This is a genomic window from Romboutsia sedimentorum, from assembly GCF_030131845.1.
GTDB classification, from domain to species: domain Bacteria; phylum Bacillota; class Clostridia; order Peptostreptococcales; family Peptostreptococcaceae; genus Romboutsia_D; species Romboutsia_D sedimentorum.
Genome location: NZ_JASKYM010000003.1, coordinates 230,686 through 279,669 on the forward strand (window position 1 = coordinate 230,686; position 48,984 = coordinate 279,669).

Genomic DNA, 48,984 nt, shown 5'->3' on the forward strand with positions numbered 1-48,984 from the left:
TAAATTTAATGTCATCACCAGGTTCAGGTAAAACAACAACTGTTTTAAGAACAATTGAAGCTTTAAAAGAGGAAATGAAAATAGGGATTTTAGAAGCAGATATAGACTCAGATGTGGATGCTAACACTGTTTCTAAAACTGGCACAAAAGTAATACAATTACATACAGGTGGGATGTGCCATCTTGATGCAGATATGACTAAGCAAGGTTTGTTAGGTATGGGAACTGAAGATGTTGATTTTGCTATATTAGAAAATGTAGGGAATTTAGTTTGCCCAGCTGAATTTGATACTGGAGCATCAAAGAGTGCTATGATTTTAAGCATACCAGAGGGACATGATAAATCTCTAAAATATCCATTAATGTTTTCTATAGTTGATGTTTTATTAATAAATAAGATGGATGTAATAGATTATTTTGATTTTAATTTAGAAGCAGTTACAGAGCATGTAAAAAAATTAAATCCTAATATTAAAATCATTCCGATTTCTGCTAGAACTGGTGAAGGAATTGAAGAATGGGCAGAGTGGATACGCACAGAAGTGAAAAATTGGAATACAAACTAATGAAAATATAAATAAGGGGTTAAATTTATAGCTATAAGCAAAAAGGACAGGTGATTAATTTGCATGAACTAGGGGTTGTAATTGAAGTTGTAGATACGGTAAAAAAAATCATCGTAGAGCAACAATTAAACAAAGTTGATACATTGGTATTACAAATAGGAGAGCTTTCATCAATGATTCCAAGATATATAGAACAATGCTATCCAGCTGCAGTGGATGGAACAATACTACAAGATACTAAATTGAAAATTGAAGTATTACCAGGTAATGGTATTTGTAAAGATTGTAATAAAGTTTTTAATATTATGGAAAACAATGGAGTATGTCCGAATTGTGAAAGTAAAAAGTGGGAATTATTATGCGGAAGAGAATTTATGATTAAGGAAATAATCGCTTGCTAAAATTTATTATAATCAAAAAGATATTATCATAAGAGTCTATGGTAATATCTTTTTAGTTTTTATATTATAGGTAAGAAGCATTCAATTAAATGTTATCTTCTCGATGGTGAAGACCTTTTAATTGATAAGTTAACAGTTTTATATAAAAACGTACCTGCTACTAAATTTATAATAATAGATGGTGCTACCACAGTCAAAAATAAAGTTATAAAAGATGCTGGAAGACCTACTATTGCTTGAGCAGATATTAAAAATATAATGCCACTAATAAAAGTACCTATAGGCAATATTATTGATGCTATTATACTATTTTGCTTAGATTCACTTAATTTATTAAATGATTTTATTTTGCAAATAATAAATATTAATACATATATACAGTTAGCAGTAACTATCTTATCTATGATATTTGGAAATTGTCCACCTGGAAATTTTGTTGTCATAGCTGTAAATATTCCTGTAATCAAAGCAGCTACAATAGCTGTTTTGTAATCTTTCTTGTTTAATACCATTATCACAAACAGCATAGCTAATGCAAAGTCTGGCTGCATAGGCAATCCTAGTGTAGGTGTAATTTGATGAAGTAAAGCACCTATGGCTAGAAGTATTGAATTCATAGTTAGTTTTTTTGTATTCATAATTTTAATTCTCCTAAATTTCATAATTGTTATATTTTCAAACCAATGTTCAATATCATTTTTATTAGAATCTATAGTTCATGACATGGTGACCACCTCCTTACAAATTTTATTTTGGATAGTTTATAAAATAAAAAAACTCCGTCCTAAATAAATAGGACGGAGTTATTATCCGCGATACCACCTAAATTGCACTATATATAAACATGCCACTCAAATTCGAGTACTACTATACTCTATCCGCTATAACGCGCAGACCGCGGTATCTGGTACTTTTCTTGAGAATTTCCCTTTACTCCTCTAAGGCCCATTCACTAAATTCCTTCATGCTAGGCTTTCACCGTCCCTAGCTCTCTGCTATGAATCTGAACTTAACTACTATCCCTTATCAATGGATTGTTATTTGAAATTTTAGTTTTTCGTTGATGTTATAATCAATATTATAATTTAAAATTTTATTTGTCAATATATATTTTTATGAAAGCTTATACAAAAAATAACTTTATGTAATAGATTTCATATTAGATAAAAGAAAATCATAGGTTATTAATACACTCAAACGTTAACATAAACATGTATAGCATACAATATATTTACAAAAAATTCCATAAATGTTAAGATGGAATGTATGTTTAAATGAAAATTAAATTAAATTAGCAAACCCGGAGTGATTCGGCGACGCAAAGCTATAGGGACTTTTTAAAGTTAGCCAGTTGCATAAATTTGTCTTTTAGAAAAGAGTGTTAACAGGTTAATGTTGATACTCTTTTATTTTTTATGCTATGAAGTGGACTTTAATAATTGTAATATTTTAACTAAGGAGGTTTATTATAGGGAGTAAATAAAATTTAAATCAACAGATAAAGTAAAACAATAAAGGGAGATAAATCAAAAATGAAATTTAAATTACGAAATAAAAGTAAAGTCAAAAACAAGGGTATAAAAACTAAACTTACTTTAATAATTGTGTGTTTTGCAATTATTTGCTGTTTATTTTTAGGAGCAATTACAAGTCTTTTGAATTATAAGACTGCTAATAATATTTTATCAAAAACAATTGTAGAAACGACTAAGCAAGCAGCTGAAAATACTTCTCAGAAAATCAAAAATATTCAAAATGCAGCAATTCAAACCGGTATTATTAAAGAAATTTCAAATCCTAAAGTAAGCAAAGAAGAAAAGCAAAATATTTTAACTAACCAAGAAAAATTATATGGATTATCATTAGGTCAAATTTTAGATGTAAATGGTAAAGATCTTTTTAGTGGTAATGATTATTCAGATAGAGAATACTTTAAAATTTCTATGACGGGAAAAGAATACATGAGTAGCCCTGTTATTAGTAAAGTAACAGGAAAACTTACACTTGTAGTTTCTGCACCTATTTGGGAAAATGGAGTACAAGGTAGTAAAATAGTAGGGGTTGTAACCTTTGATCCAGATAAGAATCTTTTAAATGATATTATTAATGATATAAAAATAAGTGAAAATAGTTATGCTTACCTTCTAGATAGCGAAGGAACAACGATTGCGGATGAGGATGCTAGTGTTGTTGGTATAGAAAATACTATAAAACAATCAGAAACAGATAAAAGCTTAATACCTGCTGCAGAGGCAGATAAGAAACTTATTTCAGGAGAGACAGGATATGCTGATGCAAAATTTAATGATGAGAATTGGATTGTAGGATATGCTCCTGTGAAATATGGTAATGGTTGGGGTATAGGTGTAATGGCAAATAAAAATGATTTTCTTAGCCAAATGTATAGTTCAATTATAATTACAATTGTATTAGCTATATTATTTACAGTTGCAGCATTTTTTATAGCAATAAAGTTCTCAAATAAGATAGGAAATCCATTAAAAGAATGTAGTGAAAGATTAAAGAAATTAGCCGACGGAGATTTAAATTCAGAAACTATAGAGATAGATCAAGATAATGAAATAGGCATGGTAGCAGAAGCTACAAGTAAAATAGTTAGTGACTTTAGAGAAATGATAAATGAATTAACTGATATATTAACTCAAATTAGTAATGGAAACTTAGATATTAACGTAGATAATGAGAGATTTAATGATTTATTTGTTAATGATTTTGAACCAATATTAGTTGCTGTTAATAAAATTATTGATGGCTTAAACAGTACTTTGACACAAATAAATGTTTCTGGTGAACATGTTGCAATTGGGTCAGAACAGGTATCACAAGGTGCTCAAGTGCTTTCACAAGGTGCTACAGAACAAGCAAGTTCAGTTCAAGAACTTTCGGTAACTATAAATGAAGTTTCATCTCAAATAAAGCAAACTGCACAAAACGCAGTAAAAGCAAAGGAAATATCTGAACAATCAAGTATTGCTACTGATAAAGGAAGAGAACAAATGCAGCAAATGATTTGTGCAATGGATGAAATTAGTAATACATCAAATGAAATTGGAAATATAATAAAAACTATTGACGGTATAGCATTCCAAACAAAGATTTTAGCACTTAATGCAGCTGTAGAAGCAGCACGAGCAGGAGAGTCTGGTAAAGGATTTGCAGTTGTTGCTGATGAAGTTAGAAACCTTGCTGCAAAATCTGCACAAAGTGCTAAGGATACAGCGCAGTTAATTGAAAAATCGCTTATAGCAATAGAAAACGGTACAGTTATTGTATCAGAAACTGCAAAATCTCTTGAAGACGTTGTTTATGGTGCACAAAAATCAGCAGAAGTTATACAAGAAATTGCAGACGCAAGTAACGAGCAAGCACAACATATAAATCAAGTAAATATTGGTGTTGAACAAATATCTTTAGTTGTACAGACTAATTCAGCAACTGCTGAAGAGAGTGCTGCAGCAAGCGAAGAGCTATCAAGTCAAGCTCATATGTTAAAACAGCTTATTGGAAAGTTTAACTTAAAAGATGAAAAATACAAATATTATGATAGAACGATGATATTTGATAGTGAAGAAATATAAAATTATAATTAAAATTCAAAAAAGTATTATCATGAAATATTGATAATACTTTTATTTTTATGAATATAAAAATCTATTAATATTAATAAAGTTGTATAATAAATAAAAATAGAGATAGTACCTAAGGGGAATAAAAAATTATGAATAATATAAATAATAATTTATATGGAAAAACTACTATGAAACTTGGCAGTGAAAGTAAACAAATACAAAATAATTTATTATCTGAAATAAATACAAAAGATATCCCAAAACAAGAATTGGGAAAATTAAATAATCTTCAAAATACAGATATTATAAAGAATTTAACAAAAATTCAAGAAGACACTAAAAGAGCAGAGCTAATAGCTATAAAAATAGTTAAACAAGAAACTGTAACAACTAAAGAGCAAAATTTTATGAATAAAAAATATCCTGATATGAAAAAAGTAGCAAATCAATCAATAAATGAATGTGAATATTTAAAAAAACAAATAAGTAATTGTAAAACGGACGAAGAAAGACAACAAGTATTGTTTAAAGCAACTAGTGATATAAAAGATATGACTAGAAAAGGGGTACTTTCTGAAATTCAAGCTCGTATTAAAAATTCAGGAATAATAGAGATTGAAAAATTCTTGAAAAATATTCAGAAAGAATTAAAAAAAGCAGAAATAATAGCTATAAAAATAGTTAAAGGAGATAAATTAACTGCTACAGAAGAAAATTTTATAAATAAAAAATACTCTGATGTCAAACAAATAGCAGATCAATCAATAAATCAAAAAATAGACTTAAAAGAAAAATTTAAAAGTTGTAAAACACCTGAAGAGAAACAATTAGTATTAGCTAAGGCAATTGGTGATGTAAAAGATATGGCTAAAAATGGTGTACTTTCTGAAACTGAAATTGTAATTAAAATGTCAGTTATAGAAGTAGTAAAAAAAGAGTATGAAAGAGAGTATGATAAAGAAAACGGATTAAAGTTTATTATAAATCCATATATATATCTAAATTCAAGATTATTATCAGATAAGTTGTCAGGTATAATTATAATTGTAGTGATTTTAAGTATTATATATTTTTTAAAAAATTAGTAATTTATATTAAATAGTATATCAAAATGCCCTGAGTATATTTATTATGCCTGGGGTATTTTGATATATAAGTATAAAACTAAGTATACTAATTTATCAGAAGTAGTCCAAATGTTTATTTAAAAGATTGCGGTTTGGATTTACTTGTCCTACAATAAAAAATATACTACATTAAAACGAAAAAGGGGAGAAAATGATGTTTAAAGGCTATCCGCAATTTGAGAATTTCTACAAAAATGGTGTTTATTTAGATAATGCAGCTACTTCTTATCCTAAACCACAATGTGTTATTAAGTCGATTAATGATTATATTTTATATAATGGGGTTAGTTCATCAAGGGGAGCATACAAAAAAGCAATGGAAGCAGATTATATGGTTTATGAAACTAGAAAATGGATTGGAGAACTTTTTAACCATAAAAAGCCATCAGATATTGTTTTTACATCAGGAATAACAGAGGCACTTAATGGAATAATGTGCGGTATGTTAAAAGAAGGAGATCATGTTGTAACAAGTAGTATAGAGCATAATGCAGTATGGAGATGCTTAAAAACTTTAGAGAGAGATAGAAATATTTCAATTACAAATGTAGAAATCACAAAAGAAGGGATTACAAATCCTAATGATGTAGAAAAAAACATCCAACAAAATACAAAGTTAATTGTATTTAACCATGCATCTAATGTAATTGGAACGATTCAACCTATAAGAGAAATCGGAGCAATTGCAAAACAACATGGGATTCCTTTCTTAGTAGATGCTGCTCAAAGTGCAGGTATGTTGCCTATTGATATGGAAGATGATAATATTAGTATTTTAGCATTCACAGGACATAAAGGATTACTTGCGCCTAGTGGAACTGGTGGTTTTGTATTGAATTGGGACGGAGATATTAAAGCGTGGAAATCTGGTGGAACTGGTGGAAATTCAGCAGACCCTTACATGTCAGAAATTACACCAAATAAATATGAAGCGGGAACTATGAATATGGTTGGTATATCTGGACTTCATGCTAGTATTCGTTACTTATTAGATGTGGGAGTAGATAAGATTCATAATAATGAAAAAGAAGTAATTGCTTATGCTTTGGAAAAACTTGAATCTATAGATGGAATTAGAGTATTTGGAACTAAAGATCCTGAAAAAATGGTTGGATCTATTGCAATAACTATAGATGGTATAGATTCAGGAAAAGGTGGATCGTTACTAGATAAAAAATATAACATAATGGTAAGATCGGGAATTCATTGTGCACCTATGCTACATAAAATTATGGGAACAGATAAGAATGGAGCAATTCGTATAGGAATCGGTTATACTACGACTAAAGAAGAGATAGATTATCTTATATATGCATTAGAAGAATTATTAAAAGGTGAGTTAGCCTAATATTTATATCATTATTAATTAACAGAGGGGGAAATATAAAAATAATGTATTTAAATTTAATTTCATTACAGGAGATTCAGCCGTGTTCAACAGTAGACGCACGATTTGGAATTATTGCAGGTTTTACAGATAGCATAACAGATATTATGCCTTATATTAATGCTGTTAACCCAACAGCAGTATATAATAAAGATCAAGGTTGGATATCTTTACGTATTAGACAAAGAATTATAACATTATATGATAAATCACTAAAGGGAGCTTATTTAATTAGTGAAACTGATGCATATGAAACTCTAGATTATATAAAAGATATGATTAACGATTTAGATTCAAAAAGAGATGAAATAGAGCCAGACTTTACTGTAGCACAAATGCCATCTTATATTGATATTTATAATCTTTTACCGAAGATTAATTGTAAGAAGTGCGGGGAAGTTGGTTGTCTTGCATTTTCAGGGAAACTGCTTACTGGAAAGACTAGTATAGAAAAATGCATACCGTTATTTGGAGAAAGTTATAAAAAAGAGCGTATGGAGATTGATGAGATAATGGTGGTATATGGATATAAAGGTTGAATGTTATTTATAAACTGAAATTTTAATTAATATAAAAAGCGTAGAAATATTCTACGTTTTTTGTATTCTATAAGATAATTAATTTGATAAAAGAAAGATAAGGGAGAGTATTTTATGGGGAAATTAAATTTAGTAGTGGTATTTTTAGAAGGTGTTTTATCCTTTTTTTCACCGTGTATATTACCAATACTGCCAATATATTTAAGTATGCTATCAAACAGTAACATAGAAAATCTTAAAAGTGGAAAATTCATACGTAGTTCTTTATTTAAAAATACGCTATTTTTTATAATTGGGATATCAACAACATTCTTTATATTAGGATCCTCAGTAAATGCATTAAGTGCATTCTTTAATACAAATAAAGACTTAATAATGATAATAGGTGGAATTATTATAATATTTATGGGGTTATTCTATATGGGAATTATAAAGTCATCTATATTAAATAGAGAAAAAAGATTTAATATAAAAGCTAAAGAAATGAATTGTGTATCGTCATTTATATTAGGGTTTACATTTAGTTTTGGATGGACACCTTGTATAGGTCCAATACTTGCATCTGTACTTATTATGTCATCAAGTTCAGATGACACAATAATGTCGAGTTTACTTATAGTCGTTTATACTTTAGGATTTGTATTACCGTTTATACTAGTTGCACTATTTTACAATAAATTATTTAATACAATAGATAAAATAAAAAATCACATGGATAAAATTAAACACATTGGAGGAATAATACTTATAGTATCTGGAGTAGTTATGTTTATCAATGGTCTTGAAGGAACATTGAATTATTTTGAAAGCTCCACTAAAAATAAAGTAGAGAACAATCAAAGTTTAAATGAAGCACAAGATAATGAAAAAATAAAAGCTCTAGATTTTGTACTATATGACCAATATGGAAAAGAACATAAATTGAGTGACTATAAAGGTAAAACTATATTTTTGAATTTCTGGGCTACATGGTGTCCTCCATGTAGAGAAGAAATGCCTTATATAGAACAATTATATAATGAATATAACAAAAATAATGATGATGTAATAATCCTTGGGTTAGCATCTCCAAACTTAGGCAATGAAGTAAGTCAAAGCGATATAGAAAAATTTTTAGAAGACGAAAATTATACTTTTCCTGTAATGTTTGACAAAGATGGAAGCTTAACGTATCAATATGGAATTAATTCATTCCCATCAACATTTATTATAGACAAAGAAGGATATATAAAACAATATGTTCCAGGTGCGATGGATAAAGAAACTATGAAACAAATCATAGAAAATTAATAAACTTAAAAGACTCATTAGTAAATTTACTAATGGGTTTTTTTATATAATCTAAATGGCTACTATAGATATATATTACTTTAATGAACGTAACTTACCTTAAAGTGCGTACTTGTGGTTAAAAATAGACAAGAGTATTATAAAGGTTAAGAAGCATTATAATAAATATATTAAAAATAGGAGTTGTGATATTATATGAAAGTAATTGCATTTAACGGAAGCCCTAAAAAAAATGGTAATACTTATACATCAATTGAGATTGTAGCTAAAGAGTTAGAGAAAGAAAACATTGAAGTTGAAATTATTCATGTTGGAAACAAGATGATACGTGGATGTTTGGCTTGTGGTGGATGTAGTAGAAATATGAATGAAAAATGTGTAATTGATAACGATGAAGTAAATGAATGGATTGCAAAAATGAAAGATGCTGATGGAATAATATTAGGATCACCAGTATATTACTCAGCAGTTGCAGGGACTATGAAGTCATTTTTAGATCGTGCATTTTATGTGTCATCTGTAAATAAAGGTATGCTTAGACATAAAGTTGGAGCAAGTGTAGTAGCTGTTAGAAGATCAGGAGGAGTACCGGTATTTGACCAGCTAAACAATTATATTAACTATTCAGAGATGTTAATGCCAACATCAAATTATTGGAACGTAGCATATGGTACTGCTCCAGGTGAAGTTGTTAAAGATGATGAAGGTGTGCAAATCATGAGTATGTTAGGTAAAAATATGGCTTGGCTTATGAAAATTGTTGAGGCAGGTAAGAAAACTATTGAAGCACCAAGGAGACAAGATAAAACATATATGAACTTTATAAGATAAAGTTAAATATAAGAATAGTATAGAATAATCTATAAGTAGGGGGGATAATCATGAAATTAGGTATTATAGGAACTGGAATGATTGTTAAAGAGTTTTTGACAATCACTTCATATTTAGATGACATAAAAGTAGTAGCTATTTGTGGAAGAAAAAATAGCGAAAATACAATTAATGAGCTAAAAAATAAATATAACATTGATAATGCTTTTTATAACTATGATGAATTACTTAACAGTGATGTAGATACTATTTATATTGCATTACCAAATAATTTACATTTTGAATTTGCAAAAAAAGCAATAGAAGCAAATAAAAATGTTATAGTTGAAAAACCAATAACATCAACATATAAAGAAGCACTAGTTTTAAGTAACTTAGCTAAAGAAAAAGGATTATTTATATTTGAAGCAATTACTAATCAATATCTTCCTAATTATAAAAAAACTAAAGAGTTACTTCCAAAGTTAGGGAATATTAAAATTGTTCAATGTAATTTTTCTCAGTATTCTAGTAGATATGATAAATTTAAAGAAGGTAATATTTTACCAGTCTTTGACCCTGAATTTTCAGGTGGAGCATTGATGGATTTAAATATTTATAATATTCACTATGTAGTTGGGTTATTTGGAAAGCCTAAAAATGTTGAATATTATGCTAATATTGAAAGAGGAATAGATACTTCTGGAATATTAGTATTAGATTATAAAATATTTAAATGTATTTGTATTGGAGCAAAAGATTGTAAAGCGCCTATTTCAAATAACATTCAAGGGGACAATGGGTGTATACATCAAGATAATCCAACTAATTCTTGCGAAAAATTTGAGCTATTAATGAATGATGGAACAAGCCTTTTAATCGATGAAAATAACTATGATCATCGTATGGTTAATGAATTTATTGAATTTGCAGATATAATAAAAAATAATGATATAGAAAAATGTTATAAAATTTTAGCACATACTTTAATAGTTAGTGAAATACAAACAATTGCAAGACAAAAAAGTGGAATAGTATTTAAAGCAGATATGAATATAATATAAGATTAAAATTGAATATTAATTTATCAATGTAGCATATATCAGATATTTAATTAGATTTAGATAAACTTCAAAAACTAAATCTATTATAACTAATAAAGTAGAGCGTGGTGTAGTATCATATCCGGATAAGATACTTTTTTCGGAAAAAGTATTTATAGGAATACTAACTAGCCTAGACAATGATAAATCATGGCTATTAACTAGGGCATATGTATTAAAAAATATATCTAATAGCTTACGGAGATAGCATATATGAAGAAGGTAAATATAGCTTAGATACGTTAAATAAATTTTAAAATAATAAAGTAGGTAACGCTATATCTGATGTTCATATATTGACAATGTTTGAGTATACTTCAGATGATGGATTCTCTGTTGTTGATTACATGGAGATAGATAAAAAGTTGGGTGAATGGGAAACTATAAAAAGTTTTTCTAATGACTATAGGCTAATGTTTGATTTTGTTGCAAATCATATTTCTAAAAGTAGCAAGTGGTTTAAGGGATATTTAAATGGAGATGAAAAGTATAAAGAGTATTTTATAAAAAGAGACGAGAATTTTGATTATTCGAAAGTCGTAAGACCTAGAACTTCACCTATTATACATGCGTATAAAGGAAAAGAGGGAGTTAAAACTGCATGGACAACGTTTAGTGAAGATCAGTTAGATATAAATATAAAACACTTCCCAGTATTAATTGAGACGACTGGTACAACTTGTATACATCTTCCTCAAACCCATTCTATAATACAATTGTGGAGATTAATACTTGATTACTTTAAACCTAATACTCAAATAATAACAGAAACTAATGTACCTCATAAAGAAAATATAAGTTATTTTGGAGATAAAAGTAATGAAGCTCATATGGTATATCAATTTACGCTACCTCCGCTTACTTTATATACATTAACAACACATGACTCTACCAAATTAACTAAATGGGCGAGAAGCATAGACAAAGTATCTGGTAGTGCGACTTATTTTACTACAGATAATGGTGGTAAAGTGTCATATAAAAATAATCCTGATGGAAGTAAGTCAGTATATGAATTGAATATAAATTACTTAGATGCTTTGATAAATAAAGATGAAGATGTTAGTGAAGAAATTCAGGTTCAAAAAATACTATCTGCTCATGCTATATTATTATCGTTTGTAGGGATTCATGCAATATATTATCATTCATTATTAGGTTCGAAAAATTATTATAAAGGAGTAGAAGAGTCGGGAATAAACAGAAGAATAAATAGAGAAAAACTAGAGTATAACGATATATGCGAGCAACTAGAAAAAGACAGTAGAAGAAAAAAATATTTGATGAATTAAAAAAATTAATAGAATTAAGAAAACAAGAAGCCGTATTTTCTCCATATGCAAAGCAAGTAGTTCTTGATTTTGGAAAAGATGTATTTGCACTAGAACGTGAGGATGAATAAAAAAATGAAAAAATAATATTCATTACAAATGTTACACATGAACCTAAAATAGTTAAAGGCGATTTTAAAGGAATAAATATATTAAGTAAAAACAAGGTTAATAATGAGATAAGATTATTACCTTATGAATTTGTATGGATAAAATGTAAATAATATATGATTTTAAAATGAATTAGACTTACATAAAAAACCTACAGTTGGGGGAACTGTAGGTTTTTTTATCTTGGGGGAGATAGGTTGTTTTATCCGTTCATATTTTAAGTATTGTCACTTTTTTTCTATAGTATACATATTTTTGAAAAAAATACATAAAATATTAAGTTGACTTTATATTGCATATATATATAATAAGTTACAGATATATTTTATAAAAATAGTAATATTATTATATATAATATTAACTTGAGATATAACAAATTTATATAAATGGTTGAAAGAATACCAGTATAAATTTTTGTTAAAGGAGTTGAAATCGATGAGTAGTTTATCGGCAAGAAAGCAAGTTAGAAAGAAAAAGAAGAAGATGAAGAGAAAAGCTGTAGTATTAATCACTGTAATATTAATATTATTATCTATATTACTGATTGGGACATTAAGTGTGTCTAAAGCTACAGTTAGCGACTTAGAGGCTAAGCCAATTAAGCATGAAAACGTAGATAGTAAATATATGGTATTAGTTAATAGAAAAAATAAAGTAGATGAGAAATTTTATCCAAAGGATTTAGTGATTCCAAATATAAAGTTTTTAAGATCAAATTCTAGTAATAAATATTTAAGTAAAGATGTAGCAGTACAAATAGAAAATCTATTTAATAAGGCTACCAGCGAAAATATAAATTTACGTGGAGTTTCTGGATATAGGTCTTACAAGTATCAGAAAAATTTATACAGAAATAACATAAGAAAATCAGGTGAAATACAAACAAATAAATATATGGCACAACCTGGAACTAGTGAACACCAAACAGGACTAGCTATAGATATATTGTCTTCTGAGTATGCGAGTTTAGACGAAGGTTTTGAAAATACAAATGCGTATAGATGGTTATTAGAAAATATAAGCGAATATGGATTCATAATTAGATATCCAAAAGGAAAACAGGATATAACAGGATATGCATATGAACCATGGCATTTGAGATATGTTGGCAAAACAGCAGCAACAGAAATAAACAAAAAAGGAATTACATTAGAAGAGTATTTAAATGAAAATAAATAGATTAATACAATTAGTCAATTAAGTATATATAAAAGTGTATAGATAATTAAAAAACTTAATATATAATATTGCGCAATAAAAAACTACAGTGGGGAAACTGTAGTTTTTTTTATCTGGGGGAGATAATTTTAATTTGATTATAGTTTAATTATTATCAGTTTTTTAAGAAAATATACATATTCTGTTCAAAAAAAATTAATATGATTGACAGTGGATTAATCAATATGATATATTTGTTAATATGATTATATATTAAATATATTAACAATAACTAGATAGGGGTACTGCGATGAAAAAGAAATTTTACTTAAACAACTTTAAAACACAATGGATTAAATATGATGACTACCAAATAAATATAGATAATAATGGAAATGAATATATAGTTCCAAACAAAGATTCAAATTATACTATTTATAACCCCTTTGAAGTTTCTGATAAATTATTATTTGATTTAATAGACTTAGGAGATGAGGCTTTAAAAAAGGATTCAGACAAAAATATTATAAAAAAGAAAATTTTATTATTTGCTAGAAATTATGGATTATTAGGGTTAATAAGTTCAAGTGTTTATAATAGAAACATTATAGGTGAGGAAAAAGTACTATTTACTGAGAACAACATAATTACAAAAGAAAAATTAATGGATACTAGCGAGTATATGAGTTTATTTACGCCATTTGCATTAGAAGGAGATATATACACTAGAACATTTGATGATCATTTAACAGTATTTAAAGCAGAGGATTCACCAAAGTTTTATGGGAAGAGACCTTTAATACTAGATGTAGTATTTTCTAAATTTTATGCAGAACAGTTAAATTGGATTATAGAATTTGCAAAAAATATTTCTATTCATCTAAATCAATTAATAATATATAAAAACATAAGCTTAACAGAACCTGTAACAATTATGGCAGGTAAATTTAAAGCAGAAAAAATTGGATTTACTATATCTATGTTTGATAAACCTGAAATTAATTGGGAGTTTGATTCATTAGAAAGCACAATAGAAACCATATATGCGTTTGCTCTTACAGATGAAAGTTTTATACTTACTCGTTGTGAATATTGTAAAAAAGCTTTTGTTGCCAAAAGTGAAAGAGAAAAATATTGTTCTCCTTCTTGTAGAAACTGTATAAACGTTATAAAAAGTAGAAATAAGAAAAAACTTATAAAGGATTTGAATGAAAATGAAACTGCAGAAAAAAATAAATTAACAAAGAATGATATTGGAGAAGTAAAAGGAGTGAAAAATATGAAAATTGATGAGAAAAAGAAAGAAGCTATTTATGAATATAAAGAGAGAAAAACTACAGGGGGCGTATATAAAATAACTAATATAGTTAATGATAAAAGTTTAATAAGATGCGAGATAGATCTTAAATCAATGGAAAACCGTTTTAATTTTTCTGTATCAACAGGTTCTTGTGTAAATATAAAAATACAAAAAGACTGGAAGGAATTTGGAGCGAAAGCATTTAAATTTGAAATTTTAGAAGAAATTGAAATGGAAAATGATATGAGCATTATTGACTTTAAGAAAGAACTGAAGACTCTTGAAGAAAAATATATATCTGAGGCTAATAAGGAAAATTTATACTAAATAAATTAACTAGTAAAATAATATGGCAATTTATAGTTAAAAAAATACGATAATTGATAAAAAAATAGACTTTTTAATATATAGATTAATCAATACTGATATAATTATTCTTATATAAAGCTTACAAATTGGAGGTATTGGTAATGGAGATAAATAAATATTTTGATGTTAAAATCACAATATTAAAAAAACTAGTTGTAGAGGATATTCATAAAGAGTATGCTAAAGAAAATTTACCGGTAGTTTGTGCAAAGGGTAAAGTAGGAGATGAATTTATATCAAAGAATTGCGAGATGCCAGAGAAATTTTGTATAGGAGCGTGGAAAGGCTTAGAAAGCAAAGTTATGTTATTAGCATCAGGAGATAATAGTCCTTATGTAAAGCAAGATGGCGTAGCGATACATTCTTGTAATGATGGGCTTCATCCTGTTATATATAAATTAGAAAGACTATAGTTATAAACATATGAAAAGCTACTCAAAAGAGTAGCTTTTCATATGTTGTATTTTAAAGTGATATAATTAAAAAATAAAAAATACAGATAGATAAATAAAATTATAAATGTTATGAAAAGATATAGTATAATAATGAAAATATAAAAGTATTAATAAAAATTATATGGAGGAGTATTAAATGGGTTATAAAATTTTAATAGCTGAAGATGATGAAGATATTATAAAACTTATAAAACTTTATCTTGAAAATGAAAAATATGAAGTGTTTTGCGCCACAAATGGAATAGATGCTTTAAATATTGTAGAAAACAATGATATAGATTTATTGGTTTTAGACATTATGATGCCAAAATTAAATGGATATGAAGTCACAAAAAAAATTAGAGAAAATAGTAATATGCCAATACTTATTCTTTCAGCAAAAAATTTACATAGTGATAAAATATTGGGGCTTGATTTAGGTGCAGATGATTATATAGCAAAACCTTTTAATCCATTAGAGGTTATAGCTAGAATAAAGTCTTTATTAAGAAGGTGTTATAACCTTAATATTAAAATAGATAAAAACAAATCTGCAGAAAAAGGGAATATTTTAGAGATAGGTCAATTAGTTTTGAACACTCAAAATTTTACAGTTACTAAAGATAAAGAAGAAATAATATTGACTCCAAGTGAATATAAGATACTTGTTACCCTAATGAAGTCTCCAGGAAGAGTATACACAAAGGTTCAGATTGGAGAAATAATAAAAGGTGATTACTTTATAAGTGACGATAACACTATTATGGTACATATATCTAAGCTGAGAGAGAAAATTGAAGACAACCCTAAAAATCCAATTTATATAAAGACCATACGAGGAGTAGGATATAAGTTTGAAAAGTTTAAGAAAAACTAAAGGAAGTAGCTTTTTCTCGCTTCTTATAAAAAATTATGTACTATTTACCATAGTAAATATAATAATACTTTATGCAATATGCGTAATGGGAGTTTATGTTATGAGTAAATCATTAGATTATCCATATAGTGAACCATCAAGTCAAAGAGATATTCTTGAAAGTGGAAATTATGAAACGTTAAATGTTAACAAGATTGCAGGAAACAGAGGCTATATTGAAATATTAGATGAAGAAAATAAGGTAATATATAGAAGTGGAAAAATTGAGAAAAAAATTAATAACTATACAGATAAAGAAGTTGAATATATTCCAGATTATGAACAAAATACTTTTACTACAAAGCTTAAAAAATATAAAGATAAAAATAACAAAGAATTAACTATGCTTATAAAAGAAAAGAATTCTAATTATGAAGAATATAAAGTAGGATACATAGCATTTCAAATTTTAGATGATAAATTAAATGTTTTATATAGTGGCGGAGAAATTGAACAAAGAAGTTCATATACAAAAAAAGAAATAGGGTATTTAACTGATACCATATCTAAAAAATATCTAATAAGTAAGTATTCATTTAAACATAAGGACGGTCAAAAAAGAACATTAATTTTAAAATATAGAAAAGTAAATCAAGATAAGCAAGTAAGTGTTTTATTTAAAGGAGTAAAAACATCGTTTATCCTATTTATAGTTATATATGTAGGTTGCATCGGAATGTTTGTAATTTTATTAAATAGAAAAGTTAAAAAACCTATTAATAAATTAAATGACGCTATAATTTCTTTAGCACAAGGAAATAGCAATGAATTTATAAATTATAAAGGACCTTATGAGTTTGTTCAAATATGTAATAATTTTAATGTTATGGTGTCAAAGCTAAATGAAATTCAAAAAGAAAAAGAATTGTTAGAATCTGAAAAACAAAAAATGCTTGCAGATATTTCTCATGACTTAAAAACGCCTATTACAACTATTCAAGGATATGCAAAGGCATTGTCTGATGGGCTTATATCATCAGCCGAAGAAAAGAAGTATCTTAATATAATATATCAAAAATCTAATAATTTAACAGAACTTATTAATATTTTTTATGAATATAGCAAATTAGAGCACGCTGATTTTAAACTTAACTTAGTTAAAAAAGACTTAAGTGAATTTATTCGTGCCTATGTGGCTGAAAAATATGAATATATATATGACATTGGTTTTGAAATACAAGTTAATATACCGGATTATCAACTTATTAGCAAATTTGATGAAATTCAGCTTAAAAGAGTTTTTGAAAATATTGTAAATAATAGCATAAAACATAATGAAGAAGGAACTACAGTAGCTATTTCGTTAAAAGAAGAAGAAAAATATTATAAAATTATAATTGCAGATGATGGAATTGGAATACCTAAAGATATAGTTAAAAATATTTTTGATGCTTTTGTAGTTGGAGATGATTCAAGGAATACTAAGCAAGGATCAGGATTGGGACTTGCAATTTCTAAAAATATAATTGAGAAACATAATGGAAGTATAAGTCTTATTGTTAACGATGAAGATATATTTAAAACTGTATTTGAAATATTGCTACCAAAAGAATAGCTAAATAAAGATACTGTAACTAAAATTAGTTACAGTATTTTTATTTCTTAAAGAAAGCTTAACAAATCTTAAGAAATTTTACGCAAGTATTAAGGGAAACTTTAGAAGAAGATGATATTATTAGGTACGATAGAAAAGAGTAATATAAAAGGAGAAAAACTATGAATAATTTAAAGCAATTAATATTAGATCCTAGACAATATTTTTTAGAAAGTGAAAATAAAATAATTGAAAACAAAAAAACAGTAAGGTTAACGTTGCTTATATTAACTTATTCAGTAGTGCAAATAATTAGTGTAATTGTGTCAAATAATCACATAAATTATTTGTTAAACTCTATAGTTGAAATCCCAAAAATTTTAACAATAACATTTGAGGCATTTACATTACCTATATACTTATTAGGTATAGTACTAAGTGTTAATATTTATTATTTTATTATTAAAAATTTGGTAATAAAATATGAGAAAAAGAACATTGAAGATGCAAAATACTTAAAAAAGATTTTATATGTTATAAATATAATACCAAAGATCATTTTTTTATTAGCAACTATATTAAATGCTTTAGTTGTTAAAAATCATCAAATTTTACTTATGATGAATTCTGTAAGTTGTATATTTGCAGGAATTATATATTTTTATATGCTTTACAATCTTCTTAAGTTCTATTTAAAAACTGAAAAATTGTATAAAATATTGCCAATAATAGTTTATATATTTAATGTAATTGACAATGTAGGAATAATCTTAAAAGCTTAATATGACATAATTTTAGATTATTTATTTAATAAATTTTTTAGATTTAAGTGATGAATTTATAAAAAAAAAACAAAAAAAAACAAATAAAAAAATAAATGCAAAGTATTTCGAAATACGTAAACAAAAGGGATAGTTCGAGTCTAAGCTACAAAAGATTACAATATTGTACTTGAATAAACATTCACAAAGTAATAATATATTGATATTATTACTTTGTGAATATTTTATAGGAGAACACATATGAAAAAATTAATTTATTTAATTGTACCGTTGTTAATAGGAGGAATGTTTTCATTTGGATTAAATAAATTTCTTGACTATCAGATTGATGACTTACTTAAACAAAAAGATTTAATCCAGATGAAAAATGACTCTCTGAGTGATTTAAAAGATAAGGGAAGTATTGTAAATAATCATTTTTTAAAAAATGAAAATATAATGATGTTGGGATCATCGGAACTAGGTCATTCAACAAAACAACATCCAATACATTATTTCAATACGAATAGAAGTAAAAATGGAGTAGTGCCTATAGGAAGGGCATATACACAAAATTTACAGGATGCAACTATATTGGGAAGTGTAGATCCAACTATAAAGGACAAAAAAGTTGTTCTATTAGTTTCTATGCAGTGGTTTATGGATAAAGAAGGTGTCACAAGCCATCATTATCAATCTAGATTTTCGCCGAGCCAATTTTATAAATTTTTAGAAAATCCTAGTATTTCAGACGAGAATAAACTGAAATTTACAAAAAGAGCAAGCGAGTTGTTAGTAGGATGTAGTCAGTTTAAAGCTGAAGCTGTTTATGCAAAACTATATAATCCTAAATCACCTGTAGAAAAAATAGAAAAAATCTTGTTAACACCGTATTTTGAAGGAAGAGAATATTTTGTTAAGCTTAAAGAAAAAGGGAAGGTATATAAAAAATTACTTAAGCAAGAAGAAAAGAAAAAACAAAAGCCAGCTAAACATATAGATTGGAATAAAGAAAAAGAACAAGCTATAGCTGATGCTAAAAAAAGAGTAGGAAATAACGATCTAAGTATAGACAAAGTATATTACAAGACTAACTTTGGAAATAATTTAGACAAAGTAAAAGGTAAATATAATGATGTTAATTTACTACAGTCAAAGGAATATGATGATTATCAACTTACACTAGATGTATGTAAAGACTTAGGAATTAAACCTGTAGTTGTAATGCTACCATCTATGGATAAATTTTATAATGTAGTAGGTATATCTAAAGAAGAAAGACATGCGTTTTATGACAAAGCAGAAAAAATTGCAAAGAATGAAGGCTTTAAAGTCATAGACCTTAGAAAAAAAGAAACAGAAAAATATTATTTACGTGATGTAATGCATCTTGGTACGAAAGGATGGGTGGATGTTTGTGAGAGATTGTTTAAAGAATTTAACCAGTAATAAGTATATGATGACTAGTTTTATTTTGACGTTAATTATAATCGCAGCTATAGTGATATTAACATTTACATCGTTTAAAGAATTAACATTTATATATAATGAATTTTAGTAAGGATGGTATATGATGAAAATTATTGAGAGTATAAAAAAATATTCAAAAACAGATAGAGTAGCATTAAGATGCAATGAAGAAAATCTTTCTTACAAAGAATTAGAAATTTATTCAGAAGCAATAGCGCTATATTTAAAAGAAATGTATGGGGAGGCAAATACTCCAATAGTTATATATGGAAACAAAGAAAACATGATAATGCCATGTATGATAGGTGCTTTAAAATCAGGAAGAGCTTATGTTCCACTTGATATTAGTTTTCCAATAGACAGAGTATTTGAAGTAACTAAAGAAGTTAACCCAAAAGTATTATTTAACTTTAGCGATGAATCTGACTTTGGAGATTTAGAAGTGGTAAATGAAGATAAGCTTAAAGAGATAATAGAAAAATATAAAGATAATGAAATATCTAAAGATAGTTGGGTAAAAGAAGATGAGGATGCGTATATATTATTTACATCAGGAAGCACAGGCAAGCCAAAGGGTGTTCAGATAAGTTCTGATAACTTAGATAGTTTTGTTGACTGGGTAAGCCCTCATTTAAAACTTGATGGAAGTGAAAAGGTAATTATGAATCAAGCAGCATATTCATTTGACCTTTCAGTTACAACTATATATCCAGGGTTAGTAAATGGAGCTACATTGTTTTCGTTATCAAAGAGTGTATTAGCTGACTATAAAGAATTATTTAATCAATTTTCAAAATCTGATATAGCAGTATGGGTTTCAACTCCATCATTTGCTAGGGTATGTGTAACAGAAAATAGTTTTAATAATGAGATGCTAACAAAATTGGAATCGATGATTTTTATAGGTGAGACTCTTTCAAAGAGTTTAACTAAGGAACTTATATACAGATTCCCTGAAACAAGAATTATAAATGGATACGGGCCAACAGAAGCAACTGTTGGTGTTAGTTTAAATTATATGTCACAGGATTTAATTGATGATGAGAAGAGTCTTCCAGTTGGATACCCTATGGAAAATTGTAGAATTAAAATCATAGATGAATGTGGAAATAGCCTTAAAGATGGTGAAAAAGGCGAAATTGTAATAATAGGACCGTCAGTTTCTAAAGGTTATTTTAATAATAAAGGAAAGACTGATGAAGTTTTCTATTATGATGAAATTGATGGAGTTAAATGGAGAGCTTATAAAACAGGAGATATGGGGTATATGATAGATGGAAATATATACTATTCTGGAAGAAAAGATTTCCAAATTAAATTAAATGGATTTAGAATAGAGATAGAAGATATAGAAAATAACTTAAGAAAAGTTGATAATGTAAAAAATGCAATAGTTCTACCAGTTTATAAAAATGATAGTATTGCTTATTTAAAAGGCATTGTAGACTTAAAAGAGAGTAATTCTTTAGGTAATATAAAAAACGGAGTTTTAATTAAGAAGGAATTAGGAAAATACATACCTTCATATATGATTCCAAGAAATATAAAAATTATAGATGAGTTTCCACTAAATATTAATGGGAAAATAGATAGAAAGAAACTTATGGAGGAAAATTAATGACGTTTTCACAATATGGAGATTATTTCTATCTTTATATACTACTATTAACATCAATACCAGCAATTATTTTAGGCTTAAATGGTAAAAATATAAAGTACTATGGAATGATTGCGAGTTCATTTATGATACTTTTAATAATAGGAGTAAATGTTCAACTTTCATTCTTGATAGCCTTTATAATAATTCAAATTATAGTAGTTAAAGGATATGAATATGTAAGAAAAAAAACCGATAGTAAATATGTATACTGGATATTTTTATTAGCTTCAATGTCTCCAATTATAGCCAATAAGCTTTTGCCAGTAGAAATATTTGGTCCTATTGGGTTTATAGGTTTATCTTATTTAAATTTCAAAACTATCCAAATGGTTATTGAAATTTATGATGGAGCAATAAAAGAAGTTAAGATTTCTAAAATGCTTTATTTTGTATTGTTTTTCCCAACACTAAGTTCGGGACCAATTGATAGGTCAAGAAGATTTGAGAAAGATTTAGAAACAAAGATATCTAGAGATGAATATATAGAGGAATATTTAATACCAGGTGTGACAAAGATATTTATGGGAATTGGGTATAAATTTATAATAGCATTTTTACTTGATACACATTGGATGTCACATATACCACCAGAAAAAACTTTCTTTAATGCTCTTAGCTACATGTATGCATATAGTTTATACTTATTCTTTGATTTTGGAGGATACAGTTTATTTGCAGTAGGGACAAGTTATATATTTGGTATAAAGGCACCAGATAACTTCGACAAGCCATTTATAAGTAAGGATATGAAAGAATTTTGGACTAGATGGCATATAAGTCTTTCAAGATGGTTTGGAGATTATATTTTCTCAAGATTTGTAATAGCTTCTATGAGAAAGAAAAGATTTAAGAAAAGAGCTACAGCAGGTCGTGTTGCTCAAATGATTACAATGACAATTATGGGATTTTGGCACGGATTAACTTGGTTTTATATTGTATACGGATTATATCAAGGTGTAGTACTTGTATTAACTGATATTTACCAAAAAAATTCTAAGTTTTATAAAAAACATAAGAAAGAAAAATGGTTTGAGATTGTTCAAATTGTAATAACATTCCATATTGCATGTTTTGGATTATTGATATTCTCAGGGTATTTTTCATAATTTAAGGAGGAGTATAAAATGGAAGAGAAGGTTATAGAAATATTTGAAGATGTTTTAGGGTGTGATGAGATAAGAGATGATTTAGATATGAATTTATTTGAAACAGAACTTTTAGATTCACTTGCTATAATAGAGGTTTTACTTGAAATTGAAGAAAGACTTGGAATACCACTTCAACCAACTGATCTAGAAAGAAGTGATATGGCAACAGTAAATAATTTAGTTAAGTTTTTAAAAACAAAATAGACTAAATTGTTTTAAAATTAGTTTGATAAAAAATGAAATTAAACACTCTACACAATAGACTTGAAAAGTTTATTGTGTAGGGTGTTTTTATATGCTTATAATAGTTTCGTAATTTGTCAAAATGTGGTAAAATATCACATATATTAGTTTGTAAATAGAATGATAATGTTAAGGGGGATACAATTGAAAATTTCAAATAAAACTATAATAAGCTTAATAACCTCACTTTTAGTAATGGAAAGCGCTACAGGGTTAGTATTTGCAAATCCAGAGGTAAAAGATGCTGAGATAAAAAATGCTATAAATCAAGAAGAGCCATTTGTAATTACAGGGGAGATACCAAATCAAAGCCAAAAAGATAATATATCTGAGGAACAAATTATAATTCAATATTTAAATAAATTGCAAACAACATCTACATTTAAATTCAAATCTAAAGAAGACGACAAAGCAGACTCACAAGTTATAGTAAGACTACAACAATATATAAAAAACATACCTATATATGGTTCAGACATAGTGGCTTGCATAGACTATAATGGAGAAATTAAGTCAATATCAGGATATATAGAATCTACACAAGAAGCATTAAAGAATTTTAAAACTACATTTAAAATAAATAAAGGAGAAGCTATAAACATAGCAATAGAAAAATTTGGAGTATCAAAGAGTAAAAATAAAAATATAGATACACAATTGTATGTATATAAAAATATAGATGAATATAAGCTTGCATATAAAGTTGATTTAAAAATGATAGATACACAATTACAGAGTCAGACTATATTTATAGATGCAAATGATGGAAGTATAATACGTCAATCTGAAAATATAAATAACTTAGTACAACCCAAAATAGCTAATGCAAAGGGAGTATTTGGTGATGACAAAGAAATACAAGTAGCTTATAAACAAGGAGAAGCAAATTTTGCTGATGGAAATTATTTTATAGATAATACTAGAGGGAAAAATCCGATAAAAACAGTAGATTTAAAAGGACAATATTATTTTCAATATGATTTGATTAATTCTATGGAAAAAGACATAAAGTATTATACACAAAATTTAGAACAAAGCGATGGTAAATTTGTAGATGCACACTACTATGTAGGAAAAGCGTATGATTTTTATCATGATACGCTTAATAGAGATGGGATAGATACAAATGGAAGCAAACCAGTAGTACTTGCAAATGTAAATAATCCTGGGAATGCATTTTATATTCAAGATAAAGGGATAGATGTTTTAGCATTTGGAAATGGAGATTCAGAAAATTATGATGCATCGGGTTCTATAGATATAGTAGGGCATGAATATACTCATTCAATAGTACAACATACAGCTAAATTAGAATATGAGGGCCAATCAGGAGCTATAGATGAAGCATATGGAGATATATTTGGGACTTTGATAGAACATAGCTATAAAACAGATAAGAATTGGATTATAGGTGAGGATATGGTTAAAAATGGATATCTAAGGGACTTAAGTAATCCTAATGTAGATGATGTTGATAAATTAAAAGTATGCAATGAAATTCATACTCATAATTTAAGATGTGATAATAATTATGTTCATTATAATAGTGAGATAATAGATAAAGTAGCATACCTAATATCACAGGGAGGAATTCATAATGATATTAATATTGAGGGAATTGGAGAAAAACGAATGGGTGAAATTTTCTACAATGCGCTTACAGAAGGTTTATATTCTCAATCTAATTTCAAACATTTAGGTGAAGTTTTAATATCTAAAACTAAGACATCTACTGAAAAAGAAACAGTAGAAAATGCACTGAAATCAGTAGGAATAATAGATTCTCAGGTTGGTATAAATGAAATTATAGGTAGCACTAGATATGAAACAGCTACTAAGATAAGTCAAAGTGGATGGAGTGAGGCTAACAATGTAGTACTTATAAATTCAAGTGCTATGGCAGATGCACTTTCTTCTACACCATTTGCTAAATCTAAGAATGCACCTATACTTTTAACACAAAGTAATAAATTAAATGAGGAAACTAAAAAAGAGATAAGTAGATTAAAAGCTAAAAATGTATATGTAATAGGTGGAAGTAGTGTAGTATCTGATAATGTGATTTCTGAACTTAAATCTATGGGGCTTACTGTAGATAGAATTAGTGGAGATGATAGATACATGACGTCACTAGAAGTTGCAAAAAGATTAGGAAATATATCAGAAATAGCATTTGTGAATGGAGAAACTGGTATTCCTGATGGAGTATCAATAGCTCCAGTTGCGTCTACTAAAAATATGCCAATAGCACTTGTATCTCCTAGAGATGGAGCTAAGGTATTTAACGAGTATATAAATTATAATAACATTAAAGCATCTTATATTATAGGAAAACAAAGTGCTATATCAAATGAAATTACAAATAAATTACCTAATGCAAAAAGATTAGGTGGAAACGATAGAGATGAGACTAATGCGATTATAATAAAAGAGTTTTACAATGACAACAATCTTAATAATATGTTTGTAACTAAGGATGGAATGGACAAAGAGGACAATCTTATAGATGCACTGTCTATAGGTGTTTTAGCATCTAAGGAGGCATCACCAGTTGTAATAGTAGGTAAAAATTTAAATGAAAAACAAGAGGAAGTGTTATATTCTAAAAAACCAAAGATTCTTACGCAAGTTGGAGGAAATGGTAATGAAAATGCATTTGAAAGAATAAAACAATTATATAATTAATAGTTATTTTGATCATTAAAATATTATTTGTTTGTTCTTATTAAATAAAAAAATAATAAAGTAGAAAATATTTTTAGTTTGTTAGAAAATTATATTTTATAACTTTTAAGTGTTAGGTGAAAAAAATGAATGATAAAAATAAAAGAATTATTACGATATTTGTTTATATTAGTATTATGGGAATTGGTAATTACATAAACAGTAATATTTTATCAAAAAATAGAACTGATTTTGAGATACTATTAGTTTCTTTTATAATACAGTTTATAGGATCGCTTAGTATAATTTACATAGTAAAAAAATATTATGGATGGAAAAATATAGGGTTTAGTAAAATAAATTTAAAAAGCATAATATGGTTTATACCATATTTAATATTGATAACATTAATATTAACTGATTTTTTAAAATATATTTATATAAGTTCTTCATCATTTACCCACATTATGTGGGCGAAATTAGGAATAAATTTTATAGCAACTTTATTAGTAGGATTTTGTGAAGAAGTTATATTTAGAGGAATATTACTTACAAAGGTTAATCCAAAAGACAATATTTTAAAATTAATGATTTTAAGTACATTTTGGTTTGCCATTATACATGTTGTAAATATATTTATGGGAATGCCCTTAGGTTCTGTATTTGCTCAAATGATATATTCTGGGTTACTAGGGTTTTCATTTGTGTCTTTAGCAATTAAGTTGAATAATTTATGGCCCATAATAGCATTTCATTCTTTATGGAACTTTGTAGGGGTATCTTCAGTATTAGTTGGGTATAAATCATCAAATATTAGTTCGCTAATTGTAATTTTAAATATTATAGTAGGAACTATTTTATGGATATCAATTATAAAACAAGAAAAGAATAAGACTATAAATATTAATGAAACTAGAAAATTAACATAGTTATATATAGCATCCAATGTTTATATTGGATGCTATTTTGTATTTTCATATAAATATAAAAGGTATAGTATAAAAATGAGTTTGAATTAATCATATATATATAATAATATAGTAGATAGAACTTAATAAAAAAGAACGGTAAGGTGTATTAAAATGGAAGAACTAATAAAGGCAATTGATGAAATAACACAACAAGAAATTATAAAGTTGGTTATTAGCAACAAAAAAAGTAAAGATGTAGAGTACAACAAAATAAATGCGACTCTAAAAGAAAGTAATAAAAATCAATACTACCAAATAGAAAAATATACAGACAAGCAAGTATTTCATGAAAATATTGATAAAGAAGAATTAAAAGAAAAAATTATGGGGTATATAAAAGAAGATTATAAGCAGCTTGTAGCTTGGTCAGAGAGTACTACATTTGACTTTAAAATATCTAAAAAAGGAAAGGTATTTTTAGGGAAGAAAAAAGGTGATAATGCAAAACTTGCTAACAAAAGCCACAATAAAGAAAAAAATTATATATTAAAAGAAGGTATGATAATACAACCTCTTATAGATTTAGGTGTATTTACTAAAGAAGGTAAAGTAGTAAATTCAAAATATGATAAATATAAGCAAATAAATAGATTTATAGAAGTTATTGATGATGAGGTTAAAAAGAATGATTATAAAGAACTTACTATATTAGACTTTGGATGTGGAAAATCTTATTTAACATTTGTACTTTACTATTATTTTGTGGAGATTAAAAAAATTAATGTTAAAATGATAGGATTAGATTTAAAGGAAGATGTTATTCAAAAATGTAATGAAATAGCTAAAAGATATAATTATGAAAATTTAAGTTTTGAATTAGGTGATATAAATGGATTTAAGTATAACAATAAGGTGGATATGGTAATAACTCTACATGCATGTGATACAGCTACAGATTATGCTTTATATAATGCAGTAAAGTGGAATACTAAGATGATATTCTCAGTTCCTTGTTGCCAACATGAATTTAATGCTCAAATGAAATCTGAATCTCTATCATTACTTACAAAGTATGGAATAGTACAAGAAAGGGTAGCTGCGCTTATGACAGATGCAGTTAGAGCTAATTTATTAGAACACTTAGGATATAAAACACAACTTTTAGAATTTATAGATATATCACATTCTCCTAAAAATATATTAATTAGAGCTTCTAAAGGAAATATATCTAGTGAAAAAAGAGAAAAAGCTTTAGATGAAGTTAATAATTTAATGAATGAATTTAAATTTAAACCAACTTTATATAATTTATTAAAAGAAGATAATTTAATATAACACAAAACTGAGCACTAGTTTGTTAATAATATTTAGTTATAATACTAAAATAACAAATAAGTAGCTCAGTTTTTATGTTGTAATTAATTACTTTTTAAATCTAATTTGCTTTTAAAATAAGGTAATTTTAAGAGATGAGATAAGAGATAATTAGCAGATAACCCCACGAATATACCTGTACCAATACCTACCCCAGATAAAATAGGAAGGTATAAAAACATATTAAAATTATTTAGTATAAGTGAAGCTGCAAGTAACTGACCTACATTATGAAAAACAGCAGCAGATGCGCTAACACCTATTATAGATACATGTTTGCCACCAAGTTCCTTGACTACAAGAGTAGCTATAAAGCTTAAAATTCCTCCAGTTGCGCTATATAGTAGCATAGATACATTGCCACCAAGCATAGATGCCAAAAACAACCTTAAAAGTAGTACAGCAAAAGAATCTTTATAACTATCTAATGTATAAACCGATATTATTATAACTAGGTTGGCTAAGCCCAATTTAGCACCAGGAGTTATAAATGGTACAGGTATCATACGTTCAATTAAAGAAAGTATCAAAGCCATAGATACAAGTAATGACATATAAACCATTTTAGAAGTTTTATTTAATTTCATAATATTAATGTGACAGTATCATATCAGATGAACTATCCTTTTCATCTCCTTTAATTTCTATTATTAATTTATGAGGAAGGCATATAATGCTTTGCCCCACTTTAGATGAAATCCCTTGATTAACACATAAAGAATCTTTACAATCAGCATCCACTATTTGTATTGTATCATCTTTTACTAAGATGGTATTTTTTCCATATTTAGTTTTTATAACAAATGTTTTTTCTCCCTTAAATGACGATAAAGGTATATTATCATAAAATTTACCTGCAAGTGTTATATTAGCATAGGTTGTACTTAAATCAGCAGATAATGTTTTTGAAAATATAAGCTGTGGAATAAAGGATAAAACTATAAGAAATAAAATGATAACTATATCAAGCTTTTTCAAAGTTTTCATTAAAAAGTTCTCCTTAAAATTTAATTAATAAAATATAAAAGTTTTACTAACTAAAGTTTAAGTTATTTAGAAGCAATTTAGCAAGATAAAAATTATATATGCGTTAAAAAGTACTAATAGAAGAGAATAAAAAAGGTGTATAATATATTACATAAATAATAAAACTTTATCAAAAGGGAGAGTATTATGAAGAAAAAGACAATTCTTATGGTTATAATTTTTGTTTTAGCTATCAATTTAGCTGGGTGTAAATCTACAAAGTCAAATGAACCAATAACGAGAACTGAATTAATGATGGGAACAGTAATCAAAGTCACTTTATATGAAAATGAAAGTCAAAAAATATTAGATAAAGTATTCAAACGCATAAGTGAGATAGAAAATTTAGTTAGTATCAATAAAAATGGAACAGAGCTTGATAAACTAAATGAAAATGCAGGAATACAGAAAGTGAAGCTTAGTGAAACTAGTTATGATATTATTAATAAAGGATTAGAGTATTCAAAATTGTCTAATGGAGGATATGATATTTCTATTGGACCTTTAGTTAAACTATGGAGTATAGGACTTCCAGAAGCAAAAGTACCAACTAAAGAAGAGGTAGAAGATACTATAAATTATGTTGGCTATTCTAAGATTCAGATGAACGATTCTACTCATGAAGCATTTTTAACACAAAAAGGAATGATGTTAGACTTAGGAAGTATAGCTAAGGGGTATGCTACTGACGAAGTTGCTAGAATTTTAAAAGAAGATAATGTTAAGAGCGCTATTATTGATTTGGGTGGTAACATATATGCATTAGGTTCAAAAGAAGAAAATGAAAAATGGAATATAGGTATTCAAGACCCATTTGATAGTAGAGGTAACGTAGTTGGATCAATTGAGGTTTCTGATAAGTCAGTTGTTACAAGTGGTGTTTATGAGAGGTTTATCGAAAAGGATGGAGTTAAATATCATCATATATTAAATCCAAAAACAGGATACCCTTATAAAACAGAAATAGCAGGTGTATCAATAGTAGCACAAAAATCAATCGATGCAGATGCACTATCAACTTTAATATTTACAAAAGGATTAAAAGAAGGATTAAAGTTAGTAGAAGATATAGAAAATGTAGATGCAGTTTTCATAACAAAAGAAAAAAAAGTGTATACAACAAAAGGATTAAAAGACAATCTTAAATTAATGAATAAAAAATTTGAACTTGGTAATTAATAATAAAATTAGAGAAAATTAAAAAAATGCTTGCATTATCATTTTGATAATAGTAAAATAGTTATTATCAAAATGATAACAAATAGGAGGCAAGTTTATGGACAGTACATTTTTTTCACAATTTATAATGATAACAGATATAAAAACAGTAATATTTATTATCGCATTAATAGGATTATTATTCTTAACAAGTAAGATAAAAAGCAAGCTTAATTTTACCAAGTTGATGATAGTATCTACTTTATTGGGTATAGGTTTAGGAATTATAATTCAATATGTAGCAAAATTCCCACAAGATCCATCTAAAATAGCTTGGATAACTGAAGTTTCAAAATGGTATGGATTAATTGGATACGGATTCATGGATCTTTTAAAAATGTTAGTAGTACCTTTAGTATTTGTATCAATTATAAGAGTTATAATGAATATGAATGAAGGTGAAAATTTATCAAAATTAACATCAAGATCAATAATTATGTTATTAGGAACAACAGCTATAGCAGCAATAATAGGAATAATAGTAGGTAATTTACTTAACCTAGGAGTAGGTAGTCAAGTAGTAAAAGCTACAGAACAAATAAGAGAAATATCACCGATAGTAGATACTTTAAGAGGGTTATTACCATCAAATCCTGTAAAAGCTATGGCAGAAGCTAATATAGTAGCAATAGTAATATTTGCAGTATTTATAGGTTTAGCGATAAAAAGACTTAACAAAAAATATTCTAGTATTATAAAACCACTTACAGATTTAGTAGAGGCATTTTATAAAGTAATAGTAAGTGTAGCAATAACTATCATAAAGTTTATGCCTTACGCAGTAATAGCTTTAATGGCGAATACTATAGCAGAGAATGGTATACAGTCAATATTTGGAGTAGTAGACTTTATAATAGCTCTTTATATAAGTGTTGCTATAATGTTTATTATACATTTAGCAATAATTTGGATAAATGGATTAAATCCAAAGACATATCTAAAAAGTGCGTCAAAAGCATTAATACTAGGATTTACATCTCGTTCAAGTGTAGGAACATTACCTGTAACTATAGAGACTTTAACAGATAATGTTGGAGTTGATTCAGGAACTGCAAGTTTCGTAGGTAGCTTAGGTTCTAATATGGGAATGAATGGATGTGCAGGAATATACCCAGCATTAATGGCAGTTACTATAGCTAATATGGCAGGGATTGAAATGAACTTTAGTTTCTATGCTATGCTTGTAATAGTTGTAACTATAAGTTCTTTAGGAATTGCGGGAATACCTGGAACTGCAACAATGGCAGTATCGGTAGTTATATCAGGAATGGGAATGGGAGCATATTTCCCGCTTGTAGGAGGTATCATAGCAATAGACCCAATATTAGATATGGGACGTACTATGTTAAACGTGAATGGAACAATGACTACTGCTATAACTGTAGCAAACTCATTGGATAAGATAGATAAAAGTAATATAAAGAGTGTATAAAATAATCCTATGAAAATTAGTGAATATTAATTTTCATAGGATTATTTCTTTTTATTTAGCTAATATATAATTATATATTAGCTAAATAAGTAGTACTAACATAAGCAAATTGATTGTTAAACTTTATTCTAGTCCATCCAGAATTTAAATGATATACAATTTCAACTTTATCACCATTTCTTAAATTACCCACTATATTTTCAGAAGATGAAGGGCCTTTTCGTACATTTAACATATAAGTATCACATTTCATAAAGTTATTAGCTACAGGTGTTGAAACGATAGCTGATAAATACTGACTACTAACATAACCAAATTGATTATTAAATCTTATTTTAGACCAGTTGTTATTTAGTTTCTCAACAACTGTTACTTTAGCACTTTTATTAAGGTGCCCAATAACACTTTCAGAAGTAGATGGTCCTTTTCTAATATTTAAAGAAGTAGTATTACATACCATAGTTGTTAATGCATCAGAAACTTCATTTGAACTAGAGTTATTATTAGAATTAGTATTAACTTTAATTAAGTATTGAGAACTAACATATCCATATCCACTATTATACTTTATTCTAGACCATCCATTGTTAGTCTGATAAACAACGTAAACTCTATCTGTTTTATCAATTTTACCAAGTATAGATTCAGAAGTAGAAGGACCTTTTCTTACATTTAATGAATTTACATTACACTCCATAAGTATAGTTTCAGTATTGTTATTATTATTTTCTTCAGATGGAGGTTTGATTACTGACAATTGCTCCTTAATATATTGAGAAGATACATATCCAACAGTACCATTATATTTAACAATCGCCCATATATCTGAATTCTCTAATACTTCAATAGTGCTGCCTTTTGCTATAGTTAATATTATTGAATTATTTGTACTAGGGCCAGTTCTTAAATTAAGATTTTGCAAAGTCTCAGCTTGTAATACTTGAGCATGGCTATTAAGTATACTTCCTAAAGTTAATGTTGCAGCTCCAATAGAGCATAGGGATAATTTTTTTAATTTTTTCATTAGTGTGTCTCCAATCTATGGTTTAAAATTATGTTATTAGATATTTTTATATAATATAGAAAATTAATAATAATTGTATGTATATTATTAATTTTCTATATAATTATTATAGTTATGGTGGTGGCTGTGCCCGTAGTTTATATTTTGATGATTATTATGTCCAGGGGATATATGATTATTTGGACGGTTATGGCTATTATTATCAACATCAGTATTATTAGTGGAATCGTTTTTACCACTATTGTTATTGGCATTAGCGGAGTTATTTTTACCACTATTGCTATTGGCATTAGCGGAGTTGTTTTTACCACCATTGCTATTGCCATTAGAGGAGTTACTGTTACCACTATTGCTATTGCCATTAGAGGAGTTACTGTTACTACCCTTGCTATTGTTATTAGATGAATTGCTGCTACCACTATTACTATTGTTATTAGATGAGTTGCTATTACCGTTACCTTTAATAGTAGTGGAATTATTATTAGTAGATCTATCAGTATGTTCAGAGTTAATATTTTTATTAGAATATTCATTAACAGAATCAACTTTAGTTTTTGGATCTGAAATATTGGTATTAGTATCCTTAGAAGTATTGTTTCTAAGTTCTAAAATCTTATTTTCTATGTTTATAATAGATATGTTTTTATAATCGTTTATTACAGTAATAGAATCTAAAGATTTAAGTTCTTCAACTAATGTATATTTACTAACTGTAAAACCAAAGTTTTTTGCTTCTAATCTTTTATTAAAATCAGTATTTGAAGATATAATGTTTGCTTCAATAGACTTACTTTTTAAAGTATTATTAACAGTGTTTTTTAAATCAGTTTGAAGAGTTTTTCTAATAGTTAAATTATTAGATATAGTAGCAAAAGTAATAACTGAATTATTATTATCTAATAAATACTTTTTACTTATGGCAGATGAAATGATATTGCTTATAGCTTTATCAACAGTAATATTACGTTTATCATTGTTATCTAATAAAATTTCACCATCTGAATTATATGCTTCGTAAGAAATAACTTTTTTAAATTTATTTATAGATAATTCAATGCTAGGGTTTATATCGAGTGATACATAAGCTACTGGAGTTGTAGTAGAAATATATCTTCCAGTTCCGGTTACGAGTATAAAAATAGTCATAATCATTGCGAACCCTCTATTAACAAATAGAGAACTAAAAATATTTTTTAATTTATGTAATATATTTTTATTATTTTCAAATTGTAACTGTGATCTTGATTTTACAGAATTCATAATTCGTTTTTTTACATTTTTGTCTATATGCATGTCAAAGTCTTGCTCTAATAGTAATGATGTTTCAGATATATTCAAATTATCTAAAATATCTAATAATTTATCTTCCAATTACAAAATCCCCCTTAAAATATCTAATAATTTATCTTCCAATTACAAAATCCCCCTTAAAATATTTTTTAATTTATTAATACATCGAGATGATTTTTTATCTATTGTATTAACCTTTAACCCCAAAACTTTAGATATGTCCTTAGAACTTTCTTTAAAATAGTATTTTCTAATGATTATTTCGCTATCAGGTTCCCCTAGGGATGTAATAGCTTGAATTAATAATTTATTTCTTTCGTTAGTTGAAACTGAATCAGAAACAGAATCAAAATCATTAAATAAGTTTTCATTTAATGATTCTATTGGTATTTGAACATCTATAGACTTTTTTGATTTTCTATATACGTCTATAGCCTTTCGCTTAGCAATAACAGATAGAAGAGACTTGATACTACCTTTATCTAGGTCTATTTTATCTCTATAATTAAATACATAAAAGAATACATCGCTGACACATTCTTCTATATCTTCATTAGGAAGTATGCTGTATAGCTGATTGTAGACTATAGTATATACAAGCCCCATATAAGTATCCATCATTAGATGAAGACCTTTTTCGGGTTGACTGTGTAGAGCGTTTAATAATTTAATGTCTTGAACCAAATTTTACCATCCTCCTAAATATATATAGTGCACACTATATATATTCGAATAAATTTTACAAAAAATGACAATAAATACTGGTTAAATTTCTATTTTTTGTAATTCATAGATAATATTAAATTTAATGTAAAATATTGATAAAATAAACAGGAAAAATATGTAAAATAAAAAACATAAAAAAGAAGTAGAGTGAAATTTTCACAACTACTTCCTTAATATAATGTCTCTTATGAATAAATTATTATATAAAAACTTATTTTCTAAGATTGTATGAACTTATAAGATTGTCTAGTTTGAATTTTGGATAAATAGGTTTAGTCTTCCATACAGAGCTACTAAGAAGATAATGGCGATATTCCTCAGTACCTTCTTTGAAATATTTACTTATAGATAATTCTAGCATATCTTCTTTATTGCTAAAATTCATATAATCTAAATAAGAATTTTTTAAATTTGGGTTTTCAATAGTAAGATTATAGAATTTTCTTTCGACCATTTTTAATTCTTCTAATAAGCTTTTAGTTCTTGAATCTAATTCATCATTTATGTAACTAAAATCCCTAGAGCTATTAGTTAGATCAGACATTATATCATATTGTAGATTTTTTATTTTTCTATTTAGCATAAAAGATAAGCAGAATAATTCCCCTAATTCTTTTTCTTTTTCATACTCACCTTTTAAAAGAAGTCTTATTGAAGATAAATCTTCACAAGAAAATATTTTTAATTGAGTCCCTTTATTAAATACAATTTTTAATGGGAATTTTAAATCTTCAACTGTAGTAGTTTTACTTAAGATGCTATCTTCTACAATAAAAAATTGGCTATTTTCATATATAGCAAAATTCTTACCATAATTGTAGTAAAGTGTTTTCGTAGGAACTATGTCACCAAGATTAAATTCTATTAAATTTTCATTACTTTTTAAAACCTCACCATGCTTGTTTAATGTCGGATAGTAAAAACATTCAAATATCATAATGTGCCCCCTAATACCTATTAAAAATTTATCAATCATAATAATTATAACTCTAAAAAGCACTCTTGTAATAAATTTACAGAAACATTTTATATATATGCAAATATTTGATGAAATTTTCATTATTTGTCATGATAGCATGAAATAATAGTCATATTTAGAGCATGGGAAATATTTCAAATTATTTGTGTTATAATTGTATTAAATGAAATAAAAGGAGATATTATGAAAATTTTAATAGATGCTGATGGATGTCCTGTTGTGGATGAGACTATCAAAATTGCAAGTAAGTATAATATAGAAGTGATAATAATGTGTGATACATCTCATACTTTTAATAAAGATGGAGTACAAACTATAATTTTATCTAAGGGAGCAGATTCAGTTGATTTTGCGTTAGTTAATAGAGTAAACAAAGGAGATATAGTTGTAACTCAAGATTATGGATTAGCAGCTATGGTACTTTCAAAAGGAGGACTAGCTATAAACCAAAATGGAAGAGTTTATGATAATAATAATATAGACCAATTATTACTTACAAGACATCTTTCTAAAAAAATGAGAAGTGCTGGCGTAAGAAGTAAAGGTCCTAAGAAAAGAACTAAAGAAGATGATAGAAGCTTTGAAGAAGGCTTAGTTAAATTATGTGAAAATATTATAGTTAACTAAAATAAGGTGGTGGGGAAGTATGGAAGATTTTATTATGTTTTTAGTAGGTGTAGGGGTGCTATTTTTAATAGGTTTTAGTATAGCACTATATGACCATATAAGTAGGCTAAAGTACATAAAGAAAAAGATAGTAGCAAACTACGGTAAGGAAATAGATTTAGAAGAAGTAGATATAAAGATTGATAGTGTATCTAGTTATTTTAGAAATAAAAAAATTAAATCAGCAATAGATGACATAACATGGAATGACCTTAATATGGATGATATTTTTAAGAAGATAAACAATACGCAAAGTAGTGCAGGGGCAGAAGTTTTATATGATATATTAAGGAATCCATTATATGAAAATGAAAAATTAAATAAAAGAGATAAACTTATAGAGTACTTTAGAAATAACGAAAAAGAAAGGAAAGAAGTTCAATACATATTAGGAAAGCTTGGTAAAAGTAAGGATATGTATACAACAAGCTGTTTGTTTAATAAATTAGACTTGAGTAAAAATAGGTTACTTCAATATAGAATATTGTCATTAATACCATTTTTAAGTTTGATACTTGTATTTTTTAACAGATACTTTTTAATATTACTTGCATTATCAGTAGTATATAATGTTTATTTGAGCCAAAATAATAAAAAATATAAATATAATACAGATGGATTTACATATATAATATCTATTGTTAATGCTGCAAATAAAATAAAAAATATGAATATAGAAGTAATTAATAAAAATTTAAACAGTATAGAAAATGATTTAGAAATGGTTAGAAAAATAAGAAAAAAATACATAAATTCAAATCCAAATAACTTAATGGCAGATATAAATATATTGAGCGAATATACTAAAATGATAGCCCTTAGTGATTTAATAGCTTATGAAAAAGTAAAAAATACAGTAATAAAAAGAAGTGATAACTTTAAAGCTATATATGAATTTGTAGGAAGTATAGATGCGATAATAGGTATGTCATCTTTTAGAGACAGCTTAAAATATTACTGCATTCCAAAATTAACAAAGAGTAATTTTAAAAGTGAAAATAACATAGAATTTATAGATATATATCATCCATTAATAAAGAATCCAGTAGAAAATAGCGGTGATTTTTCACAAGGAATATTATTAACGGGGTCTAATGCATCTGGTAAATCTACATTTATAAAGATTGTAGCAATAAATGCAATATTATCTCAAACTATATACACTGCTTGTGCTAAAAACTATAAATCATCTTTCTTTAATATATATACTTCAATGGCTTTAAAAGACGATATATTTAGCAGTGAAAGTTATTATATAGTAGAGATAAAATCTTTAAAAAGAATAATAGATAATATGAATGAAGATATACCTTGTTTGTGTTTTGTAGATGAAATATTAAGAGGCACTAATACAATAGAGCGTATATCATCATCTTGTGAGGTTTTAAGTTACTTGGGCAGAAGTAATTGTATATGTTTTGCAGCGACTCATGATATTGAACTTACGCATTTATTAGATGATTCATTTGAAAATTATCATTTTGAAGAAACTATAACTAATAAAGATATAAAATTTGATTATAAATTACATAAAGGAAGATCTCAAACTAGAAATGCAATAAAATTGTTGGAATTTATGGGGTACGATGAAAATATAGTATTAAATGCAAATAACAGAGCAAAGAACTTTTTAGAAACTGGAAAATGGCAAATATTAAATAGAGAAAATAGTTTAAATGCAGATTAAAATTATTTGAAAATGTACACAATCATAGTATAAAAATTTTAAGGGGGTAAAATATGATTGTGTTAAGTAGAGAAAATATTATACAAGGTCTTATTGAATTGAGAGCAGAAGAAGAAAATGAAAATAAATTAATAATTGATAATATAAAAGATATAATAAACAAAAAAGAGATCGATAATTTAGAAAAATTAAGATTAATAAACAATGAATTAAGTAAAGTTTTATCAGCATAATCAAAATATGCACATATTAATTTTAAAAGATTAAAAATATTCAGAAAAAAATGTTGATAAGTCTAATTAATTGTGAACAACTAATATATAAAAAAAAATTAAAAATAATAAATGTTGCTTATTTTAATATAATATAAATAATTGATGTACATATTTAAACATAAAATAAAACTATATAAACTTAAATTTTGAAACTATATTTAGCATTTAGGTTTGATAAAAAAAGAGTATAAGTAAAATTCTTAAATATAATTTTACTTATACTCTTTTTTATTAACTCATAAATTAATAGATAGCTGTATAAAATTTAAGTATAAGGAAAAAGTTTTCCACTGTATTAATGTTAATTTGTGGATAAAATAAAATTCTGTGTGGAAAAAAATGAAAAATATAAACAATTTATCCACAGGAACTATAAATGTTATATAAAGTTTATACAATGATATAAATTTAGAAAAATATATTTTTAAGGAGGGAAAATATGGAGGATTGCAAAATACACAAAAATCAAATATATGTAACTTTATTTTTATGTATAGTTCCTATAATTATATGTGCAATTACTTAGATTGAATTAACAAAAGCAATGAGTAGTGAATTTTTTATGTCTCCATATATATTATTATTACCTATATTAATAATAGTTTTGTCTGTAGTAGGAGTGAAATCTACATATTGTATGTGGGCAGGTATTATAGGTGGAGGCATTGTTAGTATTATTTATAAAAGAGCTGGTATTTTAAAAGTATTAAATGAAACTTTAGTTACAGGAGTTTCTTGTGTAGAATATGCACCGTTTGTTATACTTTGTTTTATAGCACCAATGATAACAACATTGTCTACATTTAATAATAAAAATTGAAACTAGGGAGGTATATATGAAAAATTTTTTTGATAAAACTAAGATATTAAACATGAATATGAAAAATAGATTTTTTAGAAGTGCTGTGTGGGAAAATCTATCAGATGACAAAGGTCATTTAACTGAAAAGTTAAAATTAGTATATGAAAATTTAGCTAAAGGTGGAGTTGGAACAATAATAACAGGATATGCTTTTGTGCGCGAAGATGAACAGCCAAATCCAGGAATGATGGGAATATATGATGATTCATTTATAGAAGAATATAAAGAATTAGCTAATATAGTTCATACAAATAAAAGTAATATAATAATGCAAATAGTTTATGGTGGATTTATGACTAGTTTTAATGTTGGAAAAAGGACTATATGGGGACCATCAACTATGAAATGTGAGACAACTGGTGCTATGGCTAAAGAAATGAGTAAGGAAGAAATAAAACTTTTAATAATTGATTTTGCAAATGCAGCTTTAAGAGCAAAAAAAGCAGGCTTTGATGGTATTCAAATACATGCTGCCCATGGATATTTACTTAGTCAGTTTTTATCACCTTATTACAATAAAAGGGAAGATGAGTATGGTGGGAATATAGAGAATAGAGGAAGAATAATATTTGAAATATATGAAGCTATAAGGGGACTTGTAGGAAAAGAATTCCCTATACTTATAAAGTTAAATTCTGAAGATGGAATAAAAGAAGGTGGTCTTACAAGGGAAGATAGTATATATGTAGCTAAAAAACTAGCAGATTTAGGAATAGATGCGATAGAGGTAAGTGGAGGAAATGGAGCAATAAAGAAAGTAAGAGAAAATGGTTTAGGTGCAGGGAGAAGTAATATACCAAAACAAAATGAGTCATATTTTAAAGAGTATGCAACTCAATTAGCTAAACAAATAAATATACCAGTAATATTGGTAGGAGGAAATAGACATTTAGATGTTATGCAGGATTTATTAAACAATACTAATATACAATATTTTAGTTTAGCAAGACCATTAATATGTGAGCCAGATTTAATTAATAAGTGGGTTCTTGGAGACATAAAACCACCTAAGTGTGTTTCCTGTGGAAAATGCTACAAATCAGGAGACGAATCATGTATATTGAATAATAAATAAATACATATTATTAGTATTAATATAAGTGTTTATGTTCATTGGAAAGTAAAAATAGTTTATAATAAAAATAAAACAAATTATGGAGGAAATAAATGAAATTTAAATTTTGTCACAATAATTTTAATGTATTAGATCTTGAAAAGAGTTTAGAATTTTATGAAAAAGCGCTAGGTCTAAAAGAAGTAAAAAGAAAAGTAGCAGATGATGAAAGTTTTATATTGATATACTTAGGTGATGGAGAAACAACTCATACTCTAGAATTAACATGGCTTAGAGATTGGGAAAAACCATATAACTTAGGAGACAATGAATTCCATCTAGCTTTAAGAGTAGAAGATTTTGACGGTGCATACAATTTACATAAAGAAATGGACTGTATATGTTATGAAAATAAAGAAATGGGAATATATTTTATAGCTGACCCTGATAACTATTGGATAGAAATACTTCCAATGAATAAGTAGTAATCAAAATGCATCAAATTTTATTTGATGTGTTTTTTATTGACTCAACAGATAAGAAAGGTTAATAATATAATATACAAATCAAAAATAGTGAGGTATATATTATGAATAAAAATATTGTAGCAGTTTGCGAAAATGAAGCAAGTGCAAAAGCATTACAAGAATCAGGGAAAGAATTAGGATTTAATATTAAATGCGAAATACAAAATAAGTCTAATATACAAAATGAAATTTCAGCAAAAGAAATAAGTGAATCAGCAACTGTGTTATTTGTTATAAGTTATGAAGTAGAAGATATACAAAATATAGAAAGATTTATAGATCGTGAATATTACGAAGTAGAGCCAAAGTTTGTAATAGATAATGCTAAGGCAGTGCTTAAAGAAATCTCATCAGAATTAAATTAATAAAAAGTAAAAGCTCAGAATTATTCATCTGAGCTTATTTCCATTAAGACATCTCTTAAATTTTCTAATGATGAATTTAACTTGTTGAGTTGCTCATCTGGTAAGGTTGATAACCTTTCTTTTATTGAAGAATGAACTTGCTTAAATTTAGCCTCTAAATGTTTTTCGCCCTTTTGTGTCAAAGCTATATTTATTATCCTACGATCCTTTTTATCTGGTATTCTCTCAATCATTTCCTCATCAATAAGCCTAGCAAGAAGCTTAGTCATGTTAGGAGTAGATATAAAAAGTCTTTTAGCTACATCAGAAATTGGTAATTTGCCGTTATCTTTAAGAACAACCATTATTTGAAAATGTGAATGATTTAAAGAATCATGTGGAAAACCACAATTACGTTTTATAAGCTTTTTTTGAAACAATGGCATGATAGTTACAAAGTTTTGAACTATCGAATCTAGTTTAGGATCCCTCATCTCCTATTACCTCCATAAATATTATTTTTTATCACGTAGGAAAGTACATTTATTTTAAATTATGCACAACTATAATTCTTATATATACTTAAATAAAATTACTATTTAAAGTATTCAAATAATGTTTTACTTTCATATGAAATTTAATAATCAATATACTTTAAAATTTAATATAATAAAATATTGACTTTTATATAAAATCCTATATACTTAAAAAGTACAATAGTTAAAAAGTATAACTATTAATTAGTATAACTATTAATATTATACACTAAAAAGAATTTAAATGTAACAAAATATAATGCAAAAGCAAATGCTTGCACATTATACCTAAAAATTAAATCAAATGGAGGCGAGATTGAGCAATGTTTAAGATATTAAGATATTTAAAGCCATTCGTAGTGTCAATTATTGCAGTAGTTGCACTTTTAGTAGTTCAAGCGATGTGTGACCTTTCATTACCAGATTACACATCAAATATTGTTAATATAGGTATTCAGCAAAATGGTATAGAAAATGCTGTTCCTACTGTAATTCGAGAAAAAGAGTTAAATAAATTAAAGATTTTTATGAATGATAGTGAAAAGAATAAAGTGGAAGCTAGTTATGACTTGTTGGATAAAAATGAGTTAAGCAAGGAAGAGTATGATAAGGAAGTAGAAAAATACCCTTCTTTTAAAAAAGAAGCTTTATATAAACTAGATACTAAAGATGAAGAAAAGATAGATTCTCTTAATAAAATAATGAGTAAATCTATGGCTAGAGTTTCAGGAATAGAAATGGCAAGTGAAAAGGGAGTAATACCAAATATTCCACCAAATATGGATATATGGACATTATTACCTCAAATGCCTAAAGAACAGATAAATAAAATGACTGAAGAAATTGATAAAAAGATAAATGGATTAGATGAAAATATGTTAACTCAATCATCAATTTACTCTGTAAAAAAAGAATATAAAGCAATTGGTATAGATTTAGATAAGCTTCAAACTAATTATATATTTAAATCTGGCGGAATAATGCTTTTAGTAGCACTTGTAAGTATGGCAGCGACAGTTACAGTTGGTTTCTTAGCAGCTAAAATTGCAGCTGGTATGGGTAAAAGCCTTCGTAAAGACGTATTTAGAAAAGTTGTAGGATTTTCAAGTATAGAATTTGATAAATTCTCAACAGCATCATTAATTACTCGTAGTACTAATGATATTCAGCAAATACAAACACTTATGGTTATGTTAGTAAGAATGGTATTTTATGCGCCAATACTTGCGATAGGTGGAGTAATAAAAGTATTAAGTGTAGATAATTCAATGGCATGGATAATAGGAGTAGCGGTAATTGCAATATTATCATTTGTATCGATTTTATTTGGATTAGCAATACCAAGATTTAAAATAGTTCAAAAGCTTGTAGATAAGTTAAACTTAGTAACACGTGAATCATTAACAGGTATGTTAGTTATAAGAGCATTTAGTACTCAAAAAACAGAAGAAAAAAGATTTGATGAAACTAATGAACTTCTTAGAAAAACAAACACATTTGTTAACCGTATAATGTCGATGATGATGCCTGTTATGATGCTTATAATGAACATTATAACAATAGTAATAGTATGGGTAGGAGCTCATAATATTGATGCTGGAACTATGCAAGTAGGGGATATGATGGCGTTTATACAATATGCTATGCAAATAATAATGGCATTCTTAATGATATCAATGTTATCTGTTATATTACCAAGAGCATCAGTATCAGCTACTCGTATAAATGAAGTTTTAGCTACAGATAGCTCAATAAAGGATGCTAAAGAACCAAAAAAATTAGGATCTGACAAAGATGGATATATAGAATTCAAAGATGTTTCATTCAAATATCCTGATGCTGAAGATAATGTTTTAAGTGATATAAGCTTTGTAGCAAAACCTGGTGAAACAACTGCATTTATAGGAAGTACAGGTAGTGGGAAATCAACACTTATAAACTTAATACCTCGTTTCTTTGATGCAACAGAAGGTGAAGTATTAGTTAATGGTAAGAATATAAAAGAAGTAAGCCAACATGAACTTAGAGAAAAAATCGGATATGTTCCACAAAAGGGTGTTTTATTCTCAGGAACTATAGACAGTAACATAAGATATGGAGCTGAAAATGCTAGTGTAGAAGTAGTAAATAAAGCTTCAAAAATAGCTCAAGCTATGGAATTTATAGAAAATAAAGCAGAAAAATTCAAAGCTGAAATATCACAAGGTGGTACAAATGTTTCAGGAGGTCAAAAGCAAAGACTTTCAATTGCTAGAGCATTAGCTAAAACTCCTAAAATATTTATATTTGATGATAGTTTTTCAGCACTAGATTTAAAAACTGATGCAAAACTTAGAAAAGAATTAAAATCTGAAGTTTCGGATTCAACAGTTCTTATAGTAGCGCAAAGAATAAGTACTATAATCAATGCAGATCAAATCGTAGTACTTGATGAAGGTAAAATGGTGGGTATAGGAACTCACAATGAGCTTATAGAAAATTGTGAAGTATACAATCAAATTGCACTATCTCAACTTTCAAAGGAGGAGTTAGCACATGAGTAATAAAAAAAGTGGACCAGGCGGTATGGGTGGACCTATGGGAGGAATGGCTGGAGGAGAAAAAGCCAAAGACTTTAAAGGTACTATGAAAAAGTTATTACAACATTTAAAACCATATAAATTAGCTATGATATTTGTTGTAATATTTGCAATAGGAAGTGCAGCATTTACTATAGTTGGACCAAAAATATTAGGAAATGCAACTACTGATATATTTAAAGGATTAGTCAATAAAGTTAGTGGAACTGGAAAGGGAATAGATTTTGATTCTATTTCAAGTACACTAATTATGTTGGCAGTATTATATGTTATAAGTGCGGTGTTCTCATTTGTTCAGACTTTTGTTACATCTGATATATCGCAAAAGGTTTCTTATAAGTTAAGAAAAGATATATCACAAAAGATAAATAAATTACCACTTAAATATTTTGATAAAAGTACACATGGTGAAGTATTATCAAGAGTAACTAATGACGTGGACGCTATAAGTCAAAATTTAAATCAAATATTATCACAAATGATAACATCAGTAACAACACTTGTTGGGGTTCTTATAATGATGTTATCGATAAGTGTAAGTATGACTGTTATAAGTTTAATAATTATACCAGTATCATTAATATTTATAATGTTAGTAGTTAAAAAATCTCAAGTACACTTTAAAAATCAACAAGAGTATTTAGGGCACACTAATGGTCATGTTGAAGAAATATATAGTGGACATAACATAATGAAAGCATTTAATGGGGAAGAAAAAGCAATAGCTGAATTTGAAGAATTAAATGAAACTTTATATAACTCAGCTTGGAAATCACAATTCCTATCAGGAATGATGATGCCTATAATGACTTTCATAGGTAACATAGGATATGTAGTAGTAGCTATAATGGGGGGATATCTTACAATAAAGAAAACTATACAAGTTGGGGATATACTATCATTTATACAATATACAAGATCATTTATGCAACCAATAGCACAAACTGCTCAAGTTGCTAATGTAATGCAAGCAACAGCAGCAGCAGCAGAAAGAGTTTTTGAGTTTTTAGAAGAAGCTGAAGAAAAAGAAGAAACTAAAAATCCAGTTTCAACAAAAGGTGCAAAAGGTGAAGTAGAATTTAAAAATGTTAACTTCGGATATGACGAAGACAAAACAATAATAAATGATTTCTCAATTAATATAAAACCAGGTCAAAAAGTAGCAATAGTAGGACCAACAGGTGCTGGTAAAACTACAATAGTAAAATTACTTATGAGATTCTATGAATTAAATAGTGGAAGTATATTAATTGATGGCCATGACTCTAAAGAATTCACACGTGATGACTTAAGAAAAATGTTTGGTATGGTACTACAAGATACTTGGTTATTCAATGGAAGTATGATGGAAAATATACGCTATGGTAGATTAGATGCAAGTGATGAAGAAGTAATAGATGCAGCAAAACTTGCTCATGCTCATCACTTTATCAAAACTTTATCAGATGGATATAATATGGAAATAAATGAAGAAGCAAACAACATATCTCAAGGTCAAAAACAATTATTAACAATAGCAAGAGCTATACTTGCAAATCCTAAGATATTAATATTAGATGAAGCAACAAGTTCAGTTGATACTCGTACAGAAGTGTTAATACAACAAGCTATGGAAAATCTTATGAAAGATAGAACTAGTTTTATAATAGCTCATAGATTATCAACAATAAAAAATGCAGATATAATATTAGTAATGAAAGATGGAGATATAGTAGAACAAGGAAGCCATGAAGAATTATTAAAAGCTAAAGGATTCTATGCTGATCTTTATAACAGTCAGTTTGAAGAAGTAGAAGCTTGTTAAGTAAGATGATATAAAAAACTAAAAGCATTAAGTTTAAATTTAAACTTAATGCTTTTTTTATTGGGAAATTTAATTATTTATAAAATATGAAAATATATCTTATAAATAGAGTTGACAGATTAAATAAAAAACTATACTATTGTATTAAGCAATTAATACAATATGTGAGGTGAGAAAATATGGATTGGGAATTGGATAATAATAGTCCCATATATATTCAGTTAGTAGAAATAATAAAGCTGAAAATAGTATCAAGTGAAATGCCGCCAGGATCTAAATTAAGTTCTGTTAGAGATATGGCACAAGAAGCTGGGGTAAATCCTAATACGATGCAAAAAGCATTAGCAGAACTTGAAAGGCAAGGATTAGTATATAGTCAAAGGACTAGTGGAAGATTTGTAACAGAAGATAAACAGAAAACAGCAGATATGAGAAAAGAAATTGCAGATTCAGAAATAAATAATTTAAAAGAAAAATTAAGTAAGTTGGGTTATTTAAAAGATGAAATAATTGAACTTATAAGTGAAAATTTAACCAATAGCTAGCTATATATAGCTTTTGATATAAATAAAAAAATATGAAATTATAATAAAAAAGGGGAACAATTAATGAATGATAATATAGTAGAATTTAAAAATATATATAAAAAATATGGAAACAAAGAACTTTTCACAGATATGAATTTAGATATTCCTAAAGGTAAGATAGTTGGATTATTAGGACCTAATGGAAGTGGAAAAAGTACAATGATAAAGTTAATGAATGGATTACTACACCCAGATAAAGGGGAAATTAATATAAATAATATGAAGCCTTCTATAGAAACTAAAAAAATAATTTCATATCTTCCAGAGAGAACTTATCTTAATGATTGGATGAAAGTTAAAGATTTAGTTGAATTTTTTGAAGATTTTTATTCTGATTTTGATAAAGATAAAGCTGAAGATATGATTAAAAGCTTAGATATAGATATAAATGAAAAACTAAAAACTATGTCTAAAGGAACAAAAGAAAAAGTTCAACTTATTTTAGTTATGTCAAGAAAATCAGATTTATATATATTAGATGAGCCTATTGGTGGAGTTGACCCGGCAGCAAGAGCTTATATATTAAAAACAATAATAAAAAACTATAGTGAAGAAAGTACATTACTAATAGCAACGCACTTGATAAGCGAAATTGAGAATATATGTGATGAAGTTATATTTATATCTAAAGGAAAGATAGTGCTTCAAGGGGATGTAGATGAGATAAGAGAAGAAAAAGGAAAATCAATAGATGCATTATTTAGGGAGGAATTTGAATGTTAGGAAAGTTATTGAAATATGAATTGAAATCTACTAGTAGAACTTTTATACCTATGTATGTAGCAATATTATTAGTAAGTGTTATAAATAGAGTGTTTATAAATACAGAGATGTTTAAAATAAATGGAATTGCATTAATGGTATTAGGTGCTCTTTTTGTTGCACTTGGAGTTTTAACTATAGTTGTTACTATACAACGTTTTAGAAAAAATCTTTTGGAAGATGAAGGATACTTGATGTTTACATTGCCAGTTAGTATAAAAAAGATAATACTTTCTAAATACTTAGTAACTATAATGTGGACATTTTTAAGTGGTATAGTGGCTATATTATCTTTTGCAATTATAATGAGTATTGATAGTGCGCAAGGATTTAAAGAATATTTAGATGTATTTAAAGTGGCATGGGAATCTTTATTTACAAATGACATATGGATAATAGTTATATCTTCAGCTATAAATTTCATTTCTGTGTATTCTATATTTATATTTAGTGTATATATTTCACTTTCAATGGGTCAATTACCTAAGTTTAATAAACATAGAAATATTGTAGCACTTATAACATTTTTCGTATTAAATACAATAATTAGCAATGTACTTTATTCTGCTAAGGACTTAATATTTAAGATTGTATCAAGTTATAAAGTGGAATATAGTATAGGACATATGATTACAAGTATAAATATAAATACAGCAATATATCTATTGGTGATTATAATTTTATTTAGCTTAATTAATTATATTCTAAATAGAAAATTAAATTTAGAATAAATAGACAATTATATTTATAAAAACTAATAAAGAGTTATACAAAGGATAAAGTCCCAAGTATAGCTCTTTAACAATGTTTAGAAGTGTTTGTAAATGTATATATATAGTATTATTTAAAAAAATATAAAAAAGTATTGACGAGATGAATTTATGATGGTATAGTTATACTTGTCCTTAAGAAAAGGGACAAAACGAAATTGAAAATGAACTTTGAAAATTAAACAGTAGGTTAATTTATAGAATTTGAAACAAACGAAACATAAAGCCAGATATATAACAGTATCTGAGCCCTAGATAAACTTTTATTTAAGAGTTTGATCCTGGCTCAGGATGAACGCTGGCGGCGTGCCTAACACATGCAAGTCGAGCGATTTACTTCGGTAAAGAGCGGCGGACGGGTGAGTAACGCGTGGGTAACCTGCCCTGTACACACGGATAACATACCGAAAGGTATGCTAATACGGGATAATGTACTTTTGTCGCATGGCAAAAGTATCAAAGCTCCGGCGGTACAGGATGGACCCGCGTCTGATTAGCTAGTTGGAGAGGTAATGGCTCACCAAGGCGACGATCAGTAGCCGACCTGAGAGGGTGATCGGCCACATTGGAACTGAGACACGGTCCAAACTCCTACGGGAGGCAGCAGTGGGGAATATTGCACAATGGGCGAAAGCCTGA

45 protein-coding genes, 1 rRNA gene, 1 riboswitch and 1 other annotated feature (1 of these 48 only partly in view) are annotated in these 48,984 nt (G+C 27.1%); of the genes, 38 read left to right on the forward strand and 8 right to left on the reverse strand.

The features are described from left to right. Nucleotides 1-566: the 3' portion of a hydrogenase nickel incorporation protein HypB gene (hypB, locus tag QOZ84_RS09265; RefSeq protein WP_284132674.1), read on the forward strand. Its footprint begins 106 nt before the window's first position; only the last 566 of its 672 coding nucleotides appear in the window; its start codon lies off the left edge, out of view; it ends in the stop codon at nucleotides 564-566. Nucleotides 567-625: 59 nt separating this feature from the next. Then, nucleotides 626-967, forward strand: a complete 342-nt coding sequence (locus tag QOZ84_RS09270) for a hydrogenase maturation nickel metallochaperone HypA/HybF (protein ID WP_284132675.1) — start codon at nucleotides 626-628, stop codon at nucleotides 965-967. A 92-nt stretch (nucleotides 968-1,059) separates the two neighbouring features. Here QOZ84_RS09270 and QOZ84_RS09275 read toward each other — a convergent pair whose 3' ends face one another. After that, complete coding sequence (locus QOZ84_RS09275) at nucleotides 1,060-1,605, reverse strand: tryptophan transporter (RefSeq protein ID WP_284132676.1); 546 nt, start codon at nucleotides 1,603-1,605, stop codon at nucleotides 1,060-1,062. Nucleotides 1,606-1,757: 152 nt separating this feature from the next. Further along, nucleotides 1,758-2,006 (reverse strand) — a binding site (T-box leader). 244 nt (nucleotides 2,007-2,250) lie between these two features. Next, a riboswitch (cyclic di-GMP riboswitch) is annotated at nucleotides 2,251-2,326 on the forward strand. 173 nt (nucleotides 2,327-2,499) lie between these two features. Between QOZ84_RS09275 and QOZ84_RS09280 the strand changes: the two genes are divergently transcribed. The 21 genes from QOZ84_RS09280 to QOZ84_RS09380 all read left to right on the forward strand — a co-directional run bounded on the left by QOZ84_RS09280 (nucleotide 2,500) and on the right by QOZ84_RS09380 (nucleotide 28,158). Next, nucleotides 2,500-4,566 (forward strand): methyl-accepting chemotaxis protein, encoded by a 2,067-nt coding sequence (locus tag QOZ84_RS09280; protein ID WP_284132677.1) that lies wholly within the window; start codon nucleotides 2,500-2,502, stop codon nucleotides 4,564-4,566. Between the two features lie 140 nt (nucleotides 4,567-4,706). Next, nucleotides 4,707-5,642, forward strand: coding sequence for a hypothetical protein (locus tag QOZ84_RS09285; protein ID WP_284132678.1), 936 nt, complete (start codon nucleotides 4,707-4,709; stop codon nucleotides 5,640-5,642). 193 nt (nucleotides 5,643-5,835) lie between these two features. After that, nucleotides 5,836-7,032 carry an aminotransferase class V-fold PLP-dependent enzyme gene (locus tag QOZ84_RS09290; protein WP_284132679.1) on the forward strand — a complete coding sequence of 399 codons (1,197 nt, stop codon included), beginning with the start codon at nucleotides 5,836-5,838 and terminating at the stop codon, nucleotides 7,030-7,032. A 44-nt stretch (nucleotides 7,033-7,076) separates the two neighbouring features. Next, entirely contained in the window at nucleotides 7,077-7,610 is a 534-nt protein-coding gene (locus QOZ84_RS09295; RefSeq protein WP_284132680.1) for a (Fe-S)-binding protein, read from the forward strand. A 114-nt stretch (nucleotides 7,611-7,724) separates the two neighbouring features. Next, the gene (locus tag QOZ84_RS09300; RefSeq protein ID WP_284132681.1) at nucleotides 7,725-8,900 is read left to right on the forward strand and encodes a cytochrome c biogenesis protein/redoxin; all 1,176 of its coding nucleotides are present in this window, start codon (nucleotides 7,725-7,727) and stop codon (nucleotides 8,898-8,900) included. A gap of 195 nt (nucleotides 8,901-9,095) precedes the next feature. Beyond that, nucleotides 9,096-9,731: a flavodoxin family protein gene (locus QOZ84_RS09305; protein ID WP_284132682.1), complete on the forward strand. Its 636-nt coding sequence runs from the start codon at nucleotides 9,096-9,098 to the stop codon at nucleotides 9,729-9,731. 50 nt (nucleotides 9,732-9,781) lie between these two features. Continuing rightward, the gene (locus QOZ84_RS09310; protein ID WP_284132683.1) at nucleotides 9,782-10,774 is read left to right on the forward strand and encodes a Gfo/Idh/MocA family protein; all 993 of its coding nucleotides are present in this window, start codon (nucleotides 9,782-9,784) and stop codon (nucleotides 10,772-10,774) included. A 341-nt stretch (nucleotides 10,775-11,115) separates the two neighbouring features. Further along, a complete protein-coding gene (locus tag QOZ84_RS09315; protein ID WP_284132723.1) occupies nucleotides 11,116-12,105 on the forward strand; it encodes an alpha-amylase family glycosyl hydrolase in 990 nt (329 codons plus the stop codon). A 585-nt stretch (nucleotides 12,106-12,690) separates the two neighbouring features. Beyond that, on the forward strand, nucleotides 12,691-13,434 hold the full coding sequence (locus tag QOZ84_RS09320; protein WP_284132684.1) for a M15 family metallopeptidase: 744 nt from the start codon (nucleotides 12,691-12,693) through the stop codon (nucleotides 13,432-13,434). A gap of 289 nt (nucleotides 13,435-13,723) precedes the next feature. Further along, entirely contained in the window at nucleotides 13,724-15,040 is a 1,317-nt protein-coding gene (locus tag QOZ84_RS09325; protein ID WP_284132685.1) for a GIY-YIG nuclease family protein, read from the forward strand. Nucleotides 15,041-15,183: 143 nt separating this feature from the next. Continuing rightward, a complete protein-coding gene (locus QOZ84_RS09330; RefSeq protein ID WP_284132686.1) occupies nucleotides 15,184-15,495 on the forward strand; it encodes a TIGR04076 family protein in 312 nt (103 codons plus the stop codon). A 178-nt stretch (nucleotides 15,496-15,673) separates the two neighbouring features. Next, nucleotides 15,674-16,393, forward strand: coding sequence for a response regulator transcription factor (locus QOZ84_RS09335; RefSeq protein ID WP_284132687.1), 720 nt, complete (start codon nucleotides 15,674-15,676; stop codon nucleotides 16,391-16,393). After that, a complete protein-coding gene (locus QOZ84_RS09340; RefSeq protein WP_284132688.1) occupies nucleotides 16,371-17,987 on the forward strand; it encodes a HAMP domain-containing sensor histidine kinase in 1,617 nt (538 codons plus the stop codon). Before QOZ84_RS09335 ends, QOZ84_RS09340 begins: the two co-directional genes overlap by 23 nt. 161 nt (nucleotides 17,988-18,148) lie before the next feature. After that, nucleotides 18,149-18,748: a hypothetical protein gene (locus QOZ84_RS09345; RefSeq protein ID WP_284132689.1), complete on the forward strand. Its 600-nt coding sequence runs from the start codon at nucleotides 18,149-18,151 to the stop codon at nucleotides 18,746-18,748. A gap of 240 nt (nucleotides 18,749-18,988) precedes the next feature. Next, complete coding sequence (gene dltD, locus QOZ84_RS09350) at nucleotides 18,989-20,176, forward strand: D-alanyl-lipoteichoic acid biosynthesis protein DltD (RefSeq protein ID WP_284132690.1); 1,188 nt, start codon at nucleotides 18,989-18,991, stop codon at nucleotides 20,174-20,176. Between the two features lie 124 nt (nucleotides 20,177-20,300). Then, the gene (gene dltA / locus QOZ84_RS09355) at nucleotides 20,301-21,815 is read left to right on the forward strand and encodes a D-alanine--poly(phosphoribitol) ligase subunit DltA (RefSeq protein WP_284132691.1); all 1,515 of its coding nucleotides are present in this window, start codon (nucleotides 20,301-20,303) and stop codon (nucleotides 21,813-21,815) included. After that, nucleotides 21,815-22,963 carry a D-alanyl-lipoteichoic acid biosynthesis protein DltB gene (gene dltB, locus QOZ84_RS09360; protein WP_284132692.1) on the forward strand — a complete coding sequence of 383 codons (1,149 nt, stop codon included), beginning with the start codon at nucleotides 21,815-21,817 and terminating at the stop codon, nucleotides 22,961-22,963. Before dltA ends, dltB begins: the two co-directional genes overlap by 1 nt. 18 nt (nucleotides 22,964-22,981) lie before the next feature. After that, nucleotides 22,982-23,209 carry a D-alanine--poly(phosphoribitol) ligase subunit DltC gene (gene dltC / locus QOZ84_RS09365; protein WP_284132693.1) on the forward strand — a complete coding sequence of 76 codons (228 nt, stop codon included), beginning with the start codon at nucleotides 22,982-22,984 and terminating at the stop codon, nucleotides 23,207-23,209. Between the two features lie 183 nt (nucleotides 23,210-23,392). Beyond that, nucleotides 23,393-25,933, forward strand: a complete 2,541-nt coding sequence (locus tag QOZ84_RS09370) for a cell wall-binding repeat-containing protein (protein WP_284132694.1) — start codon at nucleotides 23,393-23,395, stop codon at nucleotides 25,931-25,933. 125 nt (nucleotides 25,934-26,058) lie between these two features. Next, nucleotides 26,059-26,841: a CPBP family intramembrane glutamic endopeptidase gene (locus tag QOZ84_RS09375; RefSeq protein ID WP_284132695.1), complete on the forward strand. Its 783-nt coding sequence runs from the start codon at nucleotides 26,059-26,061 to the stop codon at nucleotides 26,839-26,841. Between the two features lie 153 nt (nucleotides 26,842-26,994). Continuing rightward, nucleotides 26,995-28,158, forward strand: a complete 1,164-nt coding sequence (locus QOZ84_RS09380; RefSeq protein ID WP_284132696.1) for a class I SAM-dependent methyltransferase — start codon at nucleotides 26,995-26,997, stop codon at nucleotides 28,156-28,158. Nucleotides 28,159-28,241: 83 nt separating this feature from the next. Here the strand turns inward: QOZ84_RS09380 and QOZ84_RS09385 are convergent, their stop codons facing one another. Together QOZ84_RS09385 and QOZ84_RS09390 are read right to left on the reverse strand one after the other, a co-directional pair. Beyond that, entirely contained in the window at nucleotides 28,242-28,751 is a 510-nt protein-coding gene (locus tag QOZ84_RS09385) for a Gx transporter family protein (protein ID WP_284132697.1), read from the reverse strand. Between the two features lie 37 nt (nucleotides 28,752-28,788). Next, a complete protein-coding gene (locus tag QOZ84_RS09390; protein ID WP_284132698.1) occupies nucleotides 28,789-29,184 on the reverse strand; it encodes a NusG domain II-containing protein in 396 nt (131 codons plus the stop codon). Between the two features lie 186 nt (nucleotides 29,185-29,370). On the opposite strand from QOZ84_RS09390, the gene QOZ84_RS09395 reads away from it, so the two are divergent. Both QOZ84_RS09395 and QOZ84_RS09400 read left to right on the forward strand, forming a co-directional pair. Beyond that, the gene (locus QOZ84_RS09395) at nucleotides 29,371-30,402 is read left to right on the forward strand and encodes an FAD:protein FMN transferase (RefSeq protein ID WP_284132699.1); all 1,032 of its coding nucleotides are present in this window, start codon (nucleotides 29,371-29,373) and stop codon (nucleotides 30,400-30,402) included. A 97-nt stretch (nucleotides 30,403-30,499) separates the two neighbouring features. Further along, nucleotides 30,500-31,873 (forward strand): cation:dicarboxylate symporter family transporter, encoded by a 1,374-nt coding sequence (locus QOZ84_RS09400; protein ID WP_284132700.1) that lies wholly within the window; start codon nucleotides 30,500-30,502, stop codon nucleotides 31,871-31,873. A 70-nt stretch (nucleotides 31,874-31,943) separates the two neighbouring features. Here the strand turns inward: QOZ84_RS09400 and QOZ84_RS09405 are convergent, their stop codons facing one another. From QOZ84_RS09405 to QOZ84_RS09420, 4 genes are all read right to left on the reverse strand, one after another. Beyond that, nucleotides 31,944-32,897 carry an SH3 domain-containing protein gene (locus tag QOZ84_RS09405; RefSeq protein WP_284132701.1) on the reverse strand — a complete coding sequence of 318 codons (954 nt, stop codon included), beginning with the start codon at nucleotides 32,895-32,897 and terminating at the stop codon, nucleotides 31,944-31,946. Between the two features lie 87 nt (nucleotides 32,898-32,984). Next, complete coding sequence (locus QOZ84_RS09410; protein ID WP_284132702.1) at nucleotides 32,985-34,268, reverse strand: anti-sigma-I factor RsgI family protein; 1,284 nt, start codon at nucleotides 34,266-34,268, stop codon at nucleotides 32,985-32,987. Nucleotides 34,269-34,310: 42 nt separating this feature from the next. Further along, nucleotides 34,311-34,871, reverse strand: a complete 561-nt coding sequence (locus tag QOZ84_RS09415; protein WP_284132703.1) for a sigma-70 family RNA polymerase sigma factor — start codon at nucleotides 34,869-34,871, stop codon at nucleotides 34,311-34,313. 253 nt (nucleotides 34,872-35,124) lie between these two features. Next, a complete protein-coding gene (locus tag QOZ84_RS09420) occupies nucleotides 35,125-35,850 on the reverse strand; it encodes a hypothetical protein (RefSeq protein ID WP_284132704.1) in 726 nt (241 codons plus the stop codon). Between the two features lie 225 nt (nucleotides 35,851-36,075). Between QOZ84_RS09420 and QOZ84_RS09425 the strand changes: the two genes are divergently transcribed. The 7 genes from QOZ84_RS09425 (at nucleotide 36,076) to QOZ84_RS09455 (ending at nucleotide 41,328) form a co-directional block, all read left to right on the forward strand. Then, the gene (locus QOZ84_RS09425) at nucleotides 36,076-36,519 is read left to right on the forward strand and encodes a YaiI/YqxD family protein (RefSeq protein WP_284132705.1); all 444 of its coding nucleotides are present in this window, start codon (nucleotides 36,076-36,078) and stop codon (nucleotides 36,517-36,519) included. A 19-nt stretch (nucleotides 36,520-36,538) separates the two neighbouring features. Continuing rightward, nucleotides 36,539-38,245 carry a MutS-related protein gene (locus tag QOZ84_RS09430; protein ID WP_284132706.1) on the forward strand — a complete coding sequence of 569 codons (1,707 nt, stop codon included), beginning with the start codon at nucleotides 36,539-36,541 and terminating at the stop codon, nucleotides 38,243-38,245. 53 nt (nucleotides 38,246-38,298) lie between these two features. Next, complete coding sequence (locus QOZ84_RS09435) at nucleotides 38,299-38,478, forward strand: hypothetical protein (RefSeq protein WP_284132707.1); 180 nt, start codon at nucleotides 38,299-38,301, stop codon at nucleotides 38,476-38,478. Between the two features lie 604 nt (nucleotides 38,479-39,082). Further along, the gene (locus QOZ84_RS09440) at nucleotides 39,083-39,340 is read left to right on the forward strand and encodes a hypothetical protein (RefSeq protein WP_284132708.1); all 258 of its coding nucleotides are present in this window, start codon (nucleotides 39,083-39,085) and stop codon (nucleotides 39,338-39,340) included. Between the two features lie 16 nt (nucleotides 39,341-39,356). Beyond that, on the forward strand, nucleotides 39,357-40,457 hold the full coding sequence (locus tag QOZ84_RS09445) for an NADH:flavin oxidoreductase (protein ID WP_284132709.1): 1,101 nt from the start codon (nucleotides 39,357-39,359) through the stop codon (nucleotides 40,455-40,457). Between the two features lie 92 nt (nucleotides 40,458-40,549). Next, nucleotides 40,550-40,921: a VOC family protein gene (locus QOZ84_RS09450; protein WP_284132710.1), complete on the forward strand. Its 372-nt coding sequence runs from the start codon at nucleotides 40,550-40,552 to the stop codon at nucleotides 40,919-40,921. A 104-nt stretch (nucleotides 40,922-41,025) separates the two neighbouring features. After that, nucleotides 41,026-41,328: a PTS sugar transporter subunit IIBC gene (locus QOZ84_RS09455; RefSeq protein ID WP_284132711.1), complete on the forward strand. Its 303-nt coding sequence runs from the start codon at nucleotides 41,026-41,028 to the stop codon at nucleotides 41,326-41,328. Between the two features lie 20 nt (nucleotides 41,329-41,348). On the opposite strand, the gene QOZ84_RS09460 is transcribed toward QOZ84_RS09455, so the two are convergent. Beyond that, nucleotides 41,349-41,801, reverse strand: a complete 453-nt coding sequence (locus QOZ84_RS09460; protein ID WP_284132712.1) for a MarR family winged helix-turn-helix transcriptional regulator — start codon at nucleotides 41,799-41,801, stop codon at nucleotides 41,349-41,351. Between the two features lie 365 nt (nucleotides 41,802-42,166). On the opposite strand from QOZ84_RS09460, the gene QOZ84_RS09465 reads away from it, so the two are divergent. The 6 genes from QOZ84_RS09465 to QOZ84_RS09490 all read left to right on the forward strand — a co-directional run. Beyond that, nucleotides 42,167-44,386: an ABC transporter ATP-binding protein gene (locus tag QOZ84_RS09465; protein ID WP_284132713.1), complete on the forward strand. Its 2,220-nt coding sequence runs from the start codon at nucleotides 42,167-42,169 to the stop codon at nucleotides 44,384-44,386. After that, complete coding sequence (locus QOZ84_RS09470) at nucleotides 44,379-46,226, forward strand: ABC transporter ATP-binding protein (RefSeq protein ID WP_284132714.1); 1,848 nt, start codon at nucleotides 44,379-44,381, stop codon at nucleotides 46,224-46,226. Before QOZ84_RS09465 ends, QOZ84_RS09470 begins: the two co-directional genes overlap by 8 nt. 179 nt (nucleotides 46,227-46,405) lie before the next feature. Beyond that, on the forward strand, nucleotides 46,406-46,771 hold the full coding sequence (locus QOZ84_RS09475; protein ID WP_284132715.1) for a GntR family transcriptional regulator: 366 nt from the start codon (nucleotides 46,406-46,408) through the stop codon (nucleotides 46,769-46,771). Nucleotides 46,772-46,834: 63 nt separating this feature from the next. Beyond that, on the forward strand, nucleotides 46,835-47,536 hold the full coding sequence (locus QOZ84_RS09480; RefSeq protein WP_284132716.1) for an ABC transporter ATP-binding protein: 702 nt from the start codon (nucleotides 46,835-46,837) through the stop codon (nucleotides 47,534-47,536). Then, nucleotides 47,530-48,306 carry an ABC transporter permease gene (locus QOZ84_RS09485; protein ID WP_284132717.1) on the forward strand — a complete coding sequence of 259 codons (777 nt, stop codon included), beginning with the start codon at nucleotides 47,530-47,532 and terminating at the stop codon, nucleotides 48,304-48,306. The genes QOZ84_RS09480 and QOZ84_RS09485 overlap by 7 nt, the downstream gene beginning before the upstream one ends. A 302-nt stretch (nucleotides 48,307-48,608) precedes the next feature. Further along, a 16S ribosomal RNA gene (locus QOZ84_RS09490) occupies nucleotides 48,609-48,984 on the forward strand; the annotation flags it as partial.

Excerpts from the sequence above, each read along its gene's own strand:
- QOZ84_RS09290 (WP_284132679.1), top strand. The coding sequence starts at position 5,836 with ATGATGTTTAAAGGCTATCCGCAATTTGAGAATTTCTACAAAAATGGT.
- QOZ84_RS09295 (WP_284132680.1), top strand. The coding sequence starts at position 7,077 with ATGTATTTAAATTTAATTTCATTACAGGAGATTCAGCCGTGTTCAACA.
- QOZ84_RS09335 (WP_284132687.1), top strand. The coding sequence starts at position 15,674 with ATGGGTTATAAAATTTTAATAGCTGAAGATGATGAAGATATTATAAAA.
- dltB (WP_284132692.1), top strand. The coding sequence starts at position 21,815 with ATGACGTTTTCACAATATGGAGATTATTTCTATCTTTATATACTACTA.
- QOZ84_RS09440 (WP_284132708.1), top strand. The coding sequence starts at position 39,083 with ATGTCTCCATATATATTATTATTACCTATATTAATAATAGTTTTGTCT.
- QOZ84_RS09405 (WP_284132701.1), bottom strand. The coding sequence starts at position 32,897 with ATGAAAAAATTAAAAAAATTATCCCTATGCTCTATTGGAGCTGCAACA.
- QOZ84_RS09390 (WP_284132698.1), bottom strand. The coding sequence starts at position 29,184 with ATGAAAACTTTGAAAAAGCTTGATATAGTTATCATTTTATTTCTTATA.
- QOZ84_RS09285 (WP_284132678.1), top strand. The coding sequence starts at position 4,707 with ATGAATAATATAAATAATAATTTATATGGAAAAACTACTATGAAACTT.
- QOZ84_RS09400 (WP_284132700.1), top strand. The coding sequence starts at position 30,500 with ATGGACAGTACATTTTTTTCACAATTTATAATGATAACAGATATAAAA.
- QOZ84_RS09395 (WP_284132699.1), top strand. The coding sequence starts at position 29,371 with ATGAAGAAAAAGACAATTCTTATGGTTATAATTTTTGTTTTAGCTATC.
- QOZ84_RS09280 (WP_284132677.1), top strand. The coding sequence starts at position 2,500 with ATGAAATTTAAATTACGAAATAAAAGTAAAGTCAAAAACAAGGGTATA.
- QOZ84_RS09305 (WP_284132682.1), top strand. The coding sequence starts at position 9,096 with ATGAAAGTAATTGCATTTAACGGAAGCCCTAAAAAAAATGGTAATACT.
- QOZ84_RS09465 (WP_284132713.1), top strand. The coding sequence starts at position 42,167 with ATGTTTAAGATATTAAGATATTTAAAGCCATTCGTAGTGTCAATTATT.
- QOZ84_RS09430 (WP_284132706.1), top strand. The coding sequence starts at position 36,539 with ATGGAAGATTTTATTATGTTTTTAGTAGGTGTAGGGGTGCTATTTTTA.
- QOZ84_RS09470 (WP_284132714.1), top strand. The coding sequence starts at position 44,379 with ATGAGTAATAAAAAAAGTGGACCAGGCGGTATGGGTGGACCTATGGGA.
- QOZ84_RS09460 (WP_284132712.1), bottom strand. The coding sequence starts at position 41,801 with ATGAGGGATCCTAAACTAGATTCGATAGTTCAAAACTTTGTAACTATC.
- QOZ84_RS09330 (WP_284132686.1), top strand. The coding sequence starts at position 15,184 with ATGGAGATAAATAAATATTTTGATGTTAAAATCACAATATTAAAAAAA.
- QOZ84_RS09480 (WP_284132716.1), top strand. The coding sequence starts at position 46,835 with ATGAATGATAATATAGTAGAATTTAAAAATATATATAAAAAATATGGA.
- QOZ84_RS09435 (WP_284132707.1), top strand. The coding sequence starts at position 38,299 with ATGATTGTGTTAAGTAGAGAAAATATTATACAAGGTCTTATTGAATTG.
- QOZ84_RS09315 (WP_284132723.1), top strand. The coding sequence starts at position 11,116 with ATGTTTGAGTATACTTCAGATGATGGATTCTCTGTTGTTGATTACATG.
- dltD (WP_284132690.1), top strand. The coding sequence starts at position 18,989 with ATGAAAAAATTAATTTATTTAATTGTACCGTTGTTAATAGGAGGAATG.
- QOZ84_RS09425 (WP_284132705.1), top strand. The coding sequence starts at position 36,076 with ATGAAAATTTTAATAGATGCTGATGGATGTCCTGTTGTGGATGAGACT.
- QOZ84_RS09300 (WP_284132681.1), top strand. The coding sequence starts at position 7,725 with ATGGGGAAATTAAATTTAGTAGTGGTATTTTTAGAAGGTGTTTTATCC.
- QOZ84_RS09375 (WP_284132695.1), top strand. The coding sequence starts at position 26,059 with ATGAATGATAAAAATAAAAGAATTATTACGATATTTGTTTATATTAGT.
- QOZ84_RS09320 (WP_284132684.1), top strand. The coding sequence starts at position 12,691 with ATGAGTAGTTTATCGGCAAGAAAGCAAGTTAGAAAGAAAAAGAAGAAG.
- QOZ84_RS09450 (WP_284132710.1), top strand. The coding sequence starts at position 40,550 with ATGAAATTTAAATTTTGTCACAATAATTTTAATGTATTAGATCTTGAA.
- QOZ84_RS09445 (WP_284132709.1), top strand. The coding sequence starts at position 39,357 with ATGAAAAATTTTTTTGATAAAACTAAGATATTAAACATGAATATGAAA.
- QOZ84_RS09380 (WP_284132696.1), top strand. The coding sequence starts at position 26,995 with ATGGAAGAACTAATAAAGGCAATTGATGAAATAACACAACAAGAAATT.
- QOZ84_RS09310 (WP_284132683.1), top strand. The coding sequence starts at position 9,782 with ATGAAATTAGGTATTATAGGAACTGGAATGATTGTTAAAGAGTTTTTG.
- QOZ84_RS09345 (WP_284132689.1), top strand. The coding sequence starts at position 18,149 with ATGAATAATTTAAAGCAATTAATATTAGATCCTAGACAATATTTTTTA.
- QOZ84_RS09420 (WP_284132704.1), bottom strand. The coding sequence starts at position 35,850 with ATGATATTTGAATGTTTTTACTATCCGACATTAAACAAGCATGGTGAG.
- dltA (WP_284132691.1), top strand. The coding sequence starts at position 20,301 with ATGAAAATTATTGAGAGTATAAAAAAATATTCAAAAACAGATAGAGTA.
- QOZ84_RS09275 (WP_284132676.1), bottom strand. The coding sequence starts at position 1,605 with ATGAATACAAAAAAACTAACTATGAATTCAATACTTCTAGCCATAGGT.
- QOZ84_RS09325 (WP_284132685.1), top strand. The coding sequence starts at position 13,724 with ATGAAAAAGAAATTTTACTTAAACAACTTTAAAACACAATGGATTAAA.
- QOZ84_RS09455 (WP_284132711.1), top strand. The coding sequence starts at position 41,026 with ATGAATAAAAATATTGTAGCAGTTTGCGAAAATGAAGCAAGTGCAAAA.
- QOZ84_RS09485 (WP_284132717.1), top strand. The coding sequence starts at position 47,530 with ATGTTAGGAAAGTTATTGAAATATGAATTGAAATCTACTAGTAGAACT.
- QOZ84_RS09385 (WP_284132697.1), bottom strand. The coding sequence starts at position 28,751 with ATGTCATTACTTGTATCTATGGCTTTGATACTTTCTTTAATTGAACGT.
- QOZ84_RS09475 (WP_284132715.1), top strand. The coding sequence starts at position 46,406 with ATGGATTGGGAATTGGATAATAATAGTCCCATATATATTCAGTTAGTA.
- dltC (WP_284132693.1), top strand. The coding sequence starts at position 22,982 with ATGGAAGAGAAGGTTATAGAAATATTTGAAGATGTTTTAGGGTGTGAT.